Raw genomic sequence first — 45,815 nt, 5'->3', positions numbered from 1 at the left:
GAACCGGCCCACCGCCGACGACAGGCGTCCTTGTCAGCCGCGCAGGGCCTGGACCGCGGCCTCCAGACGCTTGCCGAAGTCGCCGTCCGCCTGGCGGAAGTTGTTGATCGCACGCTCGGCGATGTCATCGCGGGACACCTTGGCGATGAACCCAGCGAGATTGTCGATCAGCCGGGCCTTCTCGTCCTCGGAGTAGAGCCGGTAGAGGTTTCCGGCCTGCACGAAGTCGTTGTCCTCGGCGTGACTCGGGGCCTCGTGCGTACCGATCTCACCCGTGACCGGGGTGGGCTCCCACAGCGGCCGGTCCGTCTGGGCCGGGCCGCCGAAGCTGTTCGGCTCGTAGTTCTTCGCACCCTTGTGGCGGCCGTCGTACAGGTAGCCGTCACGGCTGTTGGTACGCGCCTCCGCGGCGTGCGGGCGGTTCACCGGCAGGTGGTCGGCGTTGATGCCGACGCGGTAGCGGTGGGCGTCGCCGTACGCGAAGAGGCGGCCCTGGAGCATCTTGTCCGGGGACGGACCGATGCCCGGCACGAAGTGCGCGGGGCTGAAGATCGACTGCTCGACCTCGGCGAAGATGTTCTCCGGGTTCCGGTTGAGCTCCAGCTTCCCGATCTCGATCGGCGGGTAGTCCGCGTGCGGCCACACCTTGGTGAGGTCGAACGGGTTGAAGCGGTACGAGGCCGCCTCGGCCGCCGGCATGATCTGGACCTGCACCGTCCAGGACGGGAAGTCGCCGCGCTCGATCGCCTCGCGCAGATCGCGCTGGTGGCTGTCGGGGTCCTCACCGGCGAGCTTGTTGGCCTCGTCCTGGGTGAGGTTCTTGATCCCCTGGTCGGTCTTGAAGTGGTACTTGACCCAGAAGACCTCGCCGGCCTCGTTGCTCCACTGGTACGTGTGCGAGCCGTACCCGTTCATGTGACGCAGCGTGGCCGGAATGCCGCGGTCACCGAAGAGCCAGGTCACCTGGTGGGTGGACTCGGGCGACAGACCCCAGAAGTCCCAGACGTTGTCCGCCTCCTGCGAGCCGGTGTACGGGTCGCGCTTCTGGGTGTGGATGAAGTCCGGGAACTTGATGGCGTCCTTGATGAAGAACACCGGGGTGTTGTTGCCGACGAGGTCGTAGTTGCCCTCCTCGGTATAGAACTTCAGCGCGAAGCCGCGGGGGTCACGCACCGCGTCGGCCGAACCGAGGTTGCCCGCGACGGTCGAGAAGCGGAGGAACGTCTCGGTCTGCTTGCCGACCTCGGAGAGGAACTTCGCCCGCGTCCACTGCGAGACGTCGCGGGTCAGCGTGAACGTGCCGTACGCGCCGGCGCCGCGGGCGTGCACGATGCGCTCCGGAATGCGCTCACGGTTGAAGTGCGCGAGCTTCTCCAGCAGCGACTGGTCCTGCACCAGCACGGGACCGCCGACGCCAGCGGTCTGGCTGTTCTGGTTGTCGGCGACCGGCGCGCCGGCCTCCGTGGTGAGCGGTCCCTGCGTCACGTGCGCCTCCTGCGTCGTTCCTGCACATTCGTCATGTCCTGCACAGCCTGTCCCTTGGCCTATGCCGATCCCGATCCTACAATGGACATTGTCCAAGTCAAGCGAACATCCAAAGTCACATCGATTCGGGACCTGGTCCCCCCACTGTTAGGCTTGTGCTTATGAGTGACCTGCTGGAACGACTTCGCGGACGCGGCTGGCGCATGACCGCCCAGCGGCGCGTCGTGGCCGAGGTCCTCGACGGGGACCATGTGCACCTGACGGCGGACGAGGTCCATGCCCGCGCCGTCGCCAAGCTGCCCGAGATCTCCCGCGCCACCGTCTACAACACCCTGGGCGAGATGGTGACGCTCGGTGAGGTCATAGAGGTCTCCACGGATCGCCGGGCCAAGCGGTACGACCCGAACGCGCACCGCCCCCACCACCACCTCGTCTGCGCGCGCTGCGGCACCATCCGCGACGTACACCCGGCCGGCGACCCGCTGGCGGACCTGCCGAGCGACGAGCGGTTCGGCTTCACGGTCTCCAATGTCGAGGTGACCTACCGCGGCATCTGCCCGAACTGCGCCGCGACGAGCTGAGTTCTGCCACGGAAGGCCCCGGTGCGAGCATCACGCGCACCGGGGCCTTCCGCGTGAACAGCCGCAGCGACTGACACTCACCCGCGGGCCCACCCCGCGCGCACCCCCTTCCCGAATCTGATGGGGCGTCATATCGTCGGCGCGATCACGTCCGCCCCGCGGCGGATCCGCACCTCGATACGCGCGAGGAGAGACCCGTGGGAGATCCGCACCCGACCCCACCCACAGCCCCGGCCCCTGGCCCGACCTCTGGACAGGCTCCGGCTCCAGTCCCGGCCACCCGACCCAAACTCCGCGCCGACGCGCTCACCCGTTCCTTCGGGCGCGGCGCCAAGGCCCTGCCCGCCCTCGGCCCCGTCGATCTCTCCGTCGCACCGGGCGAGTTCACCTGCCTCGTCGGTCCGTCCGGCTGCGGCAAGTCCACGTTGCTCAGGATCGCCGCCGGACTGCTCCGCCCCAGCTCCGGCGAGCTGACCATCCGTACGGCATCGCCCCGCCCCGCGGCGATGATCTTCCAGGACTACGGGATCTACGACTGGAAGACCGTACTGGCCAACGTCCGGTTCGGCCTCGACATCCAACGCGTACCGCGCAAGGAGGCCGACGCCAGGGCCCGCGTCTGGCTGGCCCGAATGGGGCTCTCCGACTTCGCGGGGGCATATCCGGCCGCCCTCTCCGGCGGAATGCGGCAACGGGTCGCGATCGCCCGCGCCCTCGCCGTCGAACCCGAGATGCTGCTGATGGACGAGCCGTTCGCGGCGCTCGACGCCCAGCTGCGCACGATCCTCCAGGACGAGCTGCTCGACCTCACCCAGACCACCCGCACCACCACCCTCTTCATCACTCACAGCCTCGAAGAGGCGATCGTGCTCGGGGACCGGGTGCTGGTGATGTCCGCCAGACCGGGGCGGATCATCGCCGAGCGCCGCCCGCCGTTCGGCCGGCCACGTACCGGCGAGGTCCGGTCGACACCCGAATTCACCGCGCTGAAGAGCGAGTTGTGGGAACTGCTGCGCGGCGAGGTACGGAGGGAGGCGGTCGCGGCATGAGCACCACCGTGCACGCCGCGAAATCCGACGACGGATTGCTGATCCGCAGGCCGGGCCCTCGGGAGCTGCATCCGGTACGCACCCACCGCAGGCGCCGCGCCCTGGAGATCGCGCTCGCCGTCGCCGTACCGCTGCTGCTCGTGCTGCTCTGGCAGCTGGCCGCGGCACAGTCCTGGATCGACGAACGGGTCTACCCCGCCCCTTCGACCATCCTGGCGGACGGCTGGGACCGGGCGGGCGCCGGTGAACTGTGGCCGGATGTGTGGGCCACGCTCAAGCGGGTCCTCGGCGGCTATGCGATCGGCACCGTCGCGGGATACGCGCTCGGGCTGCTGATGGGCTCGCTCTCCCTCGTACGGGCGGCGCTGGAGCCGTTGCTCGACGCCCTGTACGTCGTCCCGAAGCTGGCCCTGCTGCCGGTCTTTCTCAATATGTTCGGCCTCGGCGAGGGCCCACAGATCGCTCTGGTTGCCGCGACCGTCTTCTTCTTCGTCTGGATCTCCACCATGGCGGCCGTGCTGGCCGTCCCGGTCGGCCACCGTGACGCAGGTCAGGTCTTCGGCGCCTCGTCCTGGCAGATGTTCCGGCATGTGCTGCTGCCGGCGTCGCTGCCCGCGGTCCTGGTCGGGGCACGGATCGCGGCGGGGGTGGCCGTACTGGTCATCGTCGCCTCCGAACAGATCGCTGCGGCCGACGGGCTGGGCCATCTGATCTTCGACTCCCGGGCGCTGTTCCAGAACGACGTGATGTTCGTCGGCATCGTGTGCGTGGCGGTCCTCGGCGTCGTCTTCTCCGAAGTGGTGCGGATCGCCGGGCGGCTGCTCACCCCGTGGGCCCCGCGCGACCGCGGCCGCGGCCAGTCCTGAACAGCTCACCCCACGTTCTTCGTACGGAGGCACTGTGCGTACACGTACCCCCTGGACCTGCACCGTCGCACTCATCACGGCGTCCTTGCTCGGCGCGGCAGGCTGCGCGGGGAAGGATTCCGCCGACGACCGCGCCACCGCCGCGCCGCGCACCGTCACCCCCGTCGCGGGCTGCGGCGCCGGCAGCTGGAGCGATCCGGCCGACCTCGCCCCCGACCGGAAACCGGCCCGCTGCGACAAGGGGGCCCCGGCAGCCCGGCCCCTGGCGAAGAAGCGGAAGATCACCGTCGCCACCGGCACCCTGAGCGCGGAGTATGTCGCTCCGCTCCAGGTCGCGGTGGCGAAGGGCGAGTTCGCGAAGGAAGGGCTGGACGTCGAGCTGAAGGTACTGCCCACCCCGGACGCCCTGCCGCTGCTCGCCAAGGGCGACGTGGACGCTCAGTGGGCGGCTCCCGAGGCGGCCGTGATGAACGGCATCAACGGCGGTTTCGACATCAGGTGGGTGGCCGGGAACTTCTCGCCGGACCCCACCTCCAAGAGCGGCCTGTGGGTGCGCCTCAAGGACGGCGAGAGCGCCGATCACGTCGATATGGCGGGCCGGAAGATGGGCACGATGATCGGCAAGGGCTCGGTCATCGCCTACCCGATGGACACCTCCCTGAAGAAGCACGGCGGCGGCCTCGACGAGATCGGCTTCCAGCAGCTCGGCTCCGCGGACGTGCTGACCGCGCTGGAGAACGGTGGCGTGGACTCTGCCTGGCTGCTCGACCCGGTCTGGCGCAAGGTGGACGGCGACAAGAGGTACGCGTTCCTGGGCGGCCAGCCGCTCGGCGAACCGCTCGGTGGCCTGCTCTTCGGACCGACGCTGCTGAACAAGGACCCGGACGCCGGCGTCGCCTTCCTCCGCGCCTACATCCGGACGGTGAACACCTACTTCGCCGGCGACTACAAGACCGACCCCGCGTTCGTCGCCGAACTGGCGAAGCTGATGAAGACCGACGAGGCCACGCTGCGGTCGACCCCGTCGATGCGGATGGACTGGGAGATACGGAAGGGCACGACGGACCGGCTGCAGCAGGCGTACGCGGACGCGGGTGTCTCGAAGGGTGCCCCGGTGCCGGAGACGAAGGCCGTGGACCGCGCGATGTACGCGGAGGCGGTGGGCCACTCGCTCTGACCCGCGTATACGTGCATGCGCAGAAGGCCGGATCCTCTGGAGGATCCGGCCTTCTGCGTTCAGTAGCGGGGACAGGATTTGAACCTGCGACCTCTGGGTTATGAGCCCAGCGAGCTACCGAGCTGCTCCACCCCGCGTCGTTGTGATCCCCACAGTACGTCACCGCCCCGGACCAGCGCAAATCAGTTCCGGCGCGGGTGGAGAGACGGTCCGGCACGGGGTGGGGAAGTACCGGAACTGCCGCTTCCACAGCGCCCGCGCCGAGTCCCACTGCTCACCCCGCCCGACCTGCACCCTCCACCCGACCGCACCGGCCCGCGTCACCCGGCCTTGCCGCTCGGCCTCGCGCAGCCTCAACCGCTCGACCTTACGCGGTGAGCTCCTGGTGCAGCGCTTCGCGCAGCCGGGCAGCGCGCTCGGCGACCTCTGCCGGGCCCAACTCGACCGCCCGCGCGCACCAGCGCTGCCCCTCGGCGAGCTCGCCACGACGGGCGGCCAGCAGGGCGAGGCGCAGGGCGGCCCGCCCATGACCGTCGCGGGCGGCGCGGCTCCACCACAGCGCGGCCTCGCGCTCGCTGCCCTCTCGGGCGAGCAGCAGCCCGAGGTTGAAAGCGCCGTTGCGGCTGCCCGACTCGGCGGCCTCGCGGTACCAGCGGGCTGCGCTGTCCACATCGCCACGGGCCGCCGCGAGCATGCCGACCCGCACCTGGGCGCGGCGGTGCCCCTGTTCGGCGGCCCGCTCGTACCACTCCTCGCACTCGGTCTTCTCCGGCATCGGCTCGCCGAGCGCGGGAGGGCCGGGCGGCGGCTGCCGCGAGTCCAGGACCCCGGCCAGCCGGAAGGCCGCCTCGGCGCTGCCGCCGCCCGCCGCGCAGCGCAGATGGCGCTCGGCCTCCTGCTGCTCGCCGTGGTGCAGCAGGGCCATGCCCACCTGGAGAGCGGCCTCGGTATGGCCGGCCGAGGCGGCGCGCTCGTACCAGCCCAGTGCCGCACGGTCCTCGTCGCGTCCGGCGTGCAGGATGCCGAGGTTGAAGGCCGCGTCCACGCTGCCGGCCTCGGCGGCCTTGGAGAACCAGGGCTCGGCACCGGTCGCGTCGCCCGCCTGGAGCAGGAGCACGGCCAGCGCGTTGGCAGCCTCGCGGTGGCCCGCGTAGGCGGCGCGGCGGTACCACTGCTCGGCCTGCGGCGTACGGTCCTGCGCCGCGCAGAGGAGCCCCAGGTTGTAGGCGCCGTTGACGTCGCCCGCGTCCATGGCGGCGCGGTACCAGCGCTCGGCGGTCTGCTGTTCGCCACGGGCCGCGTGCAGGGCCCCCAGGGCATTGGCGGCGTTCCCGTCGCCGTCCTGGGCGGCGCGCAGCCACCACACGGCGGCGCTCTCCTCGTCGCCCGCGTCACGGAGCAGGAAGCCGAGCGCGCAGGCGGCCCGCGCCTCGCCCGCCTTCGCGGAGATGAGGTACCAGCGGCCGGCCTCCTTGGGCTCGCCTCGCTGCTCGAGAATGGCACCGAGGTGCAGGGCGGCACGCCGGTGGCCGCGCGCGGCAGCCTGCCGGTACCACTGCTCGGCCTCGCCCACGCGCCTGGTCGCCGAACCTGCCACGGGGCCGTCGTCCCTGCGCGCCGCGGAGCGGCGAGTGCCACCCGGACGATCGGCGGCGCCCGCGCCTGCCCCCGAGCCGAGGCCCGGACCGGGGGCCAGTCCCGGGCGGCCGAAGGCGTCGTGCGGGTCGTCGGCGGCATTGCGGTCCAGCATCCGCGCGAGGCGGTACGCGGCCTCCCGGTGTCCCTGCTCGGCGGCGGCGCGCAGCCAACGCTCGGCGCCGACGTCGCTGCGGTGTTCCAGCAGGTCGGCGAGCGCGTACGCCCCCAGCGCGTGGCCCTGCTCGGCGGACTGCCGCAGCCAGTACTCGGCACCGGGCTCGTCGCCGCGCTCCCGGTAGTGGCGGCCGAGGGCGTGTGCGGCGGCGGCGGAGCCCGCGACGGCCGCGATACGCCACCAGCCGGCCGCGTCGTCGACGTATCCGCGCTGGTGGAGGAGGACGCCGAGGTTGTTGGCCGCGGCCCGGTCGCCGTCGGCGGTGGCCGCACGCAGATAGGGCTCGGCGCCGTCCAGATCACCGCGGCGCAGCAGCAGGGCCCCGAGGACGCTCATCGACGCGGTGTCCCCGGCGTCGGCGGCGCGACGGTGGCGCGCCTCGCTCTCGGCGCTCTCCGGACTCTCCCGGGTCTCGGGAACTTCCTGGACTCCGGAGCCTTCGGCGGCCTCCATGGCCCCGGCGCTCGCCGTGCTCTCTGTGTTCTCTGCGCTCTCGACGGTCGCGGCACACCCCGCAGTCTCGGCGGTATCGGTCGTCCCAATGATCCCAGAGGTCTCAGTGTTCCCGGAGGCCCCGGTGTTCTCAGCGGTCTCGTCGTTCTTCGCGGCGGCTACACCAAAAGCCGCATTCATCACACTATCCGGCCGATGAGCGCGGCGCTGCACAAACCGCCCTGTCTCCAACAGAGTTGCCCTGTCCCCCATAAATACCATCGTCGCACCACCTGCAACCCGCGTACACCTGGTATATCGCGGCCAGTGAGGTCACTTCAGCGTTTTGTCGACATGCCCACAGAGAGATAAGTCAAACACGTCCGGGCCCAACTCGCGCCCCGCGAACCGCCCTTCACGCACACCGCACAAAAAAGTCGCCACGACACGACGAAGGCCCGGATCCTCGAAAGGATCCGGGCCTTCGTCTTTCAGTAGCGGGGACAGGATTTGAACCTGCGACCTCTGGGTTATGAGCCCAGCGAGCTACCGAGCTGCTCCACCCCGCGCCGTTGTGTTCAAACCGTACCACGGCGCGAAGGCGAGCCTTTACCGAGTTACTCAGCCACCACTACTACCTTCGGACGTTTTGTCCGAATGGTTCGAATTGTTCGCGTTACTCGCGCTGTTCGCTCCATCAGCACTGTTCGCACTGCCCGACTTGGGCTGGGCGGCCGCCGCACGCTGCAACGCGTCCTGCAGATCCGCCTGGGCCTTGCCGTAGGCACTCCAGTCCTGCTTCTTCAGGGCTGCCTCGCCTTCCGCATAGGCCTTTTGCGCGTCCGCGATCGCCTTCTTCAGCGCCGCGTCACCGGTGGCCGGCGGCTGCGTGGTTTCGCCAGGCGGCCGGGTTGTCTCGGCGGGCGGCTGGGTGGTGCCGGGGCCCGTCGCCCCGAAGACCGCGTTGAGCGCTTCCCCGAGGCTGTTCTCGAAGACGGTCTTCGACCCGTACGAGGCGGCGACCTTGCGCAGCAGCGGGTAGTTCTGCGTGCCACCGCGCGTGTACACCGGCTCGATGTAGAGGAAGCCCCCTTCGAGCGGCACGGTCAGCAGGTTGCCGTACTCGATGTCGGAGTCGGTTCCCTTGAGGTTTCTCACGAACTCGGCGACGTCGTCGTTGCCGTTGAGCTCGCTCTGTACCTGACCGGGGCCCTTCACCGTGGTGGTGACTCTCAACAGTCTTATCGTGCCGTAGTCCTTACTGGCGGCGTCGGCGTCCACCGCCATGAATGCCCCGAGGTCGGGCCGCCCCTTCGGGGTGAACGTCGTCGTCAACGAAAACTTCTGGGCCGGCTGGTCCGGCATCTTTATGCTCAGGTAGTACGGCGGGACAGCACCGGACTCCTTGTTGGTCGGGTCGTCCGGGACCTGCCACGCGTCACTGCCGCTGTAGAACTGGGCGGGGTTGGTGACGTGGTAGCGGGTGAGCAGCTCGCGCTGCACCTTGAACAGGTCCTGCGGGTACCGCAGATGTTCCCTGAGCTCCTGCGGGATGTCCGCCTTGGGCTGGACGGTCCCCGGGAACGCCTTGCGCCAGGTCTTGAGGACCGGGTCCTCGGTGTCCCACTCGTAGAGCTTGACCTTGCCGTCGTAGGCGTCGACGGTGGCCTTCACCGAGTTGCGGATGTAGTTGACCTGGTTCTGCTGGGCGACGACCGCGCGCTGGTTGGTGGTCAACGAGTCGGCCGTGGTGTCACCGAGCGTCGTACGCGAGGCGTACGGGTAGCCGTTGGTGGTGGTGTACGCGTCGACGACCCACTGGATGCGGCCGTTCACCACGGCCGGGTAGGCGTCGCCGTCGATGGTCAGCCACGGGGCGACCGCCTCGACGCGCTCCTTGGGCGTGCGGTTGTAGAGGATCCGCGAGCCGTCGCCGATGGCCCCCGAATAGAGGATCTGCGGCTCGCTGAACGCCACCGCGTACGCGGCACGGTTGAAGGCGTTGGAGAGACTGACCCCGCTGTCGCCCTGGTAGCTGGTGGTCTTCTCGCCGTCCTCCTCGTAGTCGAGCTCCTTCTGGGGCCCGCCGACGATGGAGTACTGCTCGGTCTTCTCGCCGTAGTAGATCTGCTGCTCGTACTTGCCGAGCTCACCCGTGGTCGGCAGACCGGACTCGGTGAAGTCCGGTGAACCCTTCGGGTTCTTGCCGGTCGTCGTGCCCTTGGCCGCGATGGCGCCGTAACCATGGGTGTAGGTGAAGTGGTCGTTGATCCAGTTGCGCTTGGGGATGCCGTCGAGGTTGAGCTCGCGCAGACCGATGACCGTGTCCTGGTCCTTGCCTGCGGCGTCCTTGTAGCGGTCCACGTCCAGCGTCTTGGGGAACTGGTAGTAGTTCCTCTTCTGCTGGAGTTGCTGGAACGCCGGGGAGACGACGTTGGGGTCCATCACCCGGTAACTGGCGGCGGTATCCGCGCTCGCGCGCAGCTTGGCGTCGTCGTTCGTCGTGCTCTTGCCCGAGTAGTCGTGGACCTGAGCGTTGTCGATGTCGTACGCGTCACGCGTCGCTTCGATGTTCTTCCGGATGAACGGGGCTTCCTTGGCCTGCTCGTTCGGCTGGACCTGGAACTTCTGCACGATCGCCGGGTACAGCCCGCCGATCAGGATCGCCGAGAGCACCATCAGACCGAAGCCGATCATCGGGAGCTGCCAGGTGCGACGCCAGAGCGTCGCGAAGAAGAGCACGGCACAGATCGCGGCGATGCAGAACAGGATGGTCTTCGCCGGAAGATAGGCGTTGGCGTCGACGTACCGCAGGCCCGTCCAGTTGTCCGTGGCCTTGAAGTCGCTGGACTTCACGGCCAGGCCGTACCGGTCGAGCCAGTACGCCACGGCCTTCAGCGAGACGAAGACGCCGAGCAGCACCGACAGATGGCCGGTGGCCGCGCCGGTCGCCCGCGCGCCGGGGCTGGTGATGCGGAGCCCGCCGTACAGATAGTGGGTCAGCGCGGCGGCGATCAGCGAGAGCACCGTGGCCGCGAAGCCGAAGCCCAGCAGGAAGCGGTACCAGGGCAGGTCGAAGGCGTAGAAGGAGACGTCCAGATGGAACTGGGGGTCCTTCTGGTGGAACGCCACGCCGTTCACGTACATCAGCCAGGTACGCCACTGGCCGGAGGCGGACGCTCCGGCGATCAGTCCGACGAGCGCGGTGATCGCGAGCAGCACCCACTTCTTGTACGGGGCGAGGCTCATCCGGTAGCGGTCCAGGCTCTGCTGTTCCAGGGACATCGCGCTCAGCGGCGGCCGGAGCCGGTGCGCGAGCCAGATGTTCAGACCGACGGCGATCGCCATCAGGAGTCCGAAGACGAGGAACAGCCCGATCTTGGTCCACAGGGTAGTGGTGAAGACGGATGAATAGGCGACCGACCGGTACCAGAGCCAGTCCGTCCAGAACCCGGCGAACATGACGAACGCCATGGCGAGAACCGCCAGGACGCCAAGTGTCATGAGCAGGGTACGGGCGCGCCGGGACGGGCGGCCGACTCTGATCCGTGGCCCGGTCGGGCCTCCGCCGCGGTCCGGCATCTGGAAAGCCAACGTGCGCACCTCGAAGTTCGCGGGTCGTGTGAAGCGGGCCCAGCGATCGTAGAGCCCACCTATGCAACTTACTGAGGCTTTACCTAGTTCCCGCTCCCGGGGCGGAAGGAGGCAGGATGTTGGCCATGCCCAACGTTTCCCCCTCAGGCCCCCCGATGGCTGCCGGCCCCCTCACCGTCGCCGTACTCGAAATCGACGAGTACATCTCCGGTCTCGGCTGGGACCAGCCGGCCCGCCTCTTCGCTCTCGTCGACACCGCCCGGCTGCGGACCCAGGAGCCCGGCCTCGCCGCCCAGCTCGGTCTCGACAGCTCCGACTCCCCGACCGCCTCACTCACCCCCATCGAGCAGGAAGAGCTCCCGCCGGGGACCGCCCTGGACGAATTCCTCGCCACGATCGCCTGGCCCGACGCGGTGATCGGATGTGCGATGACGGTGGAGCGGCTGATGCTGCCGCCGACCGCCGAGGCCTCCGTACCGGAGGGGCTCAGCGATGCCCAGCTGACCAAGTGGGTCGCCAAGCACCCGCAGCGCCAGGAGGTGCGGATGACGGTGGCCGTCCTCAGGGACGGTACGCGCGAGGCGGCCGTACGGCTGCGCGAGAAGGACTCCCCGAGCGAGGTGCGGACGGGGGCCGGCCTGGTGCCCGGACTGGCCGACGCGCTGGCCGCGACCTTCGAGGCCTGACCTCGCCGCGTTCCCGCCGAGGTCCTGTCCGGTCTTGACCGGCCGGACAGGACCTGCCGGGCCGGTCAGCCTGCCGAGCAGCTCGGCAGGCCGGCCGTGTCCCCTGCGCGGATCTTCTCCAGCGACTTCTTCGCGTCGTCGATCGTCTTCACCTTCACCAGCGTGAGTCCGCTCGGGGTGTCGGCGGCGGCGGCCTTGCAGTTCTCGTCCGGTGTCAGGAAGTACCGGGCGCCCGCGTCGCGCGCGCCGACCAGCTTCATGCTGATGCCGCCGATCGGGCCGACCTTGCCCTGGTCGTCGATCGTGCCGGTGCCCGCGACGAATTTCCCGCCCGTGAGGTCCGTGGGCGTCAGCTTGTCGATGATGCCCAGGGAGAACATGAGACCGGCGCTCGGGCCGCCGACATCGGCGAGCTTGATGTCGATCCGGAACGGGAACGTGTGGTCCGTCCCGGCCTGGATGCCGACGATGGCGCGGTTCTCCTTGGGGGCCTTCGCGGTGGTGATGACGATCTTCCGGGTGCCCTCGGGCTGCTTGCCGGCCTTCTCGGCCTCCTGGGCCGCCTTCGCCGGGATGATCGTGAACGTGACGTTCTCGCCGGGCTTGTGGCGGGTGACGAGCTTCGCGACGTCCTCGGGCTGCCTCACCGCCGTGCCGTCGACCTGCTTGATCACATCGCCGGCGTGCAGCTTGCCCTGGGCGGGGCTGTCCTTGATGACCGTGGAGACCACGACGCGTGACGACACCGGGATGTGCAGCTCGGTCAGGGCGGCGACCTTGGCGCTCTCCTGGGACTGGCTGAACTCCTCGGCGTTCTCCTGCGTCGACTGCTGCTCGGTCTTCCCGCCGGGGTACAGGGTGTCGTGCGGTACGACCACGCTGTCGTGGGCCAGCCAGCCGTACACGGCCTCGACGATGTTCATGCGGTAGTCGGCGCCGGTGACCCTGACCGTCGTCATGTTGAGGTTGCCGGACGTCGGGTACGTCTTGTGTCCGGAAATCTGCAGCACCGGCTCGCCGTCGACCTTGCCGAGGGTGTTCTCGGTCGGGCCGGGAGACATCTCCGAATACGGCACCCTAATCAGCAGGACTGCGCAGAACAGCGCGATGAGGATGAGGGTGGAGGCGAGCATCGTCGCGGTGCGGCGTGGCATGGAACGACAGTACGGGAAGGGTCTGTCAGTGCACCGTCGGGGCCGGTCCGTACAGGGCGGGGAAGGGGGATGGCGCTGCGCCGGACGGCGTCCACGGTCGGCGCCGCGATGCGGAGTGGCGACTGCATACGTTCGCCGAAAGATCAGAGGACATCGGAACCGGAGTGCGACTTCTCCATCGCCTCACGGAACCGGGCATACCCGGCGAGTTCCGTAACATCACCGGCCGTACGGTTACGGGTGGCCCAGCTTCCCCATATCGCAGCGCCGAACGCAGCGAAAAGCGGAATCAGCAGCCAGGCGAGTGCTGCCATTACGACCTCCCTGCCCCGTGAGCGACCGCAACTGAACGATCAGCAGATTAACCATCTGCAGGATCAACGCTCACGGCAGGGGTGCGGTTACGCAAATCGGGGCGGGCAACCACCCGATCGGCTTGCACTCAGCAGGCGCCGACCCACTCCTCGGTGCCGTCCGAGAACCGCTGGTGCTTCCAGATCGGAACCTCGTGCTTGAGGTCGTCGATGAGCTTGCGGCACGCCTCGAACGCCTCCGCACGGTGCGGGCAGGAGACAGCGACGACGACGGCGAGGTCGCCTACGTGGAGGTCACCCACACGGTGGACGGCGGCCAGTGCCCGGACCGGGAAGTCCGCGGCGACCTTCTCGGCCACCCGACGCAATTCGTCCTGCGCCGAGGGGTGGCAGGAGTACCCGAGCGCACCGACGTCCTGACCCCCGTCGTGGTTGCGTACCGTGCCGACGAAGAGCGCCGTGCCGCCCGCGGCGTCGTCCCCGACGGCCTGGAAGATCTCGTCGACCGACAGCGGCGTCTCTCGGATGGCCAGCAGCCGGATGGGGTCGGTTGCCGCCCGCTCGCCGGGGTGGTCGTGGGTAGGAGCCATGGGCCCATGGTGCCGTACGGCACCGACATCGTGGAATAGCGTTTTCCACCGGCGGACCGCCCCTGACCTTGGAGTCTCCTACAGGAGGCCGCGGTGTGCGGGGGACCTAGATACGGCGGCGCGCCTTGCGGGCCCGGCGGACCAGGGCGGCGGTGCCGAGCAGTGCCACGGTCGCGCCGGCGGCACCTGCCGCGGTCGCGTCCTTGCGGCCGAGGCGGCGTCCGGCGACGGTGTGCCGGCCTTCCACCTCTTCGAGGAGCGCCGCGAGCACCTCCTCGTTGGTCCAGCCCGGGCGCCAGCCCGCGTCGTGCAGCCGGCTCACGCTGACCACCCAGGGGTGCATCGTGTACGCGAGATCGCCCGCCGGGGACGGGGTGAGGCCGATCCGGTGCAGCCGGGCGGCGGCGCCGAGGGCCACGGCGGAGGGCAGTTCCATCCGGCGGACGCCGCTGAGCTCCTCGACCTCCTCCTGTTCCAGCCAGCCGTCGCAGCCGACCGCGAACTCGCCGTCGATCTTCTCCAGTGCGGCGTACTCCAGGGCCGTGACCAGGTCCTCGACATGGCAGAACTGCCAGGTCGGCCGCGATCCGGCGACGACTAGGAGGCGCGGCGACTCGAAGTAGCGGGTCAGCGCGGTGTCCGTACCGCCGACCAGGACCGTCGGCCGGACCACGGTCACGTTGAGACCGGGGTGGGCGCGCGGCGCGCGGCGGCCGAGCCGCTCGATCTCCAGGAGGTCGCCGACGCCGGTGGCCTCGGCCGTGGCACGCAGCTCGGCGTCCTCGGCGAGCGGGATGTCGTTGTCGGGCAGCGCCCCGTAGACCATGGCCGAGGTGCACAGTACGACCCGGTGGACCCCCACGGCCGCGGCCGCCGTCAGCACGGTCTGGGTACCGCGCACGTTGTAGGCGGTGCGGGCGGCGGGGTCGGTCTCCAGGTCGAGATCGAGTGCCAGGTGCACGACGACATCCGCACCGCGCAGCTTCTCCGCGATGGCGGGGTCCCGGACGTCGAGAATGTGCCAGGTCGCCTCGGAGACCTCTCCGCGGCGTTCATCGATGGCGATGACCTGCTTGATCTCCTCGGATGCCGCGAGGCGTGCGGTGAGCAGCTCACCGACGCCCCCCGCGGCTCCGGTGACCGCGACGACGGGGCCGCGGCTCCTGGAGCGGTTTTTTGCGGGCTTGTTCGCGGTCGAGGGGTCGGACAGGTTTCGCGCTGCGCGAACCTGAGGATCTGGGGAACTCACCGGGCGTCTCCAGCGGTTGTCTTCAGTACGTACCCGAATGACGCGTACGTACCAGGTGGCGTCCATCCTGCCGCAGGCCGGGAGCCGGCGGAGCACTGAGGCCCCAAGCGGACTTTTGGTGTCTACGCTGGATGGTGATGTCGGGCAGTCGCCGTCGGTTCGAGCCGGCGGCCCTACGAGCCGAGGAAACCCGTGAGTGACACCCCATTCGGATTCGGCCTTCCGCCGGAGGAGCCGGAAGACGGCGACGAGGGCAAGAAGAAGGACCCCACCGGAGGTGGGCAGGGTTCGGGCGGGCCGGCGAACCCGTTCGGCTTCGGGCCCGGCGCGGGCGGGGACAACCCGTTCGCGGCGATGTTCGGCACGATGAACCCCAACGACCTGGGGGCGGCCTTTCAGCAGCTCGGCCAGATGCTGAGCTACGAGGGCGGTCCCGTGAACTGGGACATGGCCAAGCAGATCGCCCGCCAGACGGTCTCGCAGGGCACTCCGGACGGCACCAAGGACGTGAGCGTCGGCCCGTCCGAGCGGTCCGCGGTCGACGAGGCGCTGCGGCTGGCCGACCTCTGGCTGGACGGGGTGACGTCGCTGCCCTCCGGTTCGGTCTCGACCGTGGCGTGGAGCCGTGCGGAGTGGGTCGAGGCGTCCCTCCCCGCCTGGCAGAAGCTGGTCGACCCGGTGGCCGAGCGCGTCGGCCTGGCCATGGGTGACGTACTGCCCGAGGAGATGCAGGCGATGGCGGGCCCGCTGATCGGCATGATGCGGTCGATGGGCGGCGCGATGTTCGGCCAGCAGATCGGACAGGCCATCGGTGTGCTGGCGGGCGAGGTGGTCGGTTCGACCGATATCGGGCTGCCGCTCGGCCCGGCGGGCAAGGCCGCGCTTCTTCCGTTGAACGTCGAGAGGTTCGGCAAGGACCTGAGCGTGCCGCAGGATGAGGTGCGGCTCTATCTCGCCCTGCGCGAGGCCGCCCACCAGCGGCTCTTCGCCCATGTTCCGTGGCTGCGCTCGCATCTGTTCGGCGCCGTGGAGGGGTACGCGCGCGGCATCAAGGTCGACACCAGCAAGCTGGAGGACGTGGTCGGCCAGTTCGACCCCTCGCACCCCGAGCAGCTGCAGGACGCACTTCAGCAGGGCATGTTCCAGCCGGAGGACACCCCGGAGCAGAAGGCCGCCCTGGCCAGGCTGGAGACGGCGCTCGCACTGGTCGAGGGCTGGGTGGACGCCGTGGTGCACGAGGCCGCGAAGTCCCGTCTGACCTCGGCCGACGCGCTGCGCGAGACCATGCGCAGGCGTCGCGCCTCCGGCGGGCCGGCCGAGCAGACGTTCGCCACGCTCATCGGTCTCCAGCTGCGTCCGCGGCGGCTGCGTGACGCCTCGCGTCTGTGGGCGTCGCTCACGGACGCCCGAGGTCTCGACGGCCGCGACGCCCTGTGGGCGCACCCCGACATGCTGCCGACCGCCCAGGACCTGGACGATCCGGACGGCTTCGTGCACCACGAGCAGCTGGACTTCTCCGAGCTGGACAAGATGCTCGGCGAGGCCGCGAAGAGTCCGCAGAAGCCCGAGGCCGCAGCGGGCGGCGCGAGCGAGCCGGGCTCCGGAGGAACGGACGACCGGAAGAGCGACGGCAACGGCAAGGGCGACACCGACCAGTGAGCCTGTACGACGACGCCGTTCTCGTACTGAAGGGGTACGAGAACCCGGTGGACCCGGCCCAGGAGGAACTGCGCCAGGTCTATCTGGATCATCTGGCTCAGCATTCCGACGGCATGTGGAAGGCTTGCGAAGCCGGACACCTGACGGCCAGCGCACTGGTCATCGATCCGGATCGGGGTCGGGTTCTGCTCACGCTGCATCGCAAGCTGCAGATGTGGCTGCAGATGGGAGGCCACTGCGAACCGCAGGACACGACGCTGGCCGCCGCGGCCCTGCGGGAGGCCACCGAGGAGTCCGGCATCAGCGGCCTGACCCTGCTCGCGGGCGGACCGGTGACGCTGGACCGCCACCGGATCCCCGCGCCCTGTCACTGGCACCTGGACGTGCAGTACACGGCGCTGGCCCCGTCGGGCGCGACGGAGCAGATCAGTGACGAGTCGTTGGACCTGCGCTGGTTCGCGTACGACGAGGTCGCGTCGGTGGCCGACACATCGGTCGTACGCCTGATGACGCGCGCCCGCGCCGCGCTGGAGCAGCGCCGGTAGGCACGACATGTGACACGGGTAGGGGGCGGCCTCCCCGGAGACCGCCCCCTACCCGAGTGGTGCCGGTGCGCGGCGCTTCAGTTCCAGGCGTTGTTCTGGTTCTGACCGTGGGCACCGTGCTGGCCCATGCCGTACTGGGCCCGGAGACCCTGGCCGATCTCGTGGTTCTGCGGCGGCAGCATCTCGCTCGGCTGGACCAGCGCGAAGCCCTGGCCGAGGAAGCTGAGCTCCCAGCCCTCGCCGGTGTTGCCACGCCGCCGCCAGACGCCGGAGGAGTGCGTCTGGGCCTGCATCTGCACGCGCAGCGAGCTGGACCAGGCGACGATCGCGTCCGCGTCGGCGTTGACGTACTTGTCGGGCGTGACCTGCATCATCAGCGGCTGGCCCGAGGTCATCAGGGCGACCTTGCCGGTGCCGGAGATGTTGAGCTGGTACTTGCCGGTGCCCGAGATGCCGTACTGGCTGTCCACCGCGATGACCTCGGTGTGCAGCGAGGAATCGAGAGCCAGGACGTAGGCGCTGTCCACCGTGATGCCGTCGCGGTCGACGTCCACGACGTGGATGTACTGCGCGAGGTTGGCGAGGTAGACGGTGCCCTGCCCGGAACAGCGCATGAGCTCCAGGCCCTCGCCGGTGCTCGCGCGGGCGCGGCGCTGCCCGTGCGACTCGTACTCGCCGTCGAACTCCATCAGTCCCTGGTAGGCGACCATGGCGCCCTTGCGGGCGAGGACGTCGTCGTGACCGGTCAGCGAGACCCGCAGGAGCTGCGGGTTCTGGACGGTGTACCGGTCCTGGGACTGCTGTTCCGTGTAGCTGAAAAGCGGACTCTGCATGGTGTGTTCTCCCTCCCCCTCAGTTCCGGATCCGCAGGCGGTCGGTACTGTCCTCGCTCGGCTGTACGACGACGATGCCCTGGCCGGAGAAAGCCATCTGGTACGCCTCGCCGCTGCCCCGCCCGATGAGCGAGGAGGCCTTGAAGCTGCGCTTGCCCTTCACCTTGAGGTTCGGGGACCACGCCACGAGGGCGTCCGGGTCGACGTAGGTCTCGTCCTCGCCGCGTCCGCAGTCGACGACGATCGGGGTGCCGCGTGAGGTGATGGCGACCCAGCCGGTGCCCGAGATGCACACATTCCACAGGCCCTGACCGGCGAACTTGGCGAGGCCCTTGACTCGCTCCACGCCCCAGGTGAGATGACCGTCGAAGGCGAGGACGTTGGTGCCGTTGACCGAGAGGGAGTCGTTGTTGAGGTTGATGACGACCACATCGGCGCCGTAGTCGGCGAGGTAGAGCAGTCCGTCGCCGGAGCACTTCATGATCGGCGCACCCTCGCCGGTGATCCACTGGGAGGCGATCTGACGGACGGCCGGCGGGTTGGGTTCGTACTGGATGAAGCCCTCGTACGCGACCATCGAGCCGGTACGGGCGTAGAGGTCCTGGCCCGTGGCCATGGCGACCTTGAGCATCGTATGGCCGTGGTTCTCCATACGGGCCGTGACGGGGGTCGGGGCGTAGCCCGCGAGTTGCTGGTTCATGACGGGCTCCCTCAGACCTCGTAGGGCTGGACGACGATGAAGTTGCCGGGGGCGCCCCGGAACTGAAGGTTCACGGTCTCGCCGCTGTGTCCCGGGTACGCGTTGCGGCGCAGCCGGACCTGGCTGGAGATGATCACCTGGGAGGCGGACGACCAGGCGACGACGGCGTTGCAGTCGGCGAAGGTGGTCGGGGTGACGGGCAGGACGACGGGGACGCCGTGAGTCTTGACGACGACCGTGCCAGTGCCCTGGAACTGCATGGTGAACAGGGCGCCGCCGGGGATGCCGTGGCCTTCGATCCTGCGGACCTCGTGCTGCAGCGACTCGTCGAAGGCGAGGACGTTCTCCGCCGAGACGCAAATGCCGTCGCCCTGCAGTTCGATGGCGTGCAGATGGGAACCGTCCTCGGCGAGGAAGACCTGTCCACGGCCGGTGCAGCGCATCAGCTGCATCTCTTGGCCTGTCGCGTTGCCGACGATGCGGCCGGCAAAGCCGGCGCCCTTGTAGCCGAAGTCGACCTTGCCCTGGTACATCACCATGCTGCCCTGACGGGCGAGCACCGGCGTACCGCCCACGGTGAGGTCGACCCGCATGAGCTGTTGGTTCTGCGGGGTCCAACGCTGCCCGGTGGCCGTCTCCTTGTACGGCTGGAGCGCGGCCTGCAGCCCGGCCCCGGCCTGCGGCATCCCTTGCGGAACGCCCTGGGGCATACCGGGAGGCTGCATTCCGTACGGGGCAGGAGCCTGCTGGCCGTACGGAGCGACGGGCGGGGGATGCTGGCCGGGGATCTGCCCGAACTGCGGCTGCTGGGGCGGCTGGCCAGGCTGTCCGTAGGGAGCCGGGGCGGGGGCGGGCGGCGGCACCATGCCGCCGTGCGGTGCCATCGGGGCCGCTATCGTCGGCGCGGCATGCATCTGCTGCTGCGGCGTGGGAACCGGGGCCTGCGCGGCCGGGGCTCCGAAGGGCGGAGCGGGCTGCGGTGCTTGGGACGCCTGCGGTGCGGCCGGGGCGCCGAAGGACGGGGCGGGTGCCGGTGCGGCCGCTTGGGCGGGCGGGGCGAATGACGGGGCGGCGGCCTGCGGCTGAGGTGCGGGGGGCGCTTCCTCGGCGACCTCGCCGCCGAAGTTCTTCAGCAGCGCGTCGAGGCCACCGTCGAAGCCCTGGCCCACCGCGGCGAACCGCCAGACGTCCTTCAGATAGAAGTCACCCAGCATCACCGCACGCTCGGTGGTGAACTCCGAACCGGTGAAGGCGTACCTGACGACTTCTTCGCCACCCGCGACGATCCGGATGTAGCCGGGGCCGACCCGGGACATCTGCCCGGCGCCGTCGACCGTCGCGGTGAACGACAGCTTGTGAATGTTCGCCGGAATGCGGTCCAGAGTGACGCGGAACGACTCGGTGTCACCGGCCTGGGCGCCGAGGAGCTGAATGGACTCCTCGGGTGATTTAGGCTGATTGAAGAAGATGAAATACCGGTCGTCGGAGAGCTGCTCATCGGCATCGAGGCCGAAGCAGCTGATGTCAAAGGTCAGTCCCGGGCCGGCAATCTGCACACCTACGTACAGGTCCGTCCCCGGTGTGAGATCGCTGATCTTGGCCTTGTGGCCGCGTTGGAATTCCCTGGCCATGCGTAACGACCGTCCCCCATCCCGAATGTGAATGCCTCGCGTCAGGCTAACCGCAAACTCCGACATTGAGCTAAGTCGGTACAGACCCGGTACAGAACCGCTGACCGTCACTCACCGCGCGCGGCGGGCAGATGCGGCAGCCGGTCGGCCGCCACCACACCCTCCAGGTAGCCCCTGGCCCGTTCGGTGCGGGGATACGCCTCCAGCAGCCGCCAGAAGCGCGGGCCGTGACCGGGGACGAGCAGATGGGCCAGCTCATGGACGAGTACGTAATCGACGACGTACTCGGGCATGCCCTGCAGCCGGTGCGACAGGCGGATACTGCCCTCCGCCGGGGTGCAGGACCCCCATCGGGTGTTCTGATTGGTCACCCATCGCACGGACGCGGGTCTGGCCCGGCCCTCGAAATACTGGGCGGACAACCGGTCGGCGCGCTCGGTCAGTTCACTGTCGCCGAGGATGCGCTTGCTCTCCTGGGCCGCGAGCTTGTCGAGCATCACGTTCACCCAGCGCTGCTCCTCGGCCGCGGACATCCGGGCGGGGATGAGCACGATGGTGCGGTCACCCTCCCGGTACGCGGAGACCGTTCTGCTGCGGCGGGTGCTCCTGCGGACCTCGACCGCGCTCGTTGCCGAGACGCGGGGCGCACGGTCCACCGCGCTGCGCTGAGGGGTTCCGGCAATGCGCGCGGGGGTCTCCCCGGCGAGTCCGGGTGACGGGTCGGCGGGCACGCCATGACGTTACCCGGTGTCAGTGGGGGAAGTCCCCCCTCCGGGACGGTTCGCGCGATCCACTCCACGCCATGCACCATTTGAACGACTAATACCCCATGCCTGTGGATAACTTTCTGCACACTTCGCCGCCGACCTGCATTCTGACAACGGATCTCGCGGAGATCCGGGCCACAGCCCAGGCACAGAGATCATGGAACACAGACCGGGGGAAGGCGTGTATCCGATGTTGAAGCCCGCACTGCGCCGCGCGTGGTGCACACAGGGCACCGTGCAATTCGGGGTGACCGCCGCTCATGCGGTGAAGCTCGGTCCGATGGATATCGCCACGGGCTGTTTTCTGGAACTGCTCGACGGTACGCGCGGCCTGCCGCTGCTGCGTGAAGAGGCCCGCGCGCTTGATCTGTCGGACCATCAAGTAGACACATTGATCGGCAGGTTGTTGGATGCCGGCCTGATCGACGATGTGCGGGCCGCCGGCCCGGAGACCGATGCGTTACGGAACCGGCCCGACGCCATGGAGCGGCACCGCCCTGATCTGGCGTCGCTCTCGGTCGTCCATCCCGAGCCGGGTGGCGGCATGCGGCGGTTGGCGGCCCGCCGGGCGATGCGGGTACAGGTGCGAGGTGCCGGGCGGGTCGGTGCCACGATCGCGGCGGTGCTGTCCGGCTCCGGGGTGGGTCGGGTGGAGGTCCTGGACGGCGGGTGCACCGAGCCGTGGGACGTCTCACCCGGTGGGCTTCCACCGGCAGCCGTCGGAGAGCGCAGGGCCACCGCGGCCCGGCAGTTGGTGCGCAGATCCGCCGCCGGTTCGGCTCCCCGGACGGCGGAGACGGCGGAGGCCTCGGCGGGTGGCGAGCCGGGGCTGTCGCTGATCGTGGTCGCGCCTCGTGACGGCCTCGCGGTGTACGCCCCCGACCCGCGCCCGGCGGAACCGTGGATCGCTTCGGGAACTCCCCATCTCTATGCCGGAGTGATGGAGGCGACAGGTGTGGTCGGGCCCCTCGTCCTGCCCGGGGGCACGGCGTGCGCGGGATGCCTCGCGCTGAAGCGTGCGGAGCGGGACAAGGGCTGGTCCAGGATGCTCTCGCAGTGGCAGTCCGGGCGGCGCACCGCCGTCCAGGCCTGCGACCTGGCGCTGGCGACGGCAGTGGCCGGTCTGGCGGCCGCCCACGCGCTGTCCTTTCTGGACGGGGAGCTGCCGACCAGTACGGGGGCCCGCTGGGAGACCGCGCTACCGCTGTTGGACTGGCGGTCCGAGCGGATCGGGGCGCATCCCGGCTGCTCCTGCGGAGCGGCTGGACACACTGAGAGGGAGCGCGCCTCCATGGCCGACGCGGTACACGACACAATGGCCGGGTAACCGTCGCACGCGGCACGGCAGTCTGGGATTTGGAGGGGCTCATGTCTGATCTACCCCGGAAAGCGGTCACCCGTACCGCCAAGTTGGCCGCCCTGCCACTGGGTTTCGCAGGCCGCGCCACGTGGGGCCTGGGCAAGCGGATCGGCGGGAAGTCCGCGGAGTTGGTCGCCCGGGAGGTCCAGCAGCGCACAGCGGATCAGCTCTTCAAGGTCCTGGGGGAATTGAAGGGCGGGGCGATGAAGCTGGGTCAGGCCCTGTCCGTCTTCGAGTCGGCACTGCCCGAGGAGGTCGCCGGACCGTACCGGGCGGCGCTCACCAAACTGCAGGAAGCCGCGCCTCCCCTGCCCAGCGGCACGGTGCACGCGGTGCTGGAGGAGCGGCTCGGCGAGGACTGGCGGGAGCTGTTCCTCGAATTCGATGACAAGCCGTCGGCCGCCGCCTCGATCGGTCAGGTCCACCGGGCGGTGTGGCACGACGGGCGGGACGTCGCGGTGAAGGTGCAGTATCCGGGCGCCGGAGAAGCGCTGCTCTCGGATCTGACCCAGCTCAGCAGGTTCGCCCGGCTGCTCGGCCCGTTGATCCCGGGAATGGACATCAAACCGCTCATCAAGGAGCTGCGTGACCGGGTCTCGGAGGAGCTGGACTACGAACAGGAGGCACGGTCGCAACGGGCCCATGCGGAGGAGTTCGCGGCCGATCCGGATGTCGTGATCCCCAGTGTCGTGCACCAGTCCGACCAGGTGCTGGTGACGGAGTGGATGGATGGTGTTCCGCTGGCCGATGTGATCGCGCAGGGCACGCCGGAACAGCGGGACCGGGCCGGTCAGTTGCTGGCACGATTCCTCTTCTCGGGACCGGCGCGCACCGGGTTGCTGCACGCGGACCCGCATCCGGGCAACTTCCGGCTGCTGTCCCCGGACCACGAAGCCGGCGAAATCGGTGAGACGGGCGTGAGTGATGAGGCCCGCGAGGCCGGGCAGTGGCGGCTCGGGGTGCTGGACTTCGGCACGGTGGACCGGCTGCCGGGTGGTCTGCCGCAGACCATCGGTGATTCCTTGCGGCTGGCGCTGACGGGTGACGCGGAGGCGGTGTACGAGCTGCTGCGCGAGGAGGGGTTCGTCAAGGAATCGATCGACCTGGACCCTGATGCGGTGCTCGACTATCTTCTCCCGATCATCGAACCGGCGCAGGTGGAGGAGTTCACCTTCACCCGGAGCTGGATGCGCAATCAGGCGGCGCGTATCGCGGATCCTCGCTCGCCCGCTCATCAGCTGGGCAAGCAGTTGAATCTGCCGCCCGCCTATCTGCTGATACACCGGGTGACGCTGAGCACGATCGGCGTGCTGTGCCAGCTGGGTGCGACGGTGCGGCTGCGCGATGAACTCGAATCCTGGGTACCAGGGTTCCTTTCGGCGGATGAGCAAGAGCCCGTGGTAAAGGAGTTGGCGGGCGACGCGGCCGCGGGCGCCTAGGGCAGGGGGCCTTCAGGCTCCGGGTACGAGCCCGGACCGTCACGCCCAAACCCTCACACCCCGGGCCGTCACGCCCGGAACGCCACACCCGGGGCCGTCACGTCCCAGGGCCTCACCACCAGGCAGAGTCGAGACGGCTCTCGATCGCCCTGATATGGGTGCGGGCGCACACTTCGCAGAAGTACTGGTGTCTGCCGTTCTCCACGGAGCAGAGCCATGTCGGCGGTGCGGTACCGCTGCCGGCGGAGGTGCCGCACAGAGCACATGCGACCACTGCGGCGTCCCTCTGCGGGGGTCGCTGAATCCGGTGATGAGTCTCCTCGTTCACCTTGTGACGATAACTCCGTCGCTGCCGTGCCGCACGACACCACACAACGCGACCGCACAGCACATCCGCCGAGCACGACAGCGGGGCCGGTCCGAACGGACCGGCCCTGCGGAAGGGGTACTCACTGCGGGGACTGATTGCTCCCGGGCAGAGCGGCTGCCCGGCAGCGGGTGCTGCTGGTGTCCGGCTCGACTAGTGCATGACCGCCATGGCCAGCGCACGGCGGGCGCGCATCGAGGCGCGCTCGGCTCGGCGCTGCATCCGGCGCGCGGTGACCAGGCGGACGGCCTGGCGTTGCGTGTCGGCTTCCCTCAGGCGGTCGTGCATATGCGCACGAGCCAGGGCTTCTGGGATGAGTTGCATCTCGCGGGTCCTGTTCTGACGCGAGTCGTTCGCGCCGGTGATCGTGACGTTCGGTGTTGCGGAGCCGACGGGCTCATTCGTGGGGACGGACATCGGAGCCTGATTTCGGGGATCGTGGGTGTGGGGACGGTCGATGGTTCCGGGGCGCTTCATGGGTTTGGGGGCCGTGACCCCCAGCACGGCGGTCACGCCGCGACCGGGTTCTTGCGCGGACGGCCACGCGGCCGCTTGCGAGCGACGACGACGCCCTGGATGAAGAGCTCACCGCCCCAGACGCCCCACGGCTCGCGCCGCTCCTTGGCGCCGGCGAGGCAGGCCTCCACGAGCGGGCAGGTGCGGCAGAGGGACTTGGCGTACTCGACGTCGGCCGGCGACTCGGCGAAGAAGACCTCCGGGTCATAGGAGCGGCAGGGGACGGGCACGCCGAGGTTCTCGATGGCGTCGTCGAGCGCGGTGAGCGCAGTGAGGGGGATCAAGGCGGAGTCCTCCGTGAGGCCGGGCGGCGGGATCGTGTCGGAAGTCGGTACGGACGGGGCGTGCGCTTCGAGTTGCACGGTGGGTGGTGTCCTCGTCTGGTCGTTCCGGCCTGTTGGCCGGGGGGCGGCTGGTACCGGGTGCTGCTCGTCCCGAGGCTCCTTCGGTTGTCTCGTCCGTTTGGACAAAACAAAAGGGCCGCGGATCCCGAGTGGGGTTCCGCGGCCCTGAAGGCGCCGGCCTGATGGTGAATCAGGCTGGATCACTCCAGGGTTCAGGCCCACGGAAGGCCCACATCGTGTGGTGGTGCGTCATCTGCTTCTTGGCGCCGGATTCCGCTCCCGCACCGACGGCCGCAAAGGCATAGGCCTGGGCCTGTCCCTTCGCTACTGCTGCTGCCGGTGCCTGGGTCGGTCGCTCATTGCGCTCCCGCACGGGGAGGCTCGCCAGGGACAGCGGGCTGACGGCAGAAATGCCGGACATACCGGTGCCACGGAGCGAGGACTCGGAAGAGCAGGCGAGGCCGAGCGAGCAGGCGGAGACGACCGAGAGATCGGTCACTTTGTTGGTCTCGATGATGCTGATCACTTCAATCGCCTCCTCTCGGCGTCTCGGGGGACCGGTGAACCAGTCCTACGTATTTGGATAAGTACAGCACAGGGCCAGGGCTTCAGAGAAGTCGCTGTTCCCGTGGTTAAGAACCTATGGTGATGACTGGGGCGGGCGCAAACTATTTTTTCGACGAGTTTTTCTCACACCTCGTCAACAGCGTCTCCGACCTCTTCCTCCACCGCCTCACCTGCGCAAATGGCAAGTACCGCGGTCCCGAAGCGGTCCAGCTTCCGCGCGCCGACCCCGGAGATCCCGGCCAGTTCGCCCGCGCTGCCCGGCACCGCCTCCGCGATCGCCATCAGCGTCTTGTCCGTGAAGACGCAGTACGCGGGCTGACCGATCTCCTTCGCCCGGACCGCCCGCCAGTCGCGCAGCCGCTCGTACAGCGCCTCGTCCATGTCGGAGGGGCAGTCGTCGCAGCGCATCAGTTTCATCTCGCCCGCGTCGGTGAGGGTCTTGCCGCATACCCGGCACCGGGCCGGGCCGCGCGCGCCGCGCCTGGCGACCCGTCCGTTGCCCCGCTCGATGCCGCCGCCGCCGCCACCCGCCGCGCCACGCGCGCCGAGGGCCCCCGAGCCGGGGCGCAGTCCGTTCAGGAACCGGCTCGGACGACGTCCGGCGCGGCCCCCGGGTGAGCGGGACAGCGACCACGACAGCGAGAGGTGCAGGCGCGCCCGGGTGACACCGACGTACAGCAGTCGGCGCTCCTCCTCGACCTGCTCGTCGGTCTTGGCGTAGGTGATCGGCATCATGCCCTCGGTCAGACCGACCAGGAACACGGCGTCCCACTCCAGGCCCTTCGCCGAGTGCAGCGAGGCGAGAGTGACCCCCTGGACGGTGGGGGCGTGCTGGGCGGCGGCCCGCTCGTCGAGCTCCGCCACCAGGTCGGAGAGTGTCGCACCCGGCTTGGCCTGTTCGAAGTCCTCGGCCAGCCGGACCAGGGCGGCCAGGGATTCCCAGCGGTCGCGCACCGCGCCGGAGCCCGCGGGCGGTTCCGTGGTCCACCCCTTGGTGGAGAGCACCGCGCGCACCTCCGCCGACAGCCCCTCCGCGTCGTCGAGCAGGGAGTCGTTGCCCCCCGCGCGTGCCGCGCCGCGCAGGGCGACGCCCGCCTCCCGTACCTCTGCCCGTTCGAAGAAGCGCTCGGCGCCGCGGAGCTGGTACGGCACGCCCGCGTCGGCCAGAGCCTGTTCGTAGACCTCGGACTGGGAGTTGACCCGGTAGAGGACGGCGATCTCGCCGGCCGGGACGCCTGCGGCGATCAGATCGCGGATGCGGCGGGCGGTGCCCTCCGCCTCCGCGGGCTCGTCCGCGTACTCCGTATAGGCGGGCTCGGGGCCGGGCTCGCGCTGCGAGACCAGTTCGAGCCGGTGCTCGGCGGCGCGGCCGCGGGCCTGGCCGAGCAGCCCGTTGGCCAGATGGACGACCTGGGGGGTGGAGCGGTAGTCCCGGACCAGCTTGACCACCGTCGCGTTGGGGTGGCGGGTGCGGAAATTCAGCAGGTGGTCGGGGGTGGCTCCGGTGAAGGAGTAGATCGTCTGGCTGGCGTCGCCGACGACGCACAGGGTGTCCCGGTCTCCGAGCCAGAGATCGAGCAGCCGCTGCTGGAGCGGGCTGACGTCCTGGTACTCGTCGACGACGAAGTGCTGGTACTGGCGGCGGACGTGGTCGGCGATGTCATGGCGGTCCTGAAGGATGGCGACGGTGAGAAGCAGCACATCCTCGAAGTCGATCACCGAGCGGTCGCGCTTCAGTTGCTCGTACATCGCATAGATCTGGGAGATCTCCGCCGGGTCGCGCGGGGCGTCGCGCTGGGTCTTGGCGACCACTGCCGGGTAGTCGGCGGGCACGGTCTGGGTGACCTTGGACCACTCGATCTCGCTGGTGACATCGCGCAGCTCGTTGCGGTCGAGGCGGATGCGGCAGCGGGCCGCGGCCTCGGCGACCAGCTGGACCTTGCGCTCCACCAGCCTCGGCAGGTCACCACCGACCGCTTTCGGCCAGAAGTACTGGAGCTGGCGCAGGGCGGCGGAGTGGAACGTCCGCGCCTGCACACCGCCCGCGCCGAGCTGGCGCAGCCGTCCCCGCATCTCGCCCGCGGCCCGATTGGTGAACGTGACGGCGAGCACGCTCGTCGGCTGGAGTATTCCGGCGCGCACCCCGTAGGCGATGCGATGCGTGATCGCGCGCGTCTTGCCCGTACCGGCTCCGGCCAGCACACACACCGGGCCGTGCAGGGCCATGGCGACCTCGCGTTGCTCGGGGTCCAGGCCGTCGAGCACGGCGTCGGCCGACTCGGGGACCTGCGGGAAGAGGGAGGAATGCGTTGCTGCTGTCACCCCGCCATGCTGCCAGGTCGGAAGAGGCCGGTGCGAAGGTTGTCCACAGGGGGCCGCATCTGTCGTACTAATGCGAGGGGCGGCCCGATACGGGGTGGCGGCCTACCGCCCGATACGGGGGTGGTCGCGGGAATGGTGGTTGCCTCACGTACGTTCCTCTTCCGTGCGGTGACGCACTTTCCAGCTTCTCCGCATGACGGATGAGACGGATGAGACAGACTCACGAGACAGAGGAGCGCGAAGCATGCCGGGCACTGTGACGATGTACAGCACCACGTGGTGCGGCTACTGCCGTCGGCTCAAGGGCCAGATGGACCGCGAGGGCATCGCGTACAACGAGATCAACATCGAGCAGGACCCGGAGTCCGCAGCCTTCGTCGAGAAGGCCAACGGGGGCAACCAGACCGTTCCCACCGTCCTGGTGGTCGGCTCCACGGGTGTCGAGGCCGTCATGACGAACCCGTCCCTGGCCCAGGTGAAGCAGGCGCTCGCCGTCTGATCAGGCAGCTCCCGCAGTGCGGGAACATGGTACGGGAACGCCGTACGCGAACGCCCTCTCCGGTACTCGACCGGAGAGGGCGTTCGCGTATGCCGTGAGCCGTGAGCCGTATGCCGCGGGCCGTACGTCAACCGACCGTGCCCGGCTTCGGGAGCGGTTTGCCGTACCAGAGCTCGATCAGACGGGCCGCGATCGAGATGCCGAACGGCGGCATGACCTCGCCCGACTCGAAGGCCGCCGTCAGGTCCTCGCGGGAGAACCAGCGGGCCTCCTCGATCTCCTCGCCGTCCACATCGATCTCCGACGATGTCGCGCGTGCCATGAAACCGAGCATCAGGCTGGACGGGAACGGCCAGGGCTGGCTGGCGATGTATTCGACCTCGCCGACCGTGATGCCCGCCTCCTCGAAGACCTCGCGGGCCACGGACTGCTCGATCGACTCCCCCGGTTCGACGAAGCCCGCGAGCGTCGAGAAGCGGCCCTCGGGCCAGTGCACCTGGCGGCCCAGCAGCGCGCGGTCCTGGTCGTCCGTCACCAGCATGATGACCGCCGGGTCTGTACGCGGGTAGTGCTCGGCGCCGCAGGCCGGGCAGCGGCGGATGTGGCCGGCCGCCGCGATGACCGTGCGTTCGCCGCAGCGCGAGCAGAAGCGGTGCAGGCGCTGCCAGTTCTCCAGGGCCACCGCGTGCACCATCAGGCCGGCGTCACGGGGGCCGAGCAGCAGCCCGGCCTCGCGCAGGCCGGCCGGACGGGCCGGCTGGTCCATCCGGCCGGGCAGGGAGTCCTTCTGGAGCGCGAAGTAGCTGATGCCGTCCTCGTCCGTGCCGAGGAAGTAGCGGTGGGTCTCGGTGACCGGGGCCTCGAAGGCCGGGGTCATGACGATCTCCGTACCGCCGTCGGCCGTGTCGTCGATCAGCACCTGCCCGCCGGAGACGACGAACACACGGGTGGTCGGGTGGCTCCACGCGGCGGACAGCCAGGCCTCGTCGAGACGGTGGTGCGCCGCCCGGTCGATGCCGCTGGGCGCCGTGAGACCGATGGGCCGGTCTGTGGTGGCGTTGTCGAAGGTGCTCACAGGTGCTTCCTACTCCCCCGGGATGGATCGGGTGTTCAGAGGATTCAGCGGAGTGCGGCGGCCAGTTCGCCCCAGAGATGGGCCGCTGTCTCCACGCCCTTGAACAGAAGGCCGAGTTCGACCTTCTCGTTGGGCGCGTGCCAGCCGTCGGACGGTACGGAGATGCCCAGGAAGAGGACGGGCGTGCCGAGCACGTCCTGCAGGTCGGCGGCGGGCCCCGAGCCTCCCTCGCGGGTGAAGAGGATCTTCTGGCCGAAGGCCCGTCCCATGGCGCGGGCCACGGCCTGCAGGGCGGGGTGGTCCAGCGGGGTCAGGCAGGGGCGGGTGGCCGGGGCGAAGGTGATGCGGTGTCGGACACCGGCCGGGACCTGCGTCTCGACCCAGGTCCGGACGGCCCGTTGGATGTGGTCGGGATCCTGGCCCGCGACCAGCCGGAAGCTGATCTTCACCAGAGCGGAGGCCGGGATGATCGTCTTGCTTCCGGCGCCCTGGTATCCGCCTCCGATGCCATTGACCTCGGCCGTGGGGCGGGCCCAGATGCGTTCCAGCGTGGAGTAGCCGGCTTCGCCCGACGCCGCTCGTGACTTGGCGGTACGCAGCCAGGTGGCCTCGTCGAAAGGCAGCTCGGCGAAGAGCGCGCGCTCGGTGTCGGTGAGTTCCGTCACGCCGTCGTAGAAGCCCGGGACCGCGACCCGTCCGTCCGCGTCGTGCAGCGCGGCGACGAGCCGGGCCACGGCGCTCGCCGGGTTGGGGACCGCACCGCCGAACGAGCCGGAGTGGATGTCCTGTTCGGGTCCGTACAGCTCGATCTCGCACTCCGCCAGGCCGCGCATGCCCGTGCAGACCGTGGGGGTCGTCTCGTCCCACATGCCGGTGTCGGAGACGATCACGGCGTCGGTGGTGAGCCGGGCGGCCCGCTCCTCGACCAGGGCGCGGAAGTTCGGGGAGCCGGACTCCTCCTCGCCCTCGATCAGCAGCTTGAGGTTGACGGCGGGAGTGGTGCGGCCGGTGGCGGCGAGGTGGGCCCGGACGCCGAGGGTGTGGAAGAACACCTGCCCCTTGTCGTCCGCGGCGCCCCGCCCGTACATGCGGCCGTCGCGGATCACCGGCTCGAACGGGTCGGTGTCCCAGCCGTCCTCACGGGCGGCGGGCTGCACGTCGTGGTGCCCGTAGACGAGGACGGTCGGGGCATCCGGGTCGTCGGACGGCCACTCGGCGAAGACCGCGGGAGCACCGGGCGTCTCCCAGATCTCGGTGACCGGGAAACCGGTCTCCTCGAGCTTGGCGGACAGCCACTCGGCGCTGCGTCGTACGTCCCCGTCGTGGACCGGCTGGGCGGATACGGACGGGATGCACAGCCAGTCGGCGAGGTCGTCGAGGAAGGCTGCACGGTGCTGTTCGGTGTACGTACGGACGGCGCTGTCCGGGGTCTCGCTCATGGGCTTGAGCCTATCGGCCTGCGGAGGGTGGCTCGTCCAGCAGGAGCCGCTCCAGCTCCGCCCGGCCCGGGAGGCGGGTGGGGTGGACGGTCTCTCCGCTGCGTACGTACAGGAACGTGGCCGTGACGGCGGTGAGCGGCAGGTCGTGCAGCTCGGCCCAGGCCAGGCGGTACACGGCGAGCTGGAGGGGGTCGGCGGTGTTGGTGCGGGTGGTCTTCCAGTCGACGATCTCGTATGTGTCCCCGGTGCGGTACACCGCGTCGATACGGCCCCGGATCACCCGGCCGGCCAGCGTGATCTGGAACGGCGTCTCCACGCGGTACGGGGTGCGGCGGGCGTACGGGGTGCGCTCGAAGGCCTCCTTGAGTGCGGCGAGGTCGCGTTCGTCGGCGATCTCGGCGTCGCTCTCGTCGCCGCCGGGCAGCTCGTCCGGCCCGAGCAGGGGCAGCGGCAGCTCCTCGAAGCGGGACTCCACCCAGGCGTGGAAACGGGTGCCCCTTCGGGCCGCGGGCTGCGGGGGCCGCGGCATCGGGCGGGCCAGCTCCTGGGCGAAGCCGTCGGGGTCGTCGGCGAGACGCAGCAGCTGGGTGGCGGAGAGCGAGGCCGGCACGAGGACGTCGCGCACGGTGGCGCGGGCGCGGCGCAGTTCGCCGGTGAGGGCGTCGAGGTCACGGTCCCAGGAGGCGAGCGTGCGGGATTCCTCCGGGGTGAGGGTGCGTTTCCCGGCCGGCTCGGGAGTGCGGGCCGCGGGGACGTGCGGCGCGGGGACGTGGGACGTGCGACGTGGGGACGTGGGGACGTGCGGCGCGGGGACGTGGGACGTGGGGGCGTGTGGAGGGGAGGTGGGGGCCGGGGACTGCGGGGGTTCCGTCGACAGGGCGTCCCAGTCGTCGGCCTCGTCGGGGAACGTCTCGTCGCCGGAAAAAGCCTCGTCGTCGGGGAACAGGTCGTCGTACGGGGCGTCGTCAGGGCCGCCGTGGTCCGGGGCGTCGGGCAGCGCCTCGTACGCATCCGGCAGCGCACCGCCCGCCGCGGCCAGGTCCTCCAGATGCGCCATCACGGTGTCCGCGGCGGCCCGGCGGCGGGTCAGCGCGGTGTCGTCGAGGGGAAGCGGCCACGCGTGGTCGGCCTCCCTCTCGGCGAGCGCAGGGTTCTCCTCGTCCTCGGCCGGTTCGTCCGCCCAGGCCTCGATCTCGCCGTGTCCGGCCACGCAGTGCTCGTACAGCGCGTGCAGGAAGCCGGACGGGCCGCGCGGCTTCTTCTGGCTCGGGCCCCACCAGTGGCCGGAGCCGAGCAGCAGGGTGCGGGGCCGGGTGAAGGTGACGTATCCGAGTCGGAGCTCCTCGGTGTGCTGGTGCTCCTTCATCTCCTCCTTGAAGCCCTTGAGCCCCTTGGCGTCCCAGGAGTGGAGGACGGGGAGGGTGGCCGTGTCCCCGCGCAGGGCATGCGGGAGGACCTTGGACTGGGAGGTCCAGGCGTCGCGGGACTGGCTGCTCGGGAACTGGCCGGTGACCAGGCCGGGCACTGCGACGACATCCCACTCCAGGCCCTTGGACTTGTGCGCGGTGAGGACCTTGACGGTGTTCTCGCCGCCGGGCAGGGCGTTGTCCAGGCCCTTCTCGTACTGGACGGCGGTCCGTAGGAAGCCCAGGAAGGCGAGGAGGGTGGCCTCGCCTTCGACGGCGGCGAAGCGGGCGGCCACGTCGAGGAAGTTGGCGAGGGTCTCGCGGCGGCGGGCGGCCAGGGCGTGCGGCGACGCGGAGAGCTCTACCTCCAGGCCGGTGGTGGCGAGGACTCGGTGCAGCACGTCCATCAGGGGGTCGGCCAGTGAGCGGCGCAGGTCGCGCAGTTCGGCGGCCAGGCGGGCGAAGCGGATGCGGGCCTCGGTGGAGAACGGAAGCCCGTCGTCCACGCCTCCGCCCGATTCGAGGAAGGTGTCCAGCGCGTCGGCGAGCGAGATCACTTCGGCGGGGTCGACGCCCTCGACGGCCTCGGCGAGGCGGCGGTCGGGGTCGGCGTCGTCGCCGTGGGCCGCGCGGTGGACGAGGAGGCGGGCGCGGCGGCCGAGGAGTGCCAGGTCGCGGGGGCCGATCCGCCAGCGGGGGCCGGTGAGCAGCCGGACCAGGGAGGCGTTGGCACCGGGGTCCTGAAGGACCTCGCAGACCGCGACGAGGTCGGCGACCTCGGGCAGGTGCAGCAGCCCGGACAGGCCGACGACCTCGACCGGGACGTCACGGGCCACCAGCGCCGCCTGGATCTCCGGGAAGTCGCCCGCGGTGCGGCACAGGACGGCGATCTCCCCGGGCGCCTTGCCGGTCGTGACGAGGTGGGCGATCGAGTCGGCCAGCCAGTCGATCTCTTCGGTGTGGGTACGCAGCAGGGCGCAGCGGACGATGCCGTCGCGCTCGGCACCAGGGGCGGGGCGCAGGGCCTCGACGCCCTCGTGCATGGCGCGCAGGGGGGCCGCGAGGCCATTGGCGAGGTGGAGGAGCCGGCCGCCGCTGCGGCGGTTCTCACTGAGGGAGTAGCGGGTGGCGGGGGTGCCGTCGGCGTGCGGGAAGTGGAGCGGGAAGTCGTCGAGGTTGGCCACGGAAGCACCGCGCCAGCCGTAGATCGCCTGACAGGGGTCGCCGACGGCGGTGACGGCGTGCCCGGTCGCCGCCGCGCCTTCGGGGCCACCGCCGCCCGGACCGCCGCCTTCGGGGACTCCGCCTTCCGGACCGCGGCCGAAGAGGGCGGAGAGCAGCAGGCGCTGGGCGACCGAGGTGTCCTGGTACTCGTCGAGCAGCACGACGCGGAACTCTTCGCGCAGGATCGCGCCGACCTCCGGGCGGGTGAGGGCCAGCTCGGCGGAGAGCGCGATCTGGTCGCCGAAGTCGAGGAGGTCGCGGCTCTTCTTGGCCTCGCGGTAGCGGCCGGTCAGTTGCAGCAGCTCTCGGCGGGCCTGGGCCGTCTCGGGGATCTTGCGCAGCTCGGCGTTGGTGAGCCGGGCCGATTCGAGCGTACGGAGCAGGTCGGTGTCGTACTCCGCGAGCTGTTCGGGGCGTACGAGATGTTCGGCCAGCTCGGCGTCGAGGGCCAGCAGATCGCTGACCAGTGTGGGGAACGACCTGGTCAGGGCCGGGTAGGGGCCGGGCGCCTCGCGCAGTACGCGAGCGGCGAGCTGGTAGCGGGTGGCGTCGGCGAGGAGGCGGGTCGTGGGTTCGAGGCCGATGCGCAGTCCGTGCTCGGTGAGGAGCCGGCCGGCGAAGGCGTGGTACGTGGAGATGCTGGGCTCGCCCGGGGGGTTGTCCGGGTCGATGGCATCCGGATCGGTGACCCCGGCGGCGACCAGGGCCTTGCGGACGCGCTCGGCGAGCTCGCCCGCCGCCTTGTTGGTGAAGGTGAGTCCGAGGACCTGCTCGGGGGCCACCTGCCCCGTCCCGACCAGCCACACCACGCGCGCCGCCATCACCGTGGTCTTCCCCGACCCGGCTCCGGCGACGATCACCTGCGGGGCGGGCGGCGCTGTGATGCAGGCCGTCTGCTCCGGGGTGAACGGGATCCCGAGGAGCTCCTTCAGCTGCTCGGGATCAGTGATATGCGAGGACACCCGACCGAGGCTAACCGGACGCACTGACAACGTGCGGGCCGCCGGGGAGTCCGTGCCCGGCTCACTCCAGGATGTGCCGGCCCTCCGGCTGTGCGCTGCACGAGGCGCGGAAGGCGCAGTGCGTGCAGTGCTGGCCGGTCGTGGGCGTGAACCGTTCGTCCAGGACCCGTCCGGCGGCCGTGGCCAGCAGGTCGGGGACCCACTCACCGGAGAGGGGCTCCTGGGCCTGCACCTTGGGAAGTGCGTCGCCGCCCTCCTTCTTGGGCGCGGGCTGTCGCAGCTGTACGAGTTCGGCGCCGCCGGGCACGGGGCGCCGTCCGTCGAAGATCTCGTCGACCGCCCCTTCCCGTACGGCCAGCTGGTACACGGCGAGCTGGGGGTGGCGGGTGACCTCGTCCTTGGTCGGGGACTGTTTGCCGGTCTTGAAGTCGACGACGTACGCCCGGCCGTCGGCGTCCTGTTCGACGCGGTCCATGGAGCCCCGGATGCGTACCTCGTACTCCCCCGCCTCCAGTGTCACGTCGAAGTCGTGCTCACTGGCGGCGGGGGTGCGCCCGGCGCGGTCCATGACGTGCCAGCGCAGGAAGCGTTCGAGGGCGGCCCTGGCTTGTTCCTTCTCCTGCTGGGACTTCCAGGGGGCGTCGAAGACGAGACCGTCCCAGACCGAGTCGAGTCGCTCCATCAGGACGGCCAGATCGGCGGGGGTGCGCCCGGACGCCACCTCGTCGGCCAGGACGTGGACGACGTTGCCGAAGCCCTGGGCGGCCGTCGCCGGGGCGTCCGCCTTCACTTCGCGGCCGAGGAACCACTGGAGCGCGCAGGTGTTGGCGAGCTGGTCGAGCCCACTGCCGGACAGGGCCACGGGCTGGTCCCGGTCGCGGAGCGGGACGGTGGAGCGGGTCGGCTCGTACAGACCCCACCAGCGGTAGGGGTGGGCCGCGGGTACGAGCGGCTGGCCGTCGTCGTCGGTGAGCGCGGCGAGGCGGGCGAGGCGGTGGGCGGCTTCCTCGCGCAGGTTGTCGGAGGCGTCCGGGTCGACGGTGGTGGCGCGGAGTTCGGCGACGAGCGCGGCGACGGCGAGCGGGCGGCGCGGCCGGCCGGTGACGTCGCGCGGTTCGACGCCGAGCTCGGTGAGGAAGCGGGACGGCTGATCGCCGTCGTCGGCGGGTGCCTTGACCGCGGTGACGACGAGACGTTCGCGGGCCCGGGTCGCCGCCACGTAGAAGAGGCGGCGTTCCTCGGCGAGGAGGGCACCGGGGGTGAGCGGTTCGGCCAGGCCGTCCCGGCCGATCCGGTCCGCTTCGAGCAGCGAACCGCGGCGGCGCAGGTCCGGCCAGAGCCCTTCCTGCACGCCCGCGACGACGACGAGGCGCCATTCCAGGCCCTTCGAACGGTGTGCGGTCATCAGCCGTACGGCCTCGGGGCGCACCGCGCGCCTGGACAGGGTGTCGGCGGCGATGTCCTGGGCGTCGACCTCCTCCAGGAAGTTGAGCGCGCCCCGTCCGCCGGTACGTTCCTCGGCTCGGGCCGCCGTGTCGAAGAGTGCGCAGACGGCGTCCAGGTCGCGGTCGGCGTTGCGGCCGCCCGCGCCCCCGCGCAGTGCGGCACGCTCCAGCCGCCCCGGCCACGGGGTGCCGGCCCACAGCTCCCACAGAGCCTCCTCCGCGGTGCCGCCGCCTTCGAGGAGTTCGCGCGCCTTGCGCAGAAGCGCGCCGAGGCGCTGGGCGCCACGGGCGTACGCCGGATCGTGCGCGACGAGCCGTTCGGGCTCGGCGAGCGCGCGCGCCAACAGGTCGCCGGAGGGCGCCGGTACGCGGTTCCCGGCGGCCCGCTCCTCGTCGCGCAGGGCCCGGCCGAGCCGGCGCAGGTCTGCCGCGTCCATGGAGCCGAGAGGGGAGGTGAGGAGGGTCAGTGCGGTCTCGGTGTCCAGCCACGATGGCGCTTCGGGGGCGGGCGGTTCCTCAGTGGGCCTGCGGGGTTCCCGGTCGGGCTCCTCGTCGGGATCGCAGTCGGGTTCCCTGTCGGGCTCGTGGTTGCCGTGCTCCTGGTCGAGATCGAGGTCGGGAAGCCGGTCGGGAACGAGAGCCTCCGCGCCCGGCGCACTCCGGCGCAGGGCCGCTGTGGCGACCGCGCGGAGGGCTGTCAGGAGCGGGGCCACCGCCGGTTCGTGCCGTAGGGGGAGGTCGTCGCCGTCGACTTCCAGGGGGACGCCCGCCGACGTCAGTGCCCGGCGCACGGAGGGGATCACGCGTCCTCCGGCCCGTACGAGCACCGCCATCTCGTGCCACGGGACGCCGTCCTCCAGATGCGCCCGGCGCAGCAGATCGGCGATGTTGTCCAGCTCGGCCGAGGCGGTCGGATAGGTGTACGCCTCCACGCTGCCGCCCTCGCGGACCGCGGCCAGCTCCCGGTGGGCGCGGACCTTCGCCGAGGGCAGTCGGGTCAATGGCATCCGTCGGGTGAGCAGCCGGGTAGCGGCCAGCAACTGTCCGCCGGAACGGCGCGAGGTGGTGAGGACGCCGACCGGGGCCGGGGCGCCGTCCGCCCGCCGGAACACGTCGGGGAAGTCGAGGATGCCATTCACATCGGCGCCCCGGAACGCGTAGATCGACTGGTCCGGGTCACCGAAGGCGATCAGATCCCGGCCGCCCCCGGCGCCCGGTACGCTCCCCCGGTTGCCGGCCAGCGCACGCAGCAGCCGTACCTGCGCCGGGTCCGTGTCCTGGTACTCGTCCACGAAGACGGCGTCGTACCGCCCGGCCAGCAGCTCCGACACCTCGGGGCGCTCCGCGAGCAGGACGGCCCGGTGCACCAGCTCCGCGTAGTCCAGCACGCCCTGCGCGTCCAGCACATCCAAATACTCGGCGAGGAATGCGGCGGCGGCGTCCCAGTCCGGCCGTCCGGTGCGGCGGGCGAAGTCGGCCAGCGCGTCCGGGCCCAGGCCCAGCTCGCGGCTGCGGGCGAGCACCGCCCGAACCTCGTCGGCGAAACCGCGCGTGGTCAGACAGGCCCGCAACTCGTCGGGCCAGCGGATGTGCGGGAAGCCGTCCCGTTCCAGTTCGAGCTGGCCGGCGAGCAGCTCGCGGACGGTGACGTCCTGCTCCGGCCCGGAGAGCAGCCGCATCGGTTCGGCGAAGAGGTCGGCGTCCTGATGGGCGCGGACCAGTGCGTAACAGAAGGAGTGGAACGTGGTGGCCTGCGGACCGCGGGCGGCACCGAGCCGGGCGGCCATCCGGTCGCGCAGCTCCACGGCGGCCTTGCGACTGAACGTGAGGACCAGGATGCGGGCCGGGTCGGTGCCCGAGGTCACACGTGCGGCGACCGCCTCGACGAGCGTGGTCGTCTTGCCGGTGCCGGGTCCGGCGAGCACCAGGAGCGGGCCGCCGGGGTGATCAACCACCGCGCGTTGCGCCGCGTCCAGGAGAGGGGGGTCCACGGAGCCCGGCGGGGTGCGCACCAGTCGGTACGCGCCCGCGGTCCGCTGCCGTGCCTGACGGTGCGGACTGTGCCGGGTGGAGGAGGTGCTCACGTGGGTCGTCGCCGGTCCTGGTGGGTGTACTGGGTGTACGTGTCGGGTGTACTGGATGTACGTGGGTTGTGCGTGCGTGCACGGGCTTCTTCCGTGCGTGTACCGGATGTACCGGTGATGAGAGTGCGGTGCGTGCTGCGAACTGACGACGCTACGCCAGCGGGGGCGCGCTACGGGGCGTGTCCGCTGCGTACCTCGTCACGTTCGGGGTCACGGGTGTCACAGGTGTCACAGATACTGCAGGTGTCACAGGTGTCACAGATACCGCAGGTGTCACAGATACCGCAGGCGTCACAGATACCGCAGGCGTCGCAGGTACCGCACATCCCGCAGGTGCCACGCGTCTCGCGGATGCCACGCGTCTCGGGGGTGCCGTCGCACAACGCGTCGTGTTCCACGTCACGCACCGGGCCCGGCGCCGCCCATTGGGCACCCGAATGGCCGAAGCTGTCAGATGTGAGCACCTCCGCCCCTGTCCCTGTCCGCGTCGGCGTCCGCGACCGCGCGACCGGTGACGCCGTCCCACCGCGCCCGCTTCATGTCGAGGCGTGGCAGATGGCCCTCCGCGCTGCGCGACGCCCCGCGCAGTGGGGTGCTCTCCTCGCGGTAGTGGTCCAGCGCCCGCAGTTCGTGGCCGGGCAGCAGTGCCCCGTCGGCGCGCACCACACGCCACCACGGCACCGCGGCCCCGTACAGCGCCATGACCCGGCCGACCTGGCGCGGGCCGCCGTCGCCGAGCCACTCGGCGACGTCTCCGTACGTCATGACACGGCCGGGCGGGATCAGCTCGGCGACATCGAGGACCCGCTCCGCGTACTCCGGCAGCTCGTCGATCGCCCGGTCGTCGTTCGTCCTGTTGCCACTCGTCCGGTGTTGGCTCATCCGACCCATCCTGCCGTACACCACCGACAGCCCGGCCCGGTCCGCGGGCGCCCGTTCATGGGGCGTGCGTGCGGAAGCAAAGGAGCGTATCTTGCGCTTCGCGTGTCCGCGCAGTGCACCCTGATGCCCTCCTGTGTCGCCGGGCCGTGCCACCATCGTGCGGGCGGTGACCGGTGATACGAGAACACGAAAACCCATCAGAGGCGACGAAGGAGCAGGGCGTGCAGCCACCGAAGGCGGCGGACGCCCCTGACGCCGAGCCGTACTCGGACGTGTCGGACGGGCCCGCCGATAAGCCCGGCGCGAAGCGGGGTACGCCCGGCGCAAAGCAAGAGGCGCCAGGTGCGGAGCAAACAAAGCCCGGTGCGGACCAAGCAGACCAAGCGGAACAAGCGAAGCAAGCAGAGCGAGCGGCACAAGCAGAGCAAGACGCATCCGCCGCCCAGCGGACAACGCCCGGTGCCGGGCGGCAGGACGCACCCGAACGCCTGACCGGCTCGACGCTCTCGACCGCCGCGGCGGAACAGGCCGAGCGCGTCTCGGGCGACGAGCCACTGCTCCCCGCCCGGGTGCACCGCCCCTCCGATCTCATGCGGCTCCTCATCGGGGTCCTCGCGATCGTCATCCTGTTCTCGATCGCCGCGTTCGCCCACGGCACGACCACCGGCCTCGAACAGGACATCAACAAGGGCACCGGCCAGGCACCCGACATCCTGATCAAGATGGCCGGGCTGGTATCCAGCATCGCCGTACTGCTCGTTCCGGTCGCCTTCGCCATCGAACGGCTGATCAAACGCGACGGGCTGCGGATCGCGGACGGCGTGCTCGCCGCCGTACTGGCGCACGGTGTCACGCTCGCCGCCGACCTCTGGGTGGCCAAGTCCGCCCCCGGCACCATCCAGGACGCCCTGACCCAGCCGCAGCCCGGGGACGCGCTCACCGATCCCGTACACGGCTATCTCGCCCCCGTGATCGCCTACATGACGGCGGTCGGGATGGCGAGACGGCCGCGCTGGCGGGTCGTGCTGTGGGTGGTGCTGCTGCTCGACGCGTTCGCCATGCTGGTCGGCGGCTACACGACCCCGTTCTCGATCGTCCTCACCGTGCTGATCGGCTGGACCGTGGCGTACGGCACGCTGTACACGGTCGGCTCGCCCAACGTACGGCCGACCGGTCAGCACCTGATGGCCGGTCTGCGCCATGTCGGCTTCCACCCGGTCACCGCGATGCGCGCCGAGGACGCGCCGGACTCCGGCGACCAGAACGACCGCGGGCGGCGCTATCTGGTCACCCTGGAGGACGGGCCACCGCTCGACGTGACGGTCGTCGACCGCGAGCAGCAGGCCCAGGGCTTCTTCTACCGGGTGTGGCGCAGGCTCACGCTGCGTGGCATCACCCAGCGCCGTTCCATCCAATCGCTGCGCCAGGCGCTGGAGCAGGAGGCGCTGCTCGCGTACGCGGCGATCGCCGCCGGAGCCAACGCGCCCAAGCTGATCGCCACCTCCGAACTCGGGCCCGACGCCGTGATGCTCGTGTACGAGCACATCGGCGGCCGTTCCCTGGACGCACTGGAGGACTCGGAGATCACCGACGAGCTGGTGCGCGGCGCCTGGCATCAGGTGAAGGCGCTCCAGTCGCGACGGATCGCGCACCGCAGGCTCACCGGAGACGCCGTTCTGGTGGATCCTTCCGGCAAGGTGTTCGTCACCGATCTGCGCGGCGGCGAGATCGCGGCCGGGGATCTGGTCCTGCGGATGGACGTCGCCCAGCTGCTGACCACCACGGGTCTGCGGGTGGGTGCCGAGCGGGCCGTGGCCGGTGCGCTGGAGGTGCTGGGACCCGATGCCGTAGCGGACTGTCTGCCGTTGCTCCAGCCGATCGCGCTGAGCCGCTCGACCCGGGCGACCCTGCGCCGGCTCGGCCGGGAACGCTCGCAGCGCGAGCGCGAGGCGGTGCTCGGCGCGTCGGACGCGGCCAAGCGGGCCAGGGCACTCGAACACGGGGCAGCGGCTCAGGAGCCCGCCGCCGCCGCGAGTACCGACCACAAGGCGGCCCGCAAGGCCGCCCGCAAGTCGCTCCGTATCCAGAAGCAGGCCGAGAAGCGGGCCATGGAAGACGCCCTGGAAGAGGCGCGCGAGGAAGATCTGCTCTCCCAGATGCGGCAGCAGGTGCTGCTGATCCGGCCGCAGGCACCGGTCGAGCCGGTCCGGCTGGAGCGCATCAAGGCGCGCACCCTGGTCAGCTGCATCGCCGGTGCGATCGCCGCGTACTTCCTGATCTCGCAGTTCACCCAGGCGGACTTCGGTGCCGTCGTCGAGCAGGCGGAGTGGGGCTGGGTTGCGGCCGCGGTCGGCTTCTCGGCCCTCAGCTATGTCGCGGCGGCGATGAGCCTGCTGGGCTTCGTGCCCGAGCGGGTGTCGTTCGGCAAGACCGTGCTGGCGCAGGTCGCCGGGTCCTTCGTGAAGATCGTCGCCCCGGCCGCGGTCGGCGGTGTCGCGCTGAACACCCGCTTCCTCCAGCGTGCCGGCGTACGCCCGGGGCTCGCCGTGGCGAGCGTCGGTGCCTCGCAGCTGTTCGGTCTCGGCTGCCACATCCTGTTGCTGGCGGCGTTCGGCTATCTGACCGGTACGGAGAGGACCCCGTCCTCGCTCACGCCTTCCAGGACGGTGATCGCCGGGCTGCTGACGGTCGCCGTGCTGGTGCTGGTGGTGACGGCGGTGCCGTTCCTGCGGAAGTTCGTGGTGACACGCGTGCGCTCGCTGTTCGCCGGGGTCGTACCGCGCATGCTCGACGTGGTGCAGCGGCCGCAGAAGCTGCTGACGGGCATCGGCGGGATGCTGCTGCTGACCGGCCTGTTCGTGATGTGTCTGGACGCGTCTGTCCGGGCGTTCAGCGGCCCGGATGTGCCGCATCTCAGTTACGCGAGCATCGCGGTGGTCTTCCTGGCCGGTAACGCGCTGGGGTCGGCGGCGCCCACACCGGGCGGAATGGGTGCGGTCGAGGGTGCGCTGACACTGGGGCTGATCGCGGTCGGCCTGCCGAAGGAGGTCGCGGCACCCGCTGTTCTGCTCTACCGGCTGCTGACGCTGTGGCTGCCGGTGCTTCCCGGCTGGCTCTGCTTCAACCATCTGACCCGCAAGGGCGAGCTCTGACCGGCAAGGGCAGCTCTGACCCGCAAGGGCGAGCTCTGGCCCGCGGGACAAAGACGGACTCCGACGCACGTACGGCCGCGAGCGAGCTCTGACGGGGCCTCAGCCCTCCTACGAGCTCGTGCTCGGGCCCAGTCGGCGTCGGCTGCCCGTGAGGCCGGTCACGCGATCGCAAGGCCGGTCGGGCGATCCGGGCGCCCCTCGGCCACCCGCTTGGACCGGTGCCCGTGCAGCGGTCCGGTTCCCACCGCACGATAGGGCCATGAGGACCTCCCCCGCCCTGCGTGCCGCCGCTCTCGCCGCCACCGCCACCGTGCTCCTTCCCCTCACCGCCTGCTCGGAGAGCAGCGACAAGGGCGGCCCTGTCGGGCCGCAGAGCTCCCCGATCGCCGCGAACGCCGCCGAGGCGAGCAGCGGCTCCGGCGATCTCGCCTCCCAGAAGCTGACATGGAAGCCCTGCCCCGCCCCGTCCCCCGAGCAGGGCGGCGGAAAGGCCCCGTCGCCCCTGCCCGACGGCACCCCGTGGGAGTGTTCCTTCATGAAGGTCCCGCTCGACTACGCGAATCCGGGCGGCGAGAAGATCGAGCTGGCACTCATTCGGGCCAGGGCCAAGAACCCGAACAAGCGGATCGGCTCCCTCATCTTCAACTTCGGCGGCCCCGGCGCTTCCGGTGTCGCCACCCTGCCCGCCTTCGGCAACGACTACGACAAGCTCCGCGCCGGCTACGACCTGGTCAGCTTCGACCCGCGCGGGGTCGGCCGCAGTGCGGGCGTGGAGTGCGAGACCGACCGGCAGCTCGACGCCCGCTACGAGACCGACGTCACTCCGGACGACACCGCCGAGGTGAATGCCTTCGTCAAGGACATCAAGACGTTCGCGTCGGCCTGCAAGAAGAACTCCGGCAAGGAGCTCCCCTACGTCGGCACCACCAACGCCGCCCGCGACATGGATCTGATGCGTCAGGTGCTCGGAGACAAGAAGCTGTACTACTTCGGCATCTCGTACGGCACCGAACTGGGTGGCGTCTACGCCAACTTGTTCCCGAAGAACGTCGGCAGGTCGGTACTGGACGGGGTGGTCAACCCGACCCTGGACTCCGTGCAGTCCTCGCTCGGCCAGGCCAAGGGGTTCCAGCTCGCCCTGGACAACTTCGCCAAGGACTGCGTGAACCGCGGCGCTGCCTGCAAGCTCCCCGGTTCCACCGGGAAGGAGGTCGAGCAGGGGATCTCCGGCCTTCTCACCCGGCTGGAGAAGAAGCCGATCCCGGGGATCGGGCCCCGGAAGCTGACGCAGTCCCTGGCCATCACCGGCATCGCGGCCGCCCTCTACTCGAAGGAGACCTGGCCGTTGCTGGAACAGGGAGTGGACGAGGCCGACGGCGGGAACGGCGCGCTGCTCCTCGCTCTCGCGGACTCGCTGAACGGCCGTCAGGCCGATGGGCACTACGACAACTTGATGGCCGCCAACACCGCCATCAACTGCGCCGACTCCAAGCAGCGGTTCACCGTGGAACAGACCATGGCGAAGCTCTCGGAGTTCCAGTCCGCCTCGCCGATCTTCGGTGACTATCTGGGCTGGGGTCTGATGGCCTGCACCGGCTGGCCGGTGGCGGGCGTCTGGGACACCCCGGACGTCAGCGCCCCGGGTGCCGCCCCCATCCTCGTCATCGGCAACACCGGCGACCCGGCGACCCCGTACGCGGGCGCGAAGGCGATGGCCGACGCGCTCGGCAAGGGTGTCGGTGTGCAGATCACATACAGAGGGCAGGGGCATGGCGCGTACAACAGTGGCAACGCCTGTGTGCAGAAGGCCGTGGGCGGCTATCTGCTGAACGGCAAGGTTCCGGCGGCCGGAACCGTCTGCGCGTAGACCCCGGCTGTGATCTTCCGGACAGGCCCTAGCATGGGCACACCTTCTGTACGTCGTACGTACAGGTACATGGGGAGGACGTACACGTGGTAGGACACGCACGCGCCGGGGCTCTGGCCGGCGCCGCACTACTGCTGACGGGGCTGCTCGCCGGCTGTGGCAGTGGTACGGACGACAAACCGGCCGACCGGACGGACCGCGGTGCGGCGTCCTCGCCCGGCAAGCCGTCCGCCACGACGAGCGGGCAGCCCGGCACGCCCGCCCTGCCCGCCGCGCTCACCTCCCAGCGGCCGGACTGGAAAAGCTGCAAGGCCCCCGCGGGCGGCAGCGCCCCCGGTGCCGGATGGCGGTGCGCGACCGTCGAGGTACCGCTGGACTACGCGAAGCCGGACGGCGACACGATCCGGATCGCGCTGATCCGCAAGGAGGCCCGGGACAAGGGCAGGCGCCTGGGCTCGATGCTGTTCAACTTCGGCGGCCCCGGCGGTTCGGGGGTCTCGATACTGCCGCGCGCCGCCGGTTCGTACAAGAAGCTCAACGCCCGCTACGACCTGGTGAGCTTCGACCCGCGCGGAGTCGCGGGCAGCGCGGGGGTGAACTGCCGTACCGACAAGGAGGCGGAGGAGGCCTACCGGAAGGTCGACATGACTCCGGACACGGCGGCGGAGGAGGCCGCGTTCATGAAGGACGGCGCGGACTTCGGCGCCGGCTGCGAGCGCCGCTCCGGCAAGGTCCTGCCGTACGTCGGTACGACGAACGCCGCCCGGGACATGGACCTGATCCGCGAGGTGCTCGGCGACGAGAAGCTCACCTATTTCGGCATGTCGTACGGCACGGAGCTGGGCGGCACCTACGCGCACCTCTTCCCGAAGAAGGTGGGCCGCACCGTCCTGGACGCCGTCGTCGACCCGACCGCGGACGCGATCGGGCACGCCCGCAACCAGGCGACCGGATTCCAGCGGGCCCTGGAGAACTACCTCAAGGACCGCGGCCAGGACCCGAAGGCGGGCACCGAACGCATCGCCCGGCTGCTGGAGCGGATCGACAAGAAGCCGCTGCCGACTGCCTCGGGCCGTGAGCTCAACGAGTCGCTGGCCCTCACCGGCATCGTCATGCCGCTCTACTCCAAGAGCAGCTGGCCGTATCTGACCCAGGCGCTGGACGAGGCCGAGAAGAGCGGCACCGGCACGATGCTGCTGCAGATGGCCGACGCGTACAACGGCCGGGACGAGAAGGGCCATTACGACACCCAGAACCACTCGCAGCGCGCCATCTCCTGCGCGGACAGCAAGCTCCGACCGACGGCGGCCGAGGCCCGGGCCATGCTGCCCGAGTTCCGGCAGCTGTCCCCGGTGTTCGGACCGTTCCTGGCGTGGGACACGGCCGGCTGGTGTGCGCAGTGGCCGGTGAAGGGCGAGCACGACAACCCGGAGGCGAGCGCTCCAGGCGCCGGTCCGATCCTGGTCATCGGTACGACCGGTGATCCTGCGACGCCCTACGAGGGTGCGCGGAAGATGGCGGACGAACTGGGCAAGGGCGTCGGCGTCATGCTCACCAACAAGGGCGAGGGGCACGGCTCGTACGGCGAGAGCGCGTGCGTGACGTCGACCGTGGACGCGTACTTCCTCGACGGGAAGGTCCCGGCGGACAACAAGACCTGCTCGTAACGCGAATCCGGGCGGAACCCAGGGCCTTGGGACCCCGGGGACGCCGAAGGGGCCGGTCCGCAACACGCGGACC

34 protein-coding genes and 2 tRNA genes are annotated in these 45,815 nt (G+C 70.3%); 13 read left to right on the top strand and 23 right to left on the bottom strand.

The annotated features are described in order from the left end of the window. Positions 1-33: 33 nt before the first annotated feature. Positions 34-1,485 carry a catalase gene (locus tag ACFU8Q_RS07055; RefSeq protein ID WP_384448937.1) on the bottom strand — a complete coding sequence of 484 codons (1,452 nt, stop codon included), beginning with the start codon at positions 1,483-1,485 and terminating at the stop codon, positions 34-36. A gap of 161 nt (positions 1,486-1,646) precedes the next feature. Here ACFU8Q_RS07055 and ACFU8Q_RS07050 point away from each other — a divergent pair, with 161 nt between their 5' ends. The 4 genes from ACFU8Q_RS07050 to ACFU8Q_RS07035 all read left to right on the top strand — a co-directional run bounded on the left by ACFU8Q_RS07050 (position 1,647) and on the right by ACFU8Q_RS07035 (position 5,158). Then, complete coding sequence (locus tag ACFU8Q_RS07050; protein WP_266748423.1) at positions 1,647-2,066, top strand: Fur family transcriptional regulator; 420 nt, start codon at positions 1,647-1,649, stop codon at positions 2,064-2,066. A gap of 338 nt (positions 2,067-2,404) precedes the next feature. Beyond that, positions 2,405-3,115, top strand: coding sequence for an ABC transporter ATP-binding protein (locus ACFU8Q_RS07045; protein WP_384448945.1), 711 nt, complete (start codon positions 2,405-2,407; stop codon positions 3,113-3,115). Beyond that, positions 3,112-3,981 carry an ABC transporter permease gene (locus tag ACFU8Q_RS07040; RefSeq protein ID WP_384448934.1) on the top strand — a complete coding sequence of 290 codons (870 nt, stop codon included), beginning with the start codon at positions 3,112-3,114 and terminating at the stop codon, positions 3,979-3,981. The genes ACFU8Q_RS07045 and ACFU8Q_RS07040 overlap by 4 nt, the downstream gene beginning before the upstream one ends. 34 nt (positions 3,982-4,015) lie before the next feature. Further along, positions 4,016-5,158: an ABC transporter substrate-binding protein gene (locus tag ACFU8Q_RS07035; RefSeq protein WP_384448931.1), complete on the top strand. Its 1,143-nt coding sequence runs from the start codon at positions 4,016-4,018 to the stop codon at positions 5,156-5,158. Between the two features lie 63 nt (positions 5,159-5,221). Here the strand turns inward: ACFU8Q_RS07035 and ACFU8Q_RS07030 are convergent. The 4 genes from ACFU8Q_RS07030 to ACFU8Q_RS07015 all read right to left on the bottom strand — a co-directional run bounded on the left by ACFU8Q_RS07030 (position 5,222) and on the right by ACFU8Q_RS07015 (position 10,985). After that, positions 5,222-5,295: transfer RNA gene (locus ACFU8Q_RS07030), tRNA-Met, on the bottom strand. Positions 5,296-5,525: 230 nt separating this feature from the next. After that, positions 5,526-7,685 (bottom strand): sel1 repeat family protein, encoded by a 2,160-nt coding sequence (locus ACFU8Q_RS07025; protein ID WP_384448928.1) that lies wholly within the window; start codon positions 7,683-7,685, stop codon positions 5,526-5,528. Between the two features lie 213 nt (positions 7,686-7,898). Beyond that, positions 7,899-7,972: transfer RNA gene (locus ACFU8Q_RS07020), tRNA-Met, on the bottom strand. A 52-nt stretch (positions 7,973-8,024) separates the two neighbouring features. Beyond that, positions 8,025-10,985, bottom strand: coding sequence for a UPF0182 family protein (locus ACFU8Q_RS07015; RefSeq protein WP_384448943.1), 2,961 nt, complete (start codon positions 10,983-10,985; stop codon positions 8,025-8,027). Between the two features lie 128 nt (positions 10,986-11,113). Here ACFU8Q_RS07015 and ACFU8Q_RS07010 point away from each other — a divergent pair, with 128 nt between their 5' ends. Continuing rightward, positions 11,114-11,683 carry a PPA1309 family protein gene (locus ACFU8Q_RS07010; protein WP_384448925.1) on the top strand — a complete coding sequence of 190 codons (570 nt, stop codon included), beginning with the start codon at positions 11,114-11,116 and terminating at the stop codon, positions 11,681-11,683. A gap of 65 nt (positions 11,684-11,748) precedes the next feature. On the opposite strand, the gene ACFU8Q_RS07005 is transcribed toward ACFU8Q_RS07010, so the two are convergent. The 4 genes from ACFU8Q_RS07005 to ACFU8Q_RS06990 all read right to left on the bottom strand — a co-directional run bounded on the left by ACFU8Q_RS07005 (position 11,749) and on the right by ACFU8Q_RS06990 (position 14,990). Then, the gene (locus ACFU8Q_RS07005; protein ID WP_384448922.1) at positions 11,749-12,837 is read right to left on the bottom strand and encodes a PDZ domain-containing protein; all 1,089 of its coding nucleotides are present in this window, start codon (positions 12,835-12,837) and stop codon (positions 11,749-11,751) included. Positions 12,838-12,980: 143 nt separating this feature from the next. Then, positions 12,981-13,151 (bottom strand): hypothetical protein, encoded by a 171-nt coding sequence (locus tag ACFU8Q_RS07000; protein WP_266748416.1) that lies wholly within the window; start codon positions 13,149-13,151, stop codon positions 12,981-12,983. A gap of 128 nt (positions 13,152-13,279) precedes the next feature. Then, complete coding sequence (locus ACFU8Q_RS06995) at positions 13,280-13,741, bottom strand: molybdenum cofactor biosynthesis protein MoaE (RefSeq protein WP_384448919.1); 462 nt, start codon at positions 13,739-13,741, stop codon at positions 13,280-13,282. Positions 13,742-13,847: 106 nt separating this feature from the next. After that, a complete protein-coding gene (locus tag ACFU8Q_RS06990; protein ID WP_384448916.1) occupies positions 13,848-14,990 on the bottom strand; it encodes an SDR family oxidoreductase in 1,143 nt (380 codons plus the stop codon). A 192-nt stretch (positions 14,991-15,182) separates the two neighbouring features. Here ACFU8Q_RS06990 and ACFU8Q_RS06985 point away from each other — a divergent pair, with 192 nt between their 5' ends. Beyond that, positions 15,183-16,649, top strand: a complete 1,467-nt coding sequence (locus tag ACFU8Q_RS06985) for a zinc-dependent metalloprotease (RefSeq protein WP_384448913.1) — start codon at positions 15,183-15,185, stop codon at positions 16,647-16,649. Beyond that, positions 16,646-17,194 carry an NUDIX hydrolase gene (locus ACFU8Q_RS06980; protein ID WP_384448910.1) on the top strand — a complete coding sequence of 183 codons (549 nt, stop codon included), beginning with the start codon at positions 16,646-16,648 and terminating at the stop codon, positions 17,192-17,194. Before ACFU8Q_RS06985 ends, ACFU8Q_RS06980 begins: the two co-directional genes overlap by 4 nt. Positions 17,195-17,271: 77 nt before the next feature. On the opposite strand, the gene ACFU8Q_RS06975 is transcribed toward ACFU8Q_RS06980, so the two are convergent. The 4 genes from ACFU8Q_RS06975 to ACFU8Q_RS06960 form a co-directional block, all read right to left on the bottom strand. After that, positions 17,272-18,027 (bottom strand): AIM24 family protein, encoded by a 756-nt coding sequence (locus ACFU8Q_RS06975; RefSeq protein ID WP_384448907.1) that lies wholly within the window; start codon positions 18,025-18,027, stop codon positions 17,272-17,274. Positions 18,028-18,046: 19 nt separating this feature from the next. Then, positions 18,047-18,727, bottom strand: a complete 681-nt coding sequence (locus tag ACFU8Q_RS06970; protein ID WP_384448904.1) for an AIM24 family protein — start codon at positions 18,725-18,727, stop codon at positions 18,047-18,049. Between the two features lie 11 nt (positions 18,728-18,738). After that, on the bottom strand, positions 18,739-20,358 hold the full coding sequence (locus tag ACFU8Q_RS06965) for a TerD family protein (RefSeq protein ID WP_384448901.1): 1,620 nt from the start codon (positions 20,356-20,358) through the stop codon (positions 18,739-18,741). A gap of 107 nt (positions 20,359-20,465) precedes the next feature. Further along, positions 20,466-21,089 (bottom strand): M48 family metallopeptidase, encoded by a 624-nt coding sequence (locus ACFU8Q_RS06960; RefSeq protein ID WP_384448899.1) that lies wholly within the window; start codon positions 21,087-21,089, stop codon positions 20,466-20,468. A 217-nt stretch (positions 21,090-21,306) separates the two neighbouring features. Between ACFU8Q_RS06960 and ACFU8Q_RS06955 the strand changes: the two genes are divergently transcribed. Both ACFU8Q_RS06955 and ACFU8Q_RS06950 read left to right on the top strand, forming a co-directional pair. Then, on the top strand, positions 21,307-22,452 hold the full coding sequence (locus tag ACFU8Q_RS06955) for a ThiF family adenylyltransferase (protein ID WP_384448896.1): 1,146 nt from the start codon (positions 21,307-21,309) through the stop codon (positions 22,450-22,452). Positions 22,453-22,493: 41 nt separating this feature from the next. Then, positions 22,494-23,924 (top strand): ABC1 kinase family protein, encoded by a 1,431-nt coding sequence (locus ACFU8Q_RS06950; protein WP_384448893.1) that lies wholly within the window; start codon positions 22,494-22,496, stop codon positions 23,922-23,924. Positions 23,925-24,036: 112 nt separating this feature from the next. On the opposite strand, the gene ACFU8Q_RS06945 is transcribed toward ACFU8Q_RS06950, so the two are convergent. From ACFU8Q_RS06945 to ACFU8Q_RS06925, 5 genes are all read right to left on the bottom strand, one after another. Next, positions 24,037-24,252, bottom strand: coding sequence for a hypothetical protein (locus tag ACFU8Q_RS06945; RefSeq protein ID WP_384448890.1), 216 nt, complete (start codon positions 24,250-24,252; stop codon positions 24,037-24,039). Positions 24,253-24,444: 192 nt separating this feature from the next. Then, positions 24,445-24,768 (bottom strand): hypothetical protein, encoded by a 324-nt coding sequence (locus ACFU8Q_RS06940; protein WP_384448940.1) that lies wholly within the window; start codon positions 24,766-24,768, stop codon positions 24,445-24,447. A gap of 32 nt (positions 24,769-24,800) precedes the next feature. Next, entirely contained in the window at positions 24,801-25,169 is a 369-nt protein-coding gene (locus ACFU8Q_RS06935) for a WhiB family transcriptional regulator (protein ID WP_384448887.1), read from the bottom strand. 172 nt (positions 25,170-25,341) lie between these two features. Further along, on the bottom strand, positions 25,342-25,677 hold the full coding sequence (locus tag ACFU8Q_RS06930) for a hypothetical protein (RefSeq protein ID WP_384448885.1): 336 nt from the start codon (positions 25,675-25,677) through the stop codon (positions 25,342-25,344). 164 nt (positions 25,678-25,841) lie between these two features. Next, a complete protein-coding gene (locus tag ACFU8Q_RS06925; RefSeq protein ID WP_384448882.1) occupies positions 25,842-28,040 on the bottom strand; it encodes an ATP-dependent DNA helicase UvrD2 in 2,199 nt (732 codons plus the stop codon). 244 nt (positions 28,041-28,284) lie between these two features. Between ACFU8Q_RS06925 and ACFU8Q_RS06920 the strand changes: the two genes are divergently transcribed. After that, positions 28,285-28,539, top strand: coding sequence for a mycoredoxin (locus ACFU8Q_RS06920; RefSeq protein ID WP_266748401.1), 255 nt, complete (start codon positions 28,285-28,287; stop codon positions 28,537-28,539). Between the two features lie 127 nt (positions 28,540-28,666). Here ACFU8Q_RS06920 and nudC read toward each other — a convergent pair whose 3' ends face one another. The 5 genes from nudC to ACFU8Q_RS06895 all read right to left on the bottom strand — a co-directional run bounded on the left by nudC (position 28,667) and on the right by ACFU8Q_RS06895 (position 39,056). Next, complete coding sequence (gene nudC / locus ACFU8Q_RS06915; RefSeq protein WP_266748400.1) at positions 28,667-29,614, bottom strand: NAD(+) diphosphatase; 948 nt, start codon at positions 29,612-29,614, stop codon at positions 28,667-28,669. A 44-nt stretch (positions 29,615-29,658) separates the two neighbouring features. After that, on the bottom strand, positions 29,659-31,053 hold the full coding sequence (locus ACFU8Q_RS06910; RefSeq protein ID WP_384448879.1) for a dipeptidase: 1,395 nt from the start codon (positions 31,051-31,053) through the stop codon (positions 29,659-29,661). Between the two features lie 10 nt (positions 31,054-31,063). Then, complete coding sequence (locus ACFU8Q_RS06905; RefSeq protein ID WP_384448876.1) at positions 31,064-34,645, bottom strand: UvrD-helicase domain-containing protein; 3,582 nt, start codon at positions 34,643-34,645, stop codon at positions 31,064-31,066. 61 nt (positions 34,646-34,706) lie between these two features. Beyond that, on the bottom strand, positions 34,707-38,174 hold the full coding sequence (locus ACFU8Q_RS06900) for an ATP-dependent helicase (protein ID WP_384448873.1): 3,468 nt from the start codon (positions 38,172-38,174) through the stop codon (positions 34,707-34,709). Positions 38,175-38,624: 450 nt separating this feature from the next. Then, positions 38,625-39,056, bottom strand: a complete 432-nt coding sequence (locus tag ACFU8Q_RS06895; RefSeq protein ID WP_384448870.1) for an MGMT family protein — start codon at positions 39,054-39,056, stop codon at positions 38,625-38,627. Between the two features lie 221 nt (positions 39,057-39,277). On the opposite strand from ACFU8Q_RS06895, the gene ACFU8Q_RS06890 reads away from it, so the two are divergent. The 3 genes from ACFU8Q_RS06890 to ACFU8Q_RS06880 all read left to right on the top strand — a co-directional run bounded on the left by ACFU8Q_RS06890 (position 39,278) and on the right by ACFU8Q_RS06880 (position 45,742). Then, positions 39,278-42,208: a lysylphosphatidylglycerol synthase domain-containing protein gene (locus ACFU8Q_RS06890; RefSeq protein WP_384448867.1), complete on the top strand. Its 2,931-nt coding sequence runs from the start codon at positions 39,278-39,280 to the stop codon at positions 42,206-42,208. Between the two features lie 259 nt (positions 42,209-42,467). Then, positions 42,468-44,075, top strand: a complete 1,608-nt coding sequence (locus ACFU8Q_RS06885) for an alpha/beta hydrolase (protein WP_384448864.1) — start codon at positions 42,468-42,470, stop codon at positions 44,073-44,075. An 86-nt stretch (positions 44,076-44,161) separates the two neighbouring features. Continuing rightward, entirely contained in the window at positions 44,162-45,742 is a 1,581-nt protein-coding gene (locus ACFU8Q_RS06880; RefSeq protein ID WP_384448861.1) for an alpha/beta hydrolase, read from the top strand. Positions 45,743-45,815 lie beyond the last annotated feature (73 nt).

Source organism: Streptomyces sp. NPDC057543 (genome assembly GCF_042801895.1).
Taxonomy (GTDB): domain Bacteria; phylum Actinomycetota; class Actinomycetes; order Streptomycetales; family Streptomycetaceae; genus Streptomyces.
The sequence above is the reverse complement of the archived record's forward strand: the minus strand, read 5'-3'. Positions and strand labels throughout refer to the sequence as shown.

Excerpts from the sequence above, each read along its gene's own strand:
- ACFU8Q_RS07050 (WP_266748423.1), top strand. The coding sequence starts at position 1,647 with ATGAGTGACCTGCTGGAACGACTTCGCGGACGCGGCTGGCGCATGACC.
- ACFU8Q_RS07040 (WP_384448934.1), top strand. The coding sequence starts at position 3,112 with ATGAGCACCACCGTGCACGCCGCGAAATCCGACGACGGATTGCTGATC.
- ACFU8Q_RS07025 (WP_384448928.1), bottom strand. The coding sequence starts at position 7,685 with ATGGTATTTATGGGGGACAGGGCAACTCTGTTGGAGACAGGGCGGTTT.
- ACFU8Q_RS07015 (WP_384448943.1), bottom strand. The coding sequence starts at position 10,985 with ATGCCGGACCGCGGCGGAGGCCCGACCGGGCCACGGATCAGAGTCGGC.
- ACFU8Q_RS07010 (WP_384448925.1), top strand. The coding sequence starts at position 11,114 with ATGTTGGCCATGCCCAACGTTTCCCCCTCAGGCCCCCCGATGGCTGCC.
- ACFU8Q_RS07005 (WP_384448922.1), bottom strand. The coding sequence starts at position 12,837 with ATGCCACGCCGCACCGCGACGATGCTCGCCTCCACCCTCATCCTCATC.
- ACFU8Q_RS07000 (WP_266748416.1), bottom strand. The coding sequence starts at position 13,151 with ATGGCAGCACTCGCCTGGCTGCTGATTCCGCTTTTCGCTGCGTTCGGC.
- ACFU8Q_RS06995 (WP_384448919.1), bottom strand. The coding sequence starts at position 13,741 with ATGGCTCCTACCCACGACCACCCCGGCGAGCGGGCGGCAACCGACCCC.
- ACFU8Q_RS06975 (WP_384448907.1), bottom strand. The coding sequence starts at position 18,027 with ATGCAGAGTCCGCTTTTCAGCTACACGGAACAGCAGTCCCAGGACCGG.
- ACFU8Q_RS06970 (WP_384448904.1), bottom strand. The coding sequence starts at position 18,727 with ATGAACCAGCAACTCGCGGGCTACGCCCCGACCCCCGTCACGGCCCGT.
- ACFU8Q_RS06965 (WP_384448901.1), bottom strand. The coding sequence starts at position 20,358 with ATGGCCAGGGAATTCCAACGCGGCCACAAGGCCAAGATCAGCGATCTC.
- ACFU8Q_RS06950 (WP_384448893.1), top strand. The coding sequence starts at position 22,494 with ATGTCTGATCTACCCCGGAAAGCGGTCACCCGTACCGCCAAGTTGGCC.
- ACFU8Q_RS06940 (WP_384448940.1), bottom strand. The coding sequence starts at position 24,768 with ATGAAGCGCCCCGGAACCATCGACCGTCCCCACACCCACGATCCCCGA.
- ACFU8Q_RS06920 (WP_266748401.1), top strand. The coding sequence starts at position 28,285 with ATGCCGGGCACTGTGACGATGTACAGCACCACGTGGTGCGGCTACTGC.
- ACFU8Q_RS06910 (WP_384448879.1), bottom strand. The coding sequence starts at position 31,053 with ATGAGCGAGACCCCGGACAGCGCCGTCCGTACGTACACCGAACAGCAC.
- ACFU8Q_RS06895 (WP_384448870.1), bottom strand. The coding sequence starts at position 39,056 with ATGAGCCAACACCGGACGAGTGGCAACAGGACGAACGACGACCGGGCG.
- ACFU8Q_RS06885 (WP_384448864.1), top strand. The coding sequence starts at position 42,468 with ATGAGGACCTCCCCCGCCCTGCGTGCCGCCGCTCTCGCCGCCACCGCC.